Origin of the sequence: Faecalicatena orotica, from assembly GCF_003149245.1 — a bacterium.
Classification (GTDB): domain Bacteria; phylum Bacillota; class Clostridia; order Lachnospirales; family Lachnospiraceae; genus Faecalicatena_A; species Faecalicatena_A orotica.
Map to the genome: position 1 here is coordinate 1 of NZ_QGDL01000018.1, position 57,671 is coordinate 57,671.

A 57,671-nucleotide genomic window follows, 5' to 3' on the forward strand; every position below is an offset into this window, starting at 1 on the left:
AATATCATGCGTAAAATCCGGATGATCGTGATTTATACGGCGGACATAGCTCCGGGACAGACAAGGCCGAATCTGGATATTGGCTGTCTGCAGTTCCAGTTGGAGGAGGCATTTCTGACGGAACTGGATTCCATGAAAATAGAAGACGGAATCAGACAGAAGCTTAACCGCGGGGAGCCTTTAACGGCGGAGGAACAGATGCAGTTTATCATACTTCCGCTGACGCACCAGGGGAAGGAAAAGAAAGAAGCGTGTATCCGGCGCTGCTTTGATTTGGCGAAACAGGTGGAGGACGAGCAGGCGCAGGTATTTATACTTTCCGGTATACTGGTATTTGCAGATAAGGTGATAGATAACGAAGATTCTAAGGAAATGAGGGATTGGATTATGATGACAAAGGTATCAAGATTATTTGAGGAAGAGAAGATCGAGTATGGGAAAAAAATGGCTGCGGAGGCAGCTGAAAAAGCGACTAAAGCTACGAAAGAGGCCGCTGAGAAAGCAGCTAAGAGGGCCGCTAAGAAAGCAGCTAAGAGGGCGAAAGAGACCACCGAAAAAGCCGCGAAAGAAAATGAAACTGAGATTGTAAAAAGAATGCTGGCTAATAATATTCCTCTGGAACAGGTGAAAGCGGTCGTGACTATTTTGACGGAGGATGAGATAAATAACCTGCAAAAGGAAATATTATAAAATAGAGTTTCGCCTGCGAAACATAAAAGACAACCAAATGGCCGCATATCGTAGCTTCTGATATTGCGGCCATTTGGTTATTAGTTACAGCTCTAATTTTTTCTTTAATTCGTTTGCAACTTCATAGGCACTGAATTTCATTGGAATGATATAATTGTCTTCCTTTCCATGAAGGGGTGTCCAGACCTGTGCATAGAAGGGATTCTTTTTTGCAATATCACCATAGTGCCATGTATATGCCAGACATTCCGGGCACCAGTGCCCCCCGTGCAATACTGCATTCACAGACATCTCGAATATATGCCCGTCTGCACATTTCCATTTGACCGGTGTGTAGATATCCTCCGGTGTTTTTTCTGCCAGGCACTCTCCGCCGCGGAATGCGGCCGCTTTCCGGAGGTCTTCCAGTGTCAGGTTTTCTATTCCTTTCTCTTCATCATATCCGTGGTCCAGATAAGCCGGTTCTTCGTCTGGGTGGAAAAGTTCTACATCATCCCAGCTCTTAACTGCCGCACGCTTTTCTTTGGAACCATAGAATGCTTTGATCCAATCTTCATCATTATGTTCCAGTGCATAATAGAGTCCGCCCTCTTTCTGTCCGATTTCCTTATTATGAGCTTTCATCTGTTCAGCTGTAGGGAACATCGCGGCAATCATTGGATTTGCTTTCATTCTGCGCATTTCTTCACGGACGCCGTTCCAATATTGTTCACCCGGAATACAGCGGAAGTGAAGGATATCATCCAAAATGTGGCTGTCCGAAAAGTAGTGTCCGTGGAAATTATAGAATGGTACTGCATCTGCATCAAACAGATCTTTGACACTGATGCCGAATGCCTCTAAGTTAATATCCATGAGTTCCCACATTGTCAGACGATACTCAGGCCCACTGCTTAAATTGTAACCTTTTCGCCAGAAAGTTTCCGGTACCCAGTCCTCACAGATATTGGCCATGCAAATTCCTGATTCAATTGATGTGCTCCACTCTAACACATTGTTAACCGGCTGGTGGAAAATAATAGGCTCTTCCCCGCTGCCTTCTGTACTTGGATGCTGTCCTGTTTGGCGAATGGATACCCAGTACTTCAGCCCTGATTCAAACACTGCCAGCTCGGAAAATACCTTTGATATTGCATAATAATCGAAGATGGACGGATTAACCGGATCACCAACTCTTCCCCAGTGAATCGGATAGGTCCGCGCTCCTGTCTCTGCAACGGTACCTATATATACAAAATGCACTTTGTCCGGATCTGGTTGTTCTTTTATCGCTTTAATGATATTCATAGTGGAGCCCATATTCGTATAAAGCGTCTGTTCCGGGTATTTATCTGCTGCCGGAGATACCATCGCACCAATATGGAGCACATAATCAGAACCATCTACCAGTCTTTTAATATCCTCATAATTTGCCAGATCTCCCCAGATAACTTCCAGATTCGGGTCTGCAAATTTTTTCATCTTTTCCTTATTAACTGCGGACGGTCTTGCAAAAGCTTTCACTTTAAACCGATTTCCCCGGCTTAAAAGCTGTTTCAGTGTTTCCTGCCCCATTGTACCTGTAACGCCTGTTACTGCAATTACCTTTTTAGGTTTACTTACGTCGGAATGTACTGCCGGATCGTCAAATGTGAGTGCCGCATCAAAGGCCTCCCGGGTAGCATTTAACGCTCTTCTTGCCATGCCCGCATCACCGATTACCATATAACCTGCACCGATTTCTCTTGCAGCCTCTTCCAGTTCCTTTCCGCAGCGGGATTTAGAGCCAATTGCGAGAACTGCATAGTCACAGGGATATTCCACGGTCTCTCCGTCTTTCTGGCCAATCACTCTCCCCGATTCAATGGCTGTAACGGTCACTTCTGTAACTGCATGTATCCCCAGTGCGGCGATACTCTCCGTAACACAGAATTTCCTTGCCATACCCAGATCCGCACAATATTCCTTCAACATTTCAAGAGCCGTAACCTGACATCCTTTTTCTGCCAGATATTCAGCCGCTTCCATACCGACCATACCTCCGCCGATAATAACCACACTGCCTTTCACTTTTGCAGTGCCGTTCAGCACATCATGGGCATTGACAACAAATGGCTGTTCAACACCCGGTATTTGGGGAATGAGTGGTTCTGCTCCAATTGCATTAAATACCGTGTGTGGTTTAATTTCTTTGATTAAATCGGCAGTGACTTTTGTATGGAGCCTGATTTCAGCGCCAAGTTTTCGCGCTTTTTCACCCATATGGATTACTTCTGCCTTCATTTCTGCCTTGCGCGGTGCTTCTCCTGCTGTCAGGAATTGTCCGCCGAGTCTGTCGGATGCTTCACACACGATTGCATGATGTCCGCGCTGCTTCAGGACAATTGCCGCTTCCAGCCCCGCAATACCTCCACCGGCAATAAGAACCGTCTGCGGATTATCTGTCTTTTCAATCCGGCAGGTCAGTTCTCTTCCAAGAGCAGGATTTCTCAGGCAGGTGACCTGTGGACACTCCGTATCTGCAAACCCGTCCAGACACCCCTGGTCACACCCGACACAGTAATCAATATCGTCCACATTTCCTGCTTTTGCCTTGTTCATAAATTCCGGGTCAACATATTGGGCGCGCCCAAGGACAACCATATCCACCTTATCTTCTTCCAGATATTTCTCTGCAAGCTCTGGTGTATTGATACGCCCTACACCAATCGTAAGCATACCGGTCTCTTTACGGATGCGCGCGGCGTTTTCAATATTAAAGCCTTGTGGAATGTCAATCGGAGGTACTTCGTATTTATTTGCAGGAGTAATAATATTACCACGGGAGACATCCAGCACGTCCACGCCTGCTTCTTTTGCCATTTTACAGAATGCAATCGTATCCTCAATCGTCATTCCGTTTTCCAGATAATCATCATGGGCATCTATCCTCATAAAAAGCGGCATATCCTCCGGCATATTTTCCCGGATTGCACGAATACATTCCAGTGGAAACTTTGCACGATTTTCAAGACTGCCGCCATATTCATCCGTCCTGTGGTTCAGGCCGCCGGAAAGGAAGGAATGCGGCAGATAGTTATGTGCACAATGAAATTCTAAGCAGTCAAACCCCGCTTGTACTGCACGCTTTGCAGCCTTCCCGTAACATGCAATAACCTCCTGTATCTGTTCGACCGTAATTCTCGGAAGTGTAATTCCCGGTCCCATCGGTGTATCACTGGCCATAAGAATCTGGGCAGTTTGATCCATTCCCACGGCAAGACTTCCCTGCCAAAGCTGGACGCCTGCTTTTCCGCCTTCTGCGTGAATTGCATCCGTCAGTTCTTTCATCCCCGGAATGTACATATCCTCGCTCAGAGAAAGAAACTGCCTCGGAGCACTCGGCGTATGTACACTGGAAACTTCTACAATATTCAGTCCGCTGCCCCCTCTGGCACGGAGTCTGTGGTATTCAATAAGTGTCGGTGTTACAAAACTGGCCTTTCCAGAAAATTTGGTTCCCATCGCCGGCATAATCCCACGATTTCTAAGCTCCATGCCGCGAATTTTAATCGGTGTAAATAGTTTTTGAAACATAAGTATCCTCCTTTTTCATTCTCGTATCTACATTTCTATACTTAACTATATACCGTTCACTATATGTACAGTCAATTATCGGCTATAATATATTCATTTTCCATACAGTTATATGTACGCTTTTAAGGAGATGTGGTATGAAACTAAAAGAAATATGTAAAAAAACAGGGATTTCCAAAAGAAATGTACACTTTTATATTAAAGAAGGAATTCTGAACCCGTCTGTGAATCCTGATAACGGTTACTATGAATTTTCCGAAGGGGATTATCAAAAATTAGTTTTTGTCCGTCAGATGCGAAATGCAGGTCTCTCTTTGTCCAATATCCGTTCCCTGATTCATACTCCCCTGACAGCAAGCCACTATCTGAATCAATATGTAAATCAATTAAAACAGGAACAGCGCCACATCGAACAAACCTTAATCAGTTTAAACCATATTTTATCCGAATTGCCTATTCATCCGGATTTTCCGGCTCTATACAGTCTGTGTATAGAATCCGGAATCCCGGAAAAGCCAAAGGATCTCGCCGCAGAGGATATGAATGACTATCGTAATATTACAACAATAAACCGCTATTTGTGGGCAGCTTTTCTTCCTCAAACAAAGTTTACCGATTATCAGGAATTTCTCTGGGCCAAAGTAAACCGTCTCACTTTAGAGCATCCGACGGAGGATTATCAACGCCTCCGCAACTTTTTGAACAACCTGCCTTCGGCACAATTTGACCAGCTTTTCTCACAGCAGTCAGAAAGATATTCTTATATATCTTCACTAAAACCAGACGAATACAAGGACTGCTCAAGAGAAATGATTGTTTATTTAAAAGAGGGGATTAAAAATCCCCGGAATGTTCAGTTCTGGAAACAATATTATGCTGATTTTTTCTATCCGACAGTGATGCTCCATGATTCCGAATTCAGCCGGATTATTATGGAACTCAGCCCATTTTACAGAGAATATGTGTTTAATATTGGCAATGTATGTAAAATGACATATCAGTATTTATTGTCAGACGAGGGGAGCGATTTATACCGGCAGCTTAAAAATACCTACGGAGATAACCTTCAATTAGAAACCGCAAATCACGGGATGTTAGAGGGTTTGGTCAATCTCTCAGATTTCTCTGAGCAAATGATATTAAGCGATTGATCTTTAAAACATTGCTCGTCGGCTTCTACTTTCTTGTTTCATTATCTTACATGATATAATTTTTTCCGGTCTTCCAGATACTGTTTCTTCTCCTGAATCTCTTTTTGCAATTCCTCTATCTCTTTATTATATACAGTATTCTCTTCCAGATGTAGAATTAGCTGGTCTTGTTTTTCTATAATTTCCTCTTGTATTTGAGCGGGTGTTACTTTCATCAGCTCAAAACTATATGTTACCTCCTGCTTAATGCGGTCCAGATTATCGGCCGTTTCCTGCTGGATACGTTCCATTTCTTCTTTAATTTCCTGCAGTCTCTGATTGATACGGTCAGTCCGGTAGATGACATCCGGATACGCATCCGCAATTCTCTTGTAGAAAATCGATTTATTGCTCATAAGAAGCTTAATTTCTTTGCTTATACTCTCCGTATTGTCAGCTTCACTATTTTCTACGCTGCTTTTCACAAACTTCATGACAAAATGAGAGGTCAGATAATCTGCAGACATAACAAGTATAATTATAATGGTCAGCGTATATAGGCCTCTCACTGGAATCCGGTCAAACAGGGAATACATAATTGGATTGATTACCTCAATCACCAATGTGCCCCCGATTCCAAACAGAATCAGATTCCCAATCCAGATACGTCCATGAAGATTCATTGGTTTTGTACTATAATCCCACCATCTGGCATGAAACCTCTTTTCCAGATAATAACTGACTGCATATTCCAAAATCCCGCAGCCAATAAAGGAAATACTGAATGTTGTTCCAACAGATGACTCCACACCAGATAATATACTTACCATTACTGTAATAAAAACAATACCAGAACCATAAATTGGACAATAGGGGCCAATTAAAAACCCCCGATTTATAAAATGATGATATTGTATGTATTTAAGAACCACTTCCATACACCAGCCTAATATTGAAAATACAAAAAATAATAAAATTAAGTAACAGATTTGCTGTAAAAATAAATATTCCATTATCAATTTATCCCTTCTCTTATGGTGTGTACGATAGTGCTATTTTACTTCCATTGTCTCCTATACAGATAATATTGTCAACGTAATCATCTGCTCTTAATATGGGAAAATGGTATCCAGGCTAAAAATTCTATCCTTAAGACTCACTACAATATTCCCGCCATATTTCTCTACCACATGCCGGATACTTTTGAGTCCGAATCCGTGATAATTAGCATCGCCTTTTGTACTCAGCGGAAGTCCGTTCTGAAAACGCAGCTCTTCTTCACAGTAATTTTCTATATGTATCCCCAGCACGTCCTTCCTTGCATAGCCGATCAGGCTGATAACTCTCTTTTCATCGGGTAGGTTTCTGGCACATTCTATGGCATTGTCAAGGGCATTGCCGAAAATAGCCGCGATATCGCCGGGGCTGATGTGCTCCAATTTTGTTCCGTCTACCATATAGGAAAACTTGATATGATATCTCTCACACAGCAGATTTTTCTCAGATAAAATGATATCGAGCGGTCTGCAGCCTGTCTTTGCCAGTCCGTCATATATATCCACTGCCTGCCGGATTTCCTCCAGTTGGGACTTGTCTGTATTTTCTTTACTCTCTAACTCTAAGATACGATGTTTCAAATCATGACACTTCATATTAATGATTTCTACTGTCTGGCGGGACAGGTTATATTGCTTTTCATTTTCTTTCAGCAGTTGTTCCAAAGCTGCTTTTTCCTCACCCAGCCGGAACTGTTCTAAAAATCCAAACTGTACGAACAGGCTTAAGATACAACAGAATACAAACGGTGCGCGGCAGACTACCATCAAATCCAGTCCTTCTTTGATCAGCCTGTCCTGCAGAACCCAGCACACAATTAAAGCCATAAAGGTCATTGCCAGAATTTTTTTCCTGTCCGTGCTGATGTCCGGAAGATTCTCGATTCTTTTGACACAGCAAAAATAACAAACAAGATAGACGATTCCGAAGACGAGGAACATTTCCCATGAGACCATCTGGAATGTAGTTCCAATCAATCCACAGAATATGACATTCAGGTTATTTGCAAGATTCTGCACTGTAAATGCCCCTATAGTGCAGAACAAAATATCTGCAAAAGAACGCTTAAAACACAAGAACATATAGAGCAGTAAAAACAACAGAATCAGTATGGTCCGGAATCCGGTATAATACTGCATTATGAAAGAAGGCCCTAACACAGAAAACAGATAAAAAAGCACACCGCCGCCCGCCAAACGCAATATAAAATGCTTTCTTTTTTCCATATGGCAGAAAAAGAGAAACTCCGCCAGCAATAACTGCAGAATAAAGCAGGTGATATTGATGAGATGTTCTGAGTTTATTCCTAACACCTGTAAAATAAACATGTTTAATATCCTCCTCTGTTTATATAGGTTGTCATCTTGTCAAGAAAGGATTTCTTATAGGTACGTGAGATTCTAAGCTCTACATCATTTACTTTCACAAATTCACTCCGAAAGCAGGTGATACAGCCCATGTTCACACAATAAGATTTACTGCAGCAGCTAAACCTGTCCTCAGGCAGTTTTTCCATAAAATCTGACATAGTACTCCGGATTTTAAATTCTCCGCGTTCTGTATGCAGGAACAAATAATGCTTATAACTTTCAATGTATAAAATTTCATCCACATCCAGCTTCATGTTCCCCTCGTCGGCAGGAATAAATATATATTTACTCTGCTGCCGATCACAGATACGGATGACTTTGTCCAGCTTCAGTGAAAAATTAAAATATCCAACCGGCTTCACCATGAAATCCAGCGCCTGTACTTCATACCCGTTAATTGCATACTGTGCCATGTTTGTAATAAAGATCAGGCATACGTGCATGTCCATCATGCGCAGTTTTCTGGCTGCGTCCAGCCCATTCAGATGAGGCATCTCGATATCCATTAAAATCAGGTCATAGCAGGCTTTATACTCGCTGATAAATTCCAGGCCATCCCTGAAATACTCCGTCGTGATTTTTCTCTTTTTTTCCTTTTGATAGCGTCCGATATAGTCCTCTAACATATCCACACTATTTTTATCATCTTCCACAATGGCAATCCGAATCATATTCCCCTCCAGGCCGTAACATTGTTAAATCAGGAAATGTCAGGGCTCCAAAACCGGAACCCTGACACCATTGTACCATATCTTTCTGACGACTACATTGCTTCTTTTTCGAATCCGTGGTAAGACGCAATCCAATACATGATTAAAGAAATCAGCATGAAAACTGCTGAAAATACGTAAGACTTCACTGTCTCAAATCCGTACAGCCCGGATACTACATAACCAAGGGCATCTACCTGTGTTCGGAAGCTTAACACAAGCGCGGCTGCCACAAGAACGGCATCAGCCATTATCACCAGATTCACCGCTTTCCTCCCTCTTACAAATGCCAGAAACACAACTGCGGCGGCCTGAAGCAAAACGACTGCTGCCAGTAATGTCATAATAAGAGGTTCTGTATTCTTAGCCTGCCGGTACACAATGATGCCTGCCAGCGCCAGTACAGCTCCCAAAATACTGAAATAAAAACCAATTGCTTTATTCTCAAGATATTTCATTTACGATCTCCTCCTTTTTCTTACCTTTTTGTACAGAAGCTTTGAAAAACAAGAAAGCGAACACGAATGTCAGTACACCGAAAGCAATCTGCACTCCCAGCAGTGTTCCCTGCCACCAGGTCATAACCTTTACATAACGGGTAGAACTTGTAATCGAATTCATCGTATTACTTTTCACGGTATTGTAGACAAAATATTTTATGTTATCTTTCATTCTCTGCTGGAAAACTGCATCCCCTGCGATCAGTTCCAGATTCTCTTTGGAAGTCATGGAGCCAATCTCCGAGGTTTCATATGCGGAAGTTGTCAGGCACCCGCCGCCTCCTCCAAATATATTGTCTCTCCAGTTCATGTAATCCGCACCATTGACCATATCGGTTACGGTATAGCCTTCATATCCCCATTCCTCACGTGCAATCTGCATCTGCAGCCCTGCATGGGCCCCGGAGAAAACAGAGCCTACGCGGTTGAAACCAGTCATTACGCCCTGTGCATAATTGTTGGACATGACACCCTGGAAACACCGCAGCTCGTTTTCCCTTGCAGCCTGTTCTGTAAAGAATGTCGACGTACCGGAACGATTCAGTTCCTGATGGTTAAATGCATAATGCTTTGGCATCATCATTATTCCCTTACTTTGTCCGCCCCTGCACACCGCCTGCCCTAACAGGTTTGTCAACATTGCATCCTCTGAATAGTACTCATGGTTTCTGGAGCAGTAAGGAGACCGGTGCAGATTCAGTCCTGGTCCTGCAATAGAGTTTACATTCGCCCAGAGACCGTCTTCCCCGAACAATTCTCCTTCTCTTTCTGCAAGTTCCTTGTTAAATGCTGCCGCAACAACAGGTTCTGTAGGCATAGAACTCATGGAATACTGTGCGTAAGGATTGTCCTCTGGCACATAAGTCGGCTCATCTTTATTCGCATCTGTCCATCTGGTCTTATAACCTGCGATCTGGTCATAGCTGAAACCGATTGGGCCATCGTACCAAATTGCTTCTGTCAGGCCAATGGAATCTAATTTTTCAAAATTCTTGTCTCCGGCTTTTTCGAGGAAATTTGCTGCTTCCTCCATAGTCAGCTGATCCAGCAGTTCGTCCCACTTAGGATCTGACAGCGGCAGTACCCCCTGATAGTTTCCGTCACCATCTGTGATAATAAAATCTACGGCACGCAGTCCGTTATCTGCACCCCATGTCACATCACCCGCACTGCCATTTCCGGTAAGTTCATATGTAGAATTCGTCAGACCCTTCATCATTTCCTCGGTCGGAGTCAGTCCTTCTACACTTTTCCAGCCTTTTGACCAGTCTGTTCTGGTTGTATATTCTGCCGCATCCGGAATCTGTTTATTAATATCCGCATCCTGAAGTGTGTTCTCCACATTCACGGAATATGTCTCCTGATCTTCCTGCAGCGATACCTTTACAACATTTTCTTTTTTTATTGTCTCATCCGTAGTTATCCGGGTCAAATTATCCGTTGTTCCGGTTTTATCCGCCAGAATATTGTTCAATGCCTCATGGGCGCCATTCCCGACGGTAAAATAATATTCTCCTTCGTCCAGAACCCATGCACCCTGTGTGCCATTTGCTTTCACGGCATCTTCGTCATAACTTGCCAGATACTGCGGGTCAAAAGTGATCTCCAGCGTCTCGGATTCACCCGGTTCCAGCACCTTCGTTTTTCCAAAATCCAAAAGCTGTACGGCTGCCTTTTCTATGCCATTTTCCGTATACGGAGTCTGGACATAAAGCTGTGCCACGTCCTTGCCAGCCACGTCGCCGACATTGGTCACTGTAACTTTTGCCATACATTCTCCGCCTATGGATACATCAACCGACTCCAGCTTCTGCTCAAATTTTGTATAAGAAAGTCCGTAACCGAAGGGATAGGTGACTTCATCCTCATAACTCCATGCGTTTCCGGTAGAAGCGCCTTCCGGTGAATCCGCATTTCCTTGTCCGAGAACTGTATCTTCATAACGTGTCTCATAATATTTATATCCAACATAAATCCCTTCTGTTTCTACTACATACCAGTCTGCCTTATTCGTCTCGGTAAGCTCTGCGTCTGCTCCCGCTGTAGAATTGTTACTATATAAATACAGGCCGAAATTGTTCATAGACGGGGAAGAAGTAGCATTGGATGCATAGGTATCAGAAATATGGCCCGATGGATTCACATCCCCGGAAAGCACATCGCATACCCCCAGAAATCCATTCATTCCCGGCAGTCCTGTCCAAAGGATGGAGTCAATGTCCTGATCCTGTTTCAGTTCTTCAATTTCCATAGGCATATCTGAATTAATCAAGACAATGACTTTCCCATTGCTGTTTTCCTTTGCCAATGCAATCATTTCCCTCTCATAAGCAGAGATAGCCAGCGGGCGCTCAAAGCTGTCCCCATTGGGATCCTTCATATTGATGCTGTAGTCAGCCGCTTCGGAACTGTCACGGGATAAAACAACGACCGCCGTCGTGTCTTTGGCAGATGCCAGCACATCATCCGTGTACAGACTGCCCGGTGCCTCTCCTACTAAGTAGCTGTCTGCCTCTTTATAAGATGCTGCAAAGGCAGGTGATAGACTGTGTCCCGGAACTTCATTTCCGAAGAAGGATGCCTTGCGGTAATAAGGCGCACATACATCACTTGCGTAAAATGCTTTCATACTCTCATTTACCTGAAAGCCCCTCTCCTCCATAGCCTCCTCAATTCCATAGGCGGTCTGTCCATGCTCTGCATCTGCCACAACAGAGGACCCGATCAACCCTGCCAGCCCGGGAAGGTGGCTGTTCAGCCCCCATAAAGTCACTTTCTCTGATCCTTTATCTAACGGAAGGGCCTGATTCTCATTTTTGAACAACACAGATCCCTCCGAGGAAATCTCTGCGGCCAGTTCTTCTTTTGCCTTTACCAGTTCTTCCAGACTGTCAAATTCGGAATCGTAATAGATACCGTCGCCGCTGCTTTCAGACTGCTCCATCCGATACCCGGTCGTCCCCAGCCGCGAATTAATAAAATCTGCTCTGGTATTTGCAATAGAGCCCCCGCCCACAGCAACTGCCAATAACGAAGCAATAACGGTTGTCAGGCACCGCCAGCGTTTTTCTGCACTTTGTTTCATTTCCTTTTTCCTCCTTTTTGCTTTGGTTTTCCTACCTTGTGCCCATTGTAGCAGGAAAGCACAGCCGTGCACGTTTCAGGCAATTTTGACCAAAAATCCGGCAAAAATGACATTTACAATCCGATTATGCCAAAAATGCGGTCACTTTTGCCAGCAACAGCATACCGCGGCGGTTTGTGATACAATGTCTATGTACTATTTCATTGAAAGGAAAAATAAGAAAGTATGAAAGACAGAAATATTATTTTACAGAAACTTACGACAATTGCCTTTGCCGTAATACTTCTGGCAGGGATTTATATTATAATAGAACAGCTGTTGCTGAAAGAAATGGTTTCCGCTCTGAATATTTGTTTCGTTGAATCTATACTATGTTTGACTGCCTATTGTGCATGGAAGAGTCATGTTTCCTATATATTTCTCCCAGCAGCCATCGGCAGTGTTATTTTATTGTTCTGCACCTGTTTTCTGGGAGTCACCCCTATAGATAAACGTTATCTGGTACAGGCTGCCGCCGCAATTACAGCCCTGATATCCGGCACCGCAGTCTGGCTGCCCAAACGCAGAGTTTTGTCCCTCCGGTCTGTACCAAAAGGCGCTGCCGCTGCCGTACTTCTTCTCACAGCATTTTCTCTCTGCTTTTGGGGCATCAATACATATCTGCACAAACAAAACATGACAGGTGCAGGAAAAAATATCTGGGCAGTACCTTCCGTATATGACCATACACCGGAAGAACAGGCCGGAACTCTTGAGAAAATCGATTACCAGACCAAAGCCTATGCCACCGATCACAGAACGGTAACAAAAAGTGCATATGTATATCTGCCCTTCGGCTATGATCCTGAGAAATCTTATAACATACTTTACCTGATGCACGGGACCGGTGATGACGAATCCTACTGGCTGGAGAAAAATGCCTATAACAAACTTATGGTGGACCGGATGACGGCGAATGGCATTATCGGGCCTATGATTATCGTAACACCAAGCTTCTATGTAGAAGACGACTGCGCCGGTGATTTGGACCAGCTCACTTATTCCTTTCAGGACGAATTGCGAAATGACCTGATGCCAGCAGTGGAAGGCACCTATTCCACCTATGCCGAAAGCTGTGATACGGATGGCTTTACCGCCAGCAGGGACCACCGGGCTTTTGCCGGATTATCCAGAGGAGCTGTAACAACACTCCATTCCGCCCTGTGCGGCAGTTTGGATTACTTTTCATGGTTTGGCGCATTCAGCGGCAGCCGGACAGACGGAGCCTATTTGAAGGAAACCATACAAACGGACAGCCTGAAAGATTACCCTATCCATTGTTTCTATATAACCAGTGGCAGCTATGATTTTGCACTTTCAGGTCAAATCGCGGATTACCGCTCCATACTGGATACAGAACCACGGCTAAAAGAAGGCGTAAACACCACTTTTGACGTGTTTCCCATGCGCTACCACTCCACAGGGGCATGGCATCTGGCTTTATATAATTTCCTGCCGCAGATATTTCTTGACTCTTTAATTAATTAAAATTTACACATTTCCACTCCGCAGCTGCCTGCCACCATATTTAATTTCTCCATTTTTTCATCAGACAAAGCGGCTGTTTCTCCCATGTCATACTCCCTTCCCAATGCCTGATACTTGCCTCGTCCCAGCTTATGGTAAGGGAGCAGTTCATATCCGGCCACGCTCCCTTTTGCACCTCCTATAAATGTCCCAATCCTTTGTATCTCATCTTCGGAATCGTTAAACCCCGGAATAACAGGTGTTCTGGCTACTAATTCAAAGGAATACTTATCTGCCAGTTCTGCCATTAAGCAAAAATTATCCAGAATCTGTCTGTTCCCAGAACCTGTCCATAACTTATGTTTCTCGTCATTCATAGATTTTAAATCGAAAAATACCATATTTACATAGGGTGCGATACTTATTATATCTTCTGCCTTCCCTGTCCCGCATGTCTCAATTGCTGTATTTATCCAATTAGCCTGAAGAGATTCAAGTAATGCAGCGAGAAAATCCGGCTGTGACAGAGGTTCCCCACCCGAAACAGTCACGCCGCCCCCGCTTTTCAGATAGAAAGCCATATCCCGTTTTGCCCGGGTGACTACTTCTCCTACTGTCATCCTTTCACCGCTTATTTTTCTGCATCCTGCATAACATTGAGCCACACATGGAAATGTAGTATCCCGGTCTGCACATTTTCCGCAGATTTCCCGGTCAGGCACAGGGGAATCTGCAAGCGCGCCATAAGGACAACTTTCTATGCACGCACCACATGCGATGCAGGTATCCGGGAAAAACATCAGTTCACGCCCGGACTTTTGTGTCTCAGGGTTACAGCACCACCTGCACCGCAGGGGACAGCCTTTTAAAAATACAGTCGTCCGCACTCCTAAACCGTCATTCAGGGCATAACGCTCAATATTTGCAATCAGGCCTGTTCTTTCTTCTATGCTCTTATTTATTCTGGTCTGAACCATCACTTCACCGCTTTCTTAATCATTACGGTTGGCAAGTACAGCCGCTACAATAATAATCCCTTTAAATACCATCTGCGGATATGAGGCAATTCCCAACAGATTCATCACATTCATCAGGATCCCCATTAAAAATGCCCCGATTAAAGTCTTAACTGCACTCCCTGTACCGCCTGACAGGGCGGCTCCTCCGATTACAACGGATGCAATCGCATCTAACTCATAGCCATCCCCTACTGTGGCCGTCCCCATGCTTAAACGTCCCGCAAGAATCATTCCTGCCATCCCGAAAAGGAATCCCCCGATTGCATAGACTGCCACAAGATATCCCTTTACATTAATTCCTGCAAGCCTCGCTGTCTCCTGGTTTCCGCCGATTGCATACAGTCCCCTGCCATACTTGGTCTTATTTAAAACGAAAAGTACGATAAGGAATACTACAATCATAATAAAAATCGGGGTCGGTATGAACAGGACAGACCCTTGGATAAACTCTGGCCAGAATGTCCCGTCAATTCTTCGGTTTTCCCCAACCTGATACATGTAAGCAAGCCCTTTTAAGATAGAAGTCATCGCAAGTGTCACAATGAAGGGGGCCACCTTTGCATAAGCTACAAGGACTCCAGTGATACAGCCAAACAGGACTCCCAAAGCTCCAACAGCCACGATCGCTGCCGGTCCCATCCCATTCTGGATAAATCCCGCCGTCAGACATACGCAGATACATACATAAGAACCTACAGAAAGGTCAATTCCACCGGTAATGATAATCATGAGCATACCCAGTGCACAGATTGCAGAAATGGAATTCGTTATAAGTACTGATGTGATATTTCCAACTGTTAAGAATACCGGTGTTGCAAAACAACTGAAAATAAATATGATGATAAATGCAATAATTACAAAATTATTTTTTATAAATTTTCCTGCTTTAAAATGATCCGTCTTTCCGCCGCCTATTTTCTCCATACCCTGATTCCTCCTAACAATTTGCCGTATTCGTTGCATATTTCATAATATTTTCTTCTGTCAGCATTCCTTTATGAAGTTCCCCCGTCAGACTGCCCTCACTCATGATGTACACCCGGTCACTCATGCCGATGACTTCAGGCAGGTCAGAAGAAATCATAATAATTGCCACACCTGCTTCTGCCAGTTCTTTCATAATTGTGTATATCTCGTATTTTGCTCCCACATCAACGCCTCTGGTCGGCTCGTCCAAAATCAGGATTCTGGGGTTTGTTGCAAGCCATTTTGCCAGTACTGCTTTCTGCTGGTTACCGCCGCTCAAGCTTTTTACTGGATGATACATACCCACCGTCTTAATTTTCAGTTCATTTATAAACTTTTCCGTAAGTGTGGTCTCCATCCTCCTGTTGAGCATATGGCGGGCCCGTACTTTATCCAATGCTGCCAGGCTGCAGTTAAAACACAGTGACTGGTCAACGATTAATCCGTTCCCTTTTCTGTCCTCAGTGACAAACCCGATTCCTGCCCGGATTGCTTCCTTCGGGCTCTTAAAATGAACCTCCCGGCCATCCAGCAAGATCTTCCCTTTGCCGGTTATCCGGTATCCGCCTGTTACCGCCATCATTAGTTCTGTCCTGCCAGCCCCAAGAAGCCCTGAGATTCCTACGATTTCGCCCCGGCAAAATTTCATGTTGACATGACTGACTATATTCTTTCCCTCATATTCAGGATGGCGTACGCAATAATCCTGGATTTCCAGTATGACCTCCCCAGCCTTAGTTTCCATATCCGGATACATGTTCTTCAATTCCCGCCCTATCATATAAGAAACAAGGCTATCTGTAGTCAGCTCAGATGTCTTTTTTGTCACAATCATTTTTCCGTCTCTCATAACAGATACGGTATCTGTCAGTTTGAATATTTCTTCCAGCCTATGACTGATATAAATAATCGTAATGCCGTCTTCTTTTAAATCCTTTAGAATACGGAACAGGATTTCTGTCTCTCTGTCTGTAAGGGGAGCCGTCGGCTCATCCAAGATCAGGACCCGCCCGCCCATCATGATTGCCTTTGCAATCTCAACCAATTGCTGCTGCCCGACGCTTAAATACTTTACCTTCGATTTCACGTCAATTGAAAGTGACAGCCTTTCCAGTGCCTCTTCTGCCTTCCCATAGATTGTTTTCCAGTCAATCCCCGTGCGGTTTTTGGGCAGATGTCCCAGAAATACATTCTCCGCAACACTGATTTCCGGTATCAGCGCCAGTTCCTGATGTACCATGACAATGCCAGCTTTATTTGCATCATCGGGGCTGGTAAGCTTTACCTGTTTTCCTTTTACCCACACACTGCCCTCATATGTATGATGAGAAAAACTGCCGCTTAAAACGTTCATCAATGTAGATTTACCCGCGCCATTTTCACCTATCAATGCATGGATTTCTCCTTCTTCCACTTTAAGGGACACATCATCTATCGCTTTCACTCCGGAAAATGCTTTTGTTATCTGCTTCATTTCAACTGCAAGCCCCATATCCATCCTCCTTTTCAACTATGCTCCGTTTGTTCCACTGCTCCATTTACGAAAAGACCGTTTTTAGGCGGTCTTTTCCTTTACCCGTTCAATAGGGTTAATATGTGGAGTCCGCGTCGTACACATCATCTACATTACTCTTTGTGTAACATGTATTCGGCACGTTGAAAGTGGCCGGAGTGGTAACGCCCGATGCCTGCTTTGCTGCAAGATATACCGCCCATTTCCCCATGATTCTCGGGTCATTTGATACTGTTGCAACAACACCTTTATCACCATCTTTAATCCATTTCAGGACTGATTTTCTGCCATCTATTGACGTGATCATGATTTTGCCTGTTTTTCCAGCCGACTCTATTGCAGGAACAACTCCCTGACATCCACCGTCACATGCACTGAAGATAATATCCAAATCAGGGTTTGCCTGCAGGACATCCGTTGTAACTGTCATTGCAGGTTCCGGCTGCCAGTTATAATACTGGTATGCAACGATGTCCAAGTTAGATTTGCCATACTTCTCAAGCATATAATCGTTGTAACCATTAATCTGTCCCCATCTTCTTAAATCAGATTCTTTTTCCTGAGCGGCAGCGGATAAAACCAACGCTTTTACAGAATCTTTCCAGCCATATTTTTCATCAAAAGCTTTTGCAAGCTCAAAACCTCCCTGATATCCACTATTTTCTACATCTGCCGAAACAAACGTAAACGGGGCAGCCTCTTCGCTCATTGCACTATTTACGACTGTCAGAGGAATACCGGCGTCATGTACCTTCTGGATTGCAGGGAGAAGACCTGAAGAATCCTTCGGGTTAACAATGATTGCATCCACTTTCATATTAACTGCCGTTTCAATGTCCCCCATCTGCTTCGTAATATCGTCTTCTCCATCGTATACAGTCAGTTTTACTCCAAGATGGTCTGCCTCAATCTGTGCTACCTTGACAAGCTGCTCATACCACTCGGAACCAGCGATATTTCTCTGGGAAAGTGCAATCTGCAGCCCTTCAAACTCATTTTCTTCCCCCACAGGTTCTTCCGGAAGGGTATTCAGCATCTCATTCGACGGTGTAAAACTTTCCCCCGTTGATTTACTGGCTGCTGTATTTTTTGTGTCAGCATTCTTTTTCTCGCTGGCGCTCTGGCATGCAGCTAAAGTTCCCATCATACATACACACAGTAATACACTCAATATCTTCTTTTTCATATTTTTTACCTCCTCGTTTTACAGAACTCTTTTTACCTTCGCATTTTTTCATGTACAAGATCCCTATAATTTCTCTTCTGTCCTCTCGATAATATCCTGCTGGACATCCTTTGATAACTGTGTAAAATAAGCGCTGTAACCGGCCACCCGCACCAGCAGGTTTGAATATTCCTCCGGATGCGCCTGAGCCGCCAGCAGGGTTTCGCGGCTTACGATATTAAATTGCATCTGTGCTCCGCCGGATGCAAAATATTCATCAATCAGGCTCACAAATCTTTTCAGGCCATCATTCCTCATAACCCGTTCCATAACACACCTCCTAAATTTTTATAATGTACTCATTTGCTGTTTTATATCAGAACCCACTCAATACAGGTCCGATGGATTAAATTTGAGATTATAAAGCGACCCGCATGAAAGCAGTATATTGTTAATCTTCGATACAGAGCGGATTGCCGCTGTTGGTCCATTCGTGTCGGTTCCTTTCATTGGGGACTGCCCGTCCGCAACCGGGGTATACGCATTACGTCCATCCGGGGTAGCACCGCACACCTTTCCAAACGGAGTATTGCTCGACACTGTACTTGTAGAACAATGCAGTGTGCCACCAATGGGACCCCGCCCATAGCGTGTATTCTTGTAGGAGCACAATTCATTTGCCACAAATGCCAGCATCTCCCTTGCCAGATCATCCACTTCATCGATATCATTGCCATACTTCCCTACATTTTTGCAGAGAGCCTGTATCTGGGGGCCGGACGGTTTTGTCTCCCTATCGGTGAAGTCTGTCTCCAATGCATGTTTCAACTGTGCTCCAGTTATAAGCTTATCGTCAAAAACTAATTTCTTAATCGCATAGAGGCTGTTAGCAATATTGGCCGTTCCTATAGTCTGCTGCCCTGTAAAATCGTATTTTGCCCCACCCTGCTTGAAAGTTTTCCCTCGTTCAAGTGTCGTCGTGGGACATCCAAATACGGATGTCATAGGCTCATTCATATGCTCTTCCCAAAGCTGGTCAATCGTATTTTCCAGAATAGCTTCCATTTTTATATAATATTTCATCTGGTCCTTATATGCTTCCTTTGCTTCTTCAAAGCTTTCAAATGCAACAAGGTCCTTCCCGCTTTTATTAGGATGCAGGCAGATACCGGTTCTCGGGTCCTTTCCATTATACAGAGACATCTCCAATGCTTTTGTACAGTTCAGCCACGCTCCACCCGTCCTTCCGCCAAGCAGCCCGGCAGGCCCGGGTTCCACACAGCCTATAATGCAGTAGTTATACGCATCATCCAGCTCATACCCCCTATTCAGAAGTGCAGGGATATAAGTCTCATCATTAAAGATAGAGGGCAGCCCTGTTCCAAGACGTACTACCTCAGCCACCTTCATTTTGAACTCAAACGGTGTGTTTTTATGGAAACGGACTGTCAGGGACGGCTGCGGAATCCTTGTATTGTAGATGGCATCCAGACAAATATAACTAAGTTCATTGGTCGCATCACATTTTTTCACAGGGTCCTGACCGCCAATTGTTAAATTCTGGAACATCGGCACGCCGCGGAAATAATCTGTATCCTGCCAGCTCCTTACCTTGTTGCTTGTATATATCTGCAGGAAGAAATTCTCTACCAACTCAGTTGCCTGCTCCCTGTCCAGAATTCCGTCATCCACATCCTTTTTATAGAACGGATACATAAACTGGTCAAACCTTCCAAAGGAGATTCCCACGCCGTTATCTTCTATATGCAGGCAGATATGGGTAATAATAATAAACTGAAGCGCTTCTTTAAATGTACGTGCCGGTTTGGCAGGCACATGGCTTAGCATATCGGCAATGTCTTCAAGCTCTCTTTTCCTGCCTTCATCTGTTTCTTTCTCCGCCATCTCTCTTGCAAGCCTTACATATCTTGCTGCATAATCCATGACAGAAGCTGCCGTTACGGCTGCTGCCTCATAGAAATCTTTTTTCTTCACCACATCCGGATCGTTTCTCCAGTCCAGACTATGAAGTCCCTCCTCTGACAGCCTGATGATTTCCTCCAGACCGTGATGGAGCAGCCATTCATGGGCCGTGGCAAAATGTCCGTCTCCACCCTGGAAGTAAGCTCCGATATCTGCAGCTTTAATTTCATAATGTGTCTGAAGCGCTTCCTTCGGAAGCCGGCTCCTCAGTCTGTCTACATGCGTCTTTCCTTTCCACCATCCGCAGATATGGCGGATATCTTCCATATCCTCCTCACGCAGGGTGTATCTGTCGGCCGGACGTTCGGAAGGAAAATAAGGATTTCCTTTGATAAACTCTTCTTCCATCCATTCCACTTCAAACTCCGGAAAAATCGGCGCCCACCGCGGTTTAGATGTTTGGTTGCCTGCAAACAGGCTCCCCGGCATAATATAAATGCTCATATTTTTTAGTACATGTTCGATTGCACGCGCCCTTTTCAGTACATTTGGCAGATCCGGCTCCTTCTCATAAAATTCAGTCAGATATTTCCCTCTTTCTACACAGATGCCGCTTTCGAAAGAAGTAATATACCTGTATAACTCGTCAATCCGCTTTGTTCTGACCGGCTGCGTGCTTATTTGATATGAAAGATTCCCTTCCATTTTTCCCTCCTGTTTTTATAATTTTTTTACCATGGTTTCTGACATGCCAGTTAATCTACCTCTATTCTATTTTTTAACGGATCTAGTTTCAACTCATTATCTTTAGGCAAATGAGTATTATCTTTAGATTTTTATACCTTTTGTATAGTTTTGAAAATCTTTCTATTTAATTTTTGTGTTTTTTCACTATAACTCTTGAAATCTAAATAACAATCCTTTATACTGATTCCCATCTTGATATAGCCATGAGACAAGGGGAGGATATTATGTTAAAGGTTCTAATTATTGATGATGAAGAAAAGGTCTGCCGGCTGATACAATGCCTCATCGACTGGGAGTCCCTCGGGCTTCAAATTGCCGGATTCTGCCATGATGGAATGGCTGCACTGGATAAAATCAAAGAGACATCGCCCGATATTATTATTACTGATATCAGGATGCCCGGATGTGACGGCCTTGCCTTAATCAAGGCCGCACAGGAGTTCAATCCGAAAATCCATTTCATCATTATCAGTGGATATGGGCAGTTTGATTATGCACAGCGTGCAATACAATACGGCGTTTCCGACTATATTCTAAAACCAATAAAGGAAAAGGAGCTTAAAGGGGCATTAATATCTATTGTAGAGAAGCAGCAGTCTATGGAGTCACACAAACAGCAGGATGAAGCAATCCGTCAGGAATTGAATTTCACACAGGAACGGATTAAGTCAAACTTCATAAGCGACCTGCTTCTGACCCCCCAGCTCATGCGGACCTTCCATTCTGCAGCGGATATCAACCGGGCTTACTATACAGATTTTACGGAATCTGCATTTTCTTTTATCTGCGTCTTTCTGGACACACCATCAGAAAATGGTCAGGCTCTGGTTAATGATTTCCTGCTCAATAAAGCCGCGGGAATTATAGAAAATGAAACAAAACAATACCATGACTGTACGATTGCAGTATCCGGCAGCTATATTTACTGTCTTGTAAACGATGGTGCAGAGAAGCTTTCTCTTTTATACCAGACAATGAAGAACATACGTGGGGCCTTGCTGGCTTTAAAAGAAATATTCCCAGAGCTGCACGTTATTCTCCTGCAAAGCGGCATCAAAGACTCTTTCGAGGATATCCCTGCCTGCTTTGGGGAAATCAATTCTGCGCTTTGTGAAAAAATCCTGTCTGGAAACGATGCCATCTATTCCTACTCCAGACTGCCGCAATGCAAAAGCCATATAGCGGATTTTATTACGCCTACATTTAGAAACCAATATTTAACCTGTGCTGAAACCTTCCAGTATGAAGCTCTTAAAGAACAACTAAGCAGTCTTGCAGACAGGCTTATACACCTTGTTCCGGTGACAGGTGAATTTATTTGGCAGGTATACAAAGAACTCATCTCATTATTTTTGTTTTTCCTTAAGCAGCATAAAATCGATGTATCTCTGGAAGAACTGACTAATAAATGGTACGATACTTTTCTTTCATTTACTTCCGTTTTGGATGCTTTTCATTATCTGGCTGAAGAGCACTGCCTCCTGTTGGAAGACTGGCGTTCCCATAAAAAGAAGTCCCAGTCCAAAGCAGTCCTTGCCGCGAAACAATATATCAACGAAAATTATGCAAAGGGGCTTACATTAGAGTTGATTGGACAGGAGGTTGGTCTTAACCCGTCCTACTTTTCTAATATTTTCAAGAAGGAAACTGGGAACAGCTTCGTAGACTATCTGACCGATATCCGCATACAGAATGCCAAAAACCTTCTTACGGAAACAGATTTAGAGATAATAGAGGTATCAGAACGTACTGGTTTTAACGACTTAAAATATTTTAACAGGTGCTTTCGGAAAATAACGGGAATGACTCCCGCTGCTTACCGCAAACTTTTTTCCTGACAGGCAGGTGAATAACGTGAAAAGAACATATTACCGCATACTATGTATTATTCCTGTTACTCTGGTGCTGATATCTGACCTTGGCATTTTCCTCATGGTCTGTCTCCGCCAGACCTCCTTTTTCATGATTTTTATCTTGCTGGCCATAATTCACGTGGGATTGTCCGTGTACATCTGGTTCTGCCTGCACCGGCCTCAGAAGATCATGGAGGAGGCTGCCGCAGATTACCATTCCATACAGGACTTTGATGCTTTTTCGGCATGCGCCTCGCCCTATCTGTCCGAAAACCTGCTGAACATGATGCGCGATTTTAAAAACCAGAAGATAGACTTTGCCTCCTCACAAAAACAAGCTGAATATCTGGCTTTGCAGAATCAGATTAACCCACATTTTCTATACAACACACTTGAGGCCCTGCGTGGTGATACCCTGTATGAGGGGCTTAACACAGTCTCATCGGTTATTGAGGCGCTTGCGACCTTCTTCCGTTATACAATTACTGATACAGGTAACCTGACTACCCTTGAGAATGAGCTGGAGCATACAGAGAATTATTTTATTATCCAAAAGTACCGCTTCGGAGACAAAATCAATATGACTGTAAACTGGCCGGATGACAAGAATGAGGTTTTAACACTGCTGATTCCTAAGCTGACACTCCAGCCCATTATTGAAAATTCTATTTTTCATGGTTTGGAGAAAAAAAGCGGAAATGGAGAAATTACAATTTCTATCGAAACGACAGAACGATTCCTGTTCATCAATGTTTCCGATACAGGAATCGGCATGTCGCCTGCTATCCTGCGCAGGATTAATGAGTCGCTCCAAAACCTCGCCGGGTCTCCAAGAACTAATGACAGTCAGGAACATCAAAGTATTGCACTTCAGAATGTCGCCCGGAGAATTAAGCTTTTGTTTGGCAGTGAATATGGCCTGCATCTTTACAGCACGAAAGAAATCGGAACGGATGTCCATATTATCCTTCCCAAAATACAGAAAAGGAATCTCACCCCATGAAAAAAGAATTGTTCCGCATCTTTAACCTGACTATCAGGCAGAACCGCTCTGCTATCCTGTCAAACCTCTATCTGCAGGTTTTCAAGGGAGAACATATCGGAATACTGTTCAATAGTTTTAATGAAAGAACCGCATTCTTAGACTTTATTGATGGTAAAATGCCTGATATAGAGGGGACAATTTATTTTGAAGAAACAGCTGTTACATATCCTGAGTATATCCGTTCATACAAAAAGGACATGGCAATTATTTTTGAATCCAGCCGCCTGATGGACCGGCTTTCTGTATATGAAAATTTATTTTATGAACAGCTTTCCTTTGTCTGGCTGACTGCAGAAAAGTATAAAAAAATGGCAGAAAGTCTGCTTGATTTCTTCCATCTTCCTCTGGATGTAAGACAGAAAGTAAAGACATTGACAGATTTTCAAAGAATTGCCGTTGAACTAATAAAAGCATTTCTGCAGAAGAAAAAACTGATTTTTTTGTCAAATGCTGCCTCCCTCTTAGATTCTGGGGAATTTGAACAGCTTCTTACTATCCTTAATATATTGGAACAACATGGGATTACCTTTCTGATTGGAGAAACTTTTGATATCCGCCTTTTTAAACTTACAGGATCACTTCATCTGATAAAAAATGGTCAGATTATCCGGATTCTGCCGTGTGCACAGATATGTCAGGAAGAGATACAAAAATCACTTGGCTCATATGCCATTCTGCATAATCAGAAAAATCATTGTCAGGACAGTGATTTACAAAATTCTGTCCTGACTTTTGAAAATGTACGGGACCAGCTTCCTGTCCCACTTTCATTTACGCTGAAAAGGGGGCAGATTTTAAAAATAATCTGTACCAGCAATCGGGAAACAGAATATCTCTTAGCACTGCTGAGACGGAAAATATTATCTGGCAGCGGAAAGATTTTCTTTAAAGGACAGCCACTTACCAAAGTCAACCCCAGACAATATCTAAAAAGCTGCAAAGTGATTGAATCAAATCCCCGCCAGAAGGTACTTTTCCACAACATGAGCGTACTCTATAACTTATGTGTGCCGCTGGACCAAAAAGTTCACAACTTCTGGGGGAATCCAAGCAACCAGAAAGGTGTGGAATACACCCTGCGTGATATTATCGCCCCCAAATATCTACCGATGAATATTGACCAGGTGCCTATGGAAATCGTTCAGAAAGTCATCTACTGCCGCTGGCTTCTGTATGTGCCGGATTTGCTTGTCTGTATTAATCCTTTTTCGATTATAGATACCTCTTTAAACCAGATTACGCTTGAGATGCTCCGTCTTCTGTCTGCAAAGGGGATCAGCATACTCATAATCTCCAATCACTGGACAATGGATACAGAAATAGACGGGGAAGCCGTTTTTCTGACGCCGTAATCACAGAAGTGTCACGAAAACGCATCAGAAAATAAGTAGACAGATAGATGGCGGAATTATAAATCATTTCCGCCATCTACTGCGTTTTTGTCTAATCTTATTTGTCCCCCGGTTCTGCAATGTGGTCAGAAATAATTTTGCCGATCAGGTCTACAGAATCTCTGCAGTCCTCTCTTATCTTATATTATATGTCTTCCTGCCTTTAATTCTATTTTCTTCCCATCCGGTGTTTCTAAACACACGATACAGTTTGATGGAACATCAATATCAAAGACAGGCTTTCCAGCTTGTATTTTCCAACCACTTTTCACTATCCCGTACGGACTCATATATTCTGCATATGCTTCTTCTAAAAGGCTGTACGGATATGGCTTTATGAGAAATCGATTCTCCCCTGCAATACGTATACCCGCCACATGTGAAAAAAGGAATTCACAGACTGCTCCTGGTGAATAATGGTTATATGACAGCTTTAGGGGATGTCCTGCCTCATCATATCCGTTATAATTTTCCCATACCGTTGTAGCTCCCTGTTTTACCATCGCCATCCATCCGGGTTCTTCTGTATTTTTTAACATTTTATATGCGGTATCCAAATACCCGTTCTCTGCAAGAACAGGAAGAATAAATGGTGTGGATAAGAACCCCGTACCAATTTTAAACGCCCTCTTTCTACAAACATCGTTTAAATGCCTTGCCACGTTTTCCTTTGTTTTCCCTTCAAGAAGCCCGAGGGTGAGAGGTCGAACCAGCTTTGCCTGCCTGTCTGCTGGGATATCATCATCCTGTACGAAGTGGTATAAATATGCCTGTCTGGCCCCTTCAGAATATTCTTCACATATTGCAGCATCATTCTCTTTTCCCGCTGCCTTCCACATTTCTGCGAGAAGCCTCATTGTATAATGCAGATATGCCGTATTCTCTTCTTGTTTCGGACGTACCAGCTCAGTTACAAAATCGTACTCTGCAACATCAGACGGCTCTGCCCATTCTCCCCAATGCATACCAGATTCTATCAGATATTTACTATAGGGTGATTCCCCGATCAGCGTTGATTCGAACAACGATTTCATCGGGTGTCCGTCAGGAAGGTTGTAATAACTTTTGTCAGCAGTCATATGGATTACATACTGCATCCAGCCATGCATTAATTCAAAGTTTTCTATAATAAAAGAAGTGTCCCCATATAGTTTCCACAGTGTATAGGGAATAATCACTGCTGCATCTGCCCAACCCACAGAACCATTCAGGGCATCCTGATTACTTAACTTCTGCACTTTCGGGCACACATTATCTACACGTCCGTCCTCTCTCTGGCAGTCCCTTACATCTTTGAGCCATTTCCGGTAAAACGCTGCTGTATCGGCAAAATATGCTGCGGTCCGTGCAAAAATCTGGGCATCTCCGGTCCAGCCAGCCTTTTCCCTTTGTGGACAATCTGTAGGAACATCAACAAAATTACTTTTCTGGCTCCATACGGTATTTTTTACGAACTGATTTATATTTTCATCAGAACAGCAAAAGCTGCCTCCATATTCTATGTCTGAGTAAACTGCAACAGCAGTAAAATCTTCTGCCCTTATATTTTCCAGACCTTCTGCCAATGCATACCGAAAACCGGAATAGAAGAATTTGGGATAGTCAGGAGCACAACTGTCGTTAAAAATGATTTTTATTTGTTGTCTGATACTTTTGCCCCTCTCAGGAATTGTCGTAAAGTTAGATTGTGTAAGCTCTCCCTGATCCAGAGTTTCTCCCAATGTGAGTATTATTTTCTGTCCTTTCCCGGCACGGCCGCGGAATAAGATATAGCCAGCCATATTCTGCCCAAAATCCAGTATTGTCTTCCCCGTTGGCGTCCTGATGATTTCAGGAGTAAAGCATTCATGCTCTTTTACCACAGGAGCATTGGAAGCAGTTGGGCAACAGTCTGTATGCACAATTTTGGCTTTTTCTGAAAAACCGGGCTCATAGCGGCAGTCAATTTTAATGCCGTCTTTCAAATCATTTTCCCTTACCGGACCATCATTACACCATTCAAAAGAATCATCTGTACCGATGACTTCTCTTCTCCCGTCATCATATGTGATTTCCAGCTGGGCAAACAGCTTTGTCTGATTTCCGAAAAAATATTCTTCCCCATCATAGCCGAGCTTCCCCTTATACCATCCGTCACCCGTTACAAAAATTATTGCATTCTCTTCTGCAAGCATATCTGTCACATCATAAGTCTGATAATACAAATGTTTATCATACTGGGTACATCCAGGTGCCAGTACAATATCCCCCACACGTTTTCCATTCAGGTAAGCCTCATAAATTCCGTGAGCTGTGGCATAGAGCCTTGCTTTTTTCACCTCTCCATGAAGAGAGAAATTTTTCCTGTAATAATCAGCAGGTAACCGCTCTTTTTTATCTGTATTAACCCCGCTGATCCATTGTGCTTTCCAGTCTGATATCTCCAGCAATCCGATTTCAAACATTTGTTTACTGCTCCATTCCCCTGGAACTCCATTCTCATCATACAGGCGAACACTCCACATTACTATGTCACGGCTGCTTGTTGTCCCCTCATAAACGGCATGCATGGATGAAGAAGATACAATCCCTGTATTCCAATCAGGCTTCCCGTTTAAACTCGTCCTTATCTCATAGGCAGTCTGCCGTATTCCCCCCGATGCATTCCATGTGAGCAAAGGATTCTGTATATCAATTCCTATTGGATTATTTAAATATGCGCATCTTAATCTTGTTGCTTTCATTATCTGCCTCCTTATTTGTAACTATTGTATTTTTATCGGAACTATTATATATTTATCTTATCACTATATCAGGAGGTCTTCTATGGATTTAACCTATATTTCCCGGCTATGCACCCATATTTATCAGTTTTCCAGTATTCCTTTATTTTTCTATGATGCGGAACAGAAATGCTTATTTCCACAAACTGACCAAATGTTACTGGAGCCGACCTCTTTTTCTCTTCAGAAGCTAATAGCGCCTTTTGTTCCCGGACTTTTTAGTCTCGCTGAAAATCCCGGATATTTATTATCTAACTCTAACTTCTATATTGGTATCGTTAAAATACCTTCTGCCAGCGGATGCCTGATTACAGGGCCGGTTATCAGCACGCCCATGAGTAGGAGCAATATTAAATACATTATACGTGAATGTATGATTTCACTTGAACATGAGGAAAGCATTGCGAATTTCTTCCAGACTCTTCCCAGGTTTAGCATGCAGCACTTTTTTGAGCTTCTTTTACTGCAGCACTTTTTATTTAATGGGGAATCCCTTGACGTATACGAACATTTCCACTTGAAAGTATCCGGACATTCCAAATTTCTGGAGAGGCATACAGAGAGTTCCTGTCAGGCGAAAGAGGAACAGCTGTTTCATCACTCTTATGAACGGGAGATGCAGATGCTGAAATATGTAGAATCAGGGAATTTACAAGGCATCTTAAGCCTGAAAAACGCGTTTACTGATTCTACTCCCGGCATACTCGCCGACACACCGCTTAGGCAGGCCAAAAACGAATTCATAGCAGCTATCGCCCTTGTTACAAGGAGTTCTATAAAGGGTGGGCTTGGTATTGAAGAAGCATACCAGTTAAGTGACACTTATATTCAGGAAATTGAAACCTATCGGAATGTTGATGCCGTTTACCGTACATTTCTTTCCATGTATAAGGATTTCACAGAACGTGTAGCAAACAGTAAAATACCAGAAGGAGTCTCAAGGCAGATGTATTCCTGCATTCAGTTTGTTCAGGAGCATACTAATGAACATATCAGTGTAGCTGATGTTGCAGAACATATACGGCGCAGCCGTTCCTACACTTCTTCCAGATTTAGCGCTGAGATGGGATTTACATTAAATTCATTTATTATGGCCTGTAAACTGGAAGAAGCAAAGAGCCTGCTCTGGCACTCAGATAAAAGCCTTGGGGAAATCAGTAATTATCTTTGCTTTTCCAGCCAGTCCCACTTTCAAAAGGCTTTTAAACAGAAGTACCATATCACTCCTAATGAATACCGTAATCAGATGAAGCAGGATTAATTTTTGTATTGCCGGGCAATCTCTCCGAGGCTGGAAAAGCTCGGCTTCGGAGTTCTTTTCTGAGTTCTGCGGTCCACGGCTATCAATCCGAAAGTCTGTGTATACCCCATATTCCACTCAAAATTATCAAGCAGTGACCAATGCATATACCCGAGAACATTTATTCCACTTTCTATGCATTGCTTCACTCCGTCAAGTGCCTCCCTGATAAATGCAACCCGCTCTGTATCATCGGCAGTAGCAATTCCATTTTCCGTTACAATAACAGGCTTTTTCCAGTCCTGGGCCACACGCATAATTACATGCCCAAGTGCCTGCGGATAATATTCATAGCCTGCCATAGTGAGTTTTCCCTGTGCAGGTCTGGTTTTTCCATCTTTTGTGATAATTTTTCTTGTATAGTTTTGGATTCCGATAAAATCATCCTCTGCCACAGCTGGCAGATAATGGCGGAAATCCTCATCCCATTCCCTCTGGGCGGCAGCCTTCCCACCCTCTTCATATTGATAATCAAACAGAGAAAAGGTCATACCGACTTTCGTTTCAGGAGATTTCTTTTTTATTGCTTTTCTAGCTGCCATATGGGCTTTTCTGACGATTTCATCTCCATGCGGTGTTCTCATGGAAATAAATGGCTGTACCTTTTGCGGCTCTGTTTCAAATACGTCTCCGAGGTTCTTCATATAGCTTTCCATAAATTGCGCCTGATCTGTATTAATTCCTATCTGGAGTTCAGAAGGCTCCATCGATTGCATGATCTTTGCAATCTGAATTCCCATATTTGCCTCGTTTATTGTACATACATACGGGATCAGAGGGCCTACATGCTCCATCACATAACTGCAGTAGCCGGCAAACAATTCCGCAGTCATATCATTTTCCCATCCGCCCATTGCTGTCAGCCACTTTGGTGACGAAAAATGGTGCATCGTGACTATTGGAATCAGACCGTTTTTATGACAGCACTCCAGCACATTTTTGTAGTGTTCTATCTCCTGAAACTGAAAGTCCCCCCGGCGTGGCTCTATCCGCGCCCACTCTATCGAAAAGCGGTATGCCTGATAACCGGCCTCCGCCATTCTGCTTATATCCTCTTCAAATCTGTTGTAATGATCTGCCGCATCCAGAGACGGTTCATTATATACAGACCCCTTCATCTGCTCCATTGCCCAGCAGTCACTATAAATATTGTTTCCTTCAACCTGATGTGCCGACGTAGACGCACCTATAAAAAATGTTTCTTTCTGATTCATATTCATACATCCCTTTCATTTATATCTGACAGATATTCATATTTTCCTTCCCTTGTTTCATGGACTTCTCCATTTGGAAGGGTAATCCTCGTGTTAACCGGAGTTTGAATGTGAAAGTATACCTGATCATCCCGGTACTCCCATGCCACACTTATCTCTCCTGCTGCCGAATGATAACTGCCTGAAACTTTCCCAAGCCGCCTGTCCGGATAGGGATGAATGGAAATCTCCTGATAACCCGGTTTTAAAGGTTTTATTCCTAAAATATACTGATAATAAAATGCGCCTACACTTCCGAATGCATAATGATTAAAAGAGACCATATTGCCGGCACCCATTTTTTCTTCCTGAACTTTTCCATCCGGCTGCAGGGCATCCCAGCGCTCCCATGTTGTCGTTGCCCCCTGCCTTATCTGGTACATCCAGCCCGGACAGTCTTCCTGTAGCAGAAGATCATAGGCAAGCTTTGCTTCACCTGCGTCAGCTAAAAGCGGTAAAATATGCTGAGTGGTAAAAAATCCTGTCTGCATTCCCTGCTTTTTTACATTCTTAATAAATTTGCGAAAAACCTTTTTTTTCAGTGGACCATCCTTTAATACAAATTGCAGAGCCATAATGTATGCGGCCTGATCATCCGCCGCTGCTTTTCCGTTCGGCCTTATATACTTTCTAATATATGCCCTTCTGCTTCGCTCTGCCTGCTGTCGGTACCGTTCCTGTTCTTCCTGTTTTTCCATCATCCCGGCAGTCTCTGCAATTACATCTAAATCATGTATTACAAATGCGTTTGATACAGGGTTATTATGCATCATCAGATATGACACACTTTTACCATAGGTAAGCCAGTCTCCGAGAGATATTCCCAGCCACAGGTTTCTTCGTCCCATTTTTCTGATTTCCGCTTCCACGAACAGTTTCATACTCTCATACTGCCGGATAAGAGTGCCCTCCTCGCCGTACTGTTGGTACAACATTTCAGGAATTAGTGTTACTGCATTTCCCCAGCCCAGCATACTGATCTTTCCTATTCCACCAGGCTCTGTTGCCGGAACTGTACCTCCTATGTACCCTTCTGTATTATCTTTCTGCCCCAGTTCCATGTCCCTCATGAATTGTTTCCAGAATAGGCGCGTATCAAAATTGTAGCTTCCAGTCCTTGCAAATACATGGGCGTCACCTGTATAACCTTCACGTTCATCACGCTGGGGGCAGTCTGTTGGTATTCCAACATAATTAGATTTTTGTCCCCAAACCTGATTCTCATATAATTTCTGTACAAGGACATGATCACAGTTAAAATATCCTGTACGTTTCATATCACTGTATACAGCATACGATTCAACAAGTCCGTCATAATAGGCAGTTCCAGTAATTTCGATATAACGGAAACCCATATAAGTAAATCTGGGACGGTAAACTTTCTTACTATTTCCTGCATGATAGATAATTTCTGCTTTTGCAGACCTGAGATTTTCCGTGTAGAGACTGCCATCTTCATTCAGGATTTCTCCGTGACGTATTACTACAGTTTCATCAGTCAGTTTCTCCGGATGTATTTCCACGATACCGGCAAAATTCTGTCCAAAATCCAATATTGTTTTATCCTTATATTTATAAACTTCCCTTATCGGCATGTGTTCCTGCACTCTGACATTACATTCTGCCGGAACTATCTCTGCCGGAATTCCTCCTTCATAGTTATGGCATGTATATTTTTCAGCATCTTCTGCCATTAAGACTGAGGTATCATGAATCTCCTTATCCGCAAAATATTCCTCGCCATTATATAGGCCGGCATATGAATAGGGAGATACCTCCTCTCGTGCAGAATCATCTGAAACCTTCTCCTGTCTTGTGCCATCTTCATATTCCAGTTCGAGAACCCATGCAATTTTAGGTGCATCTCCGTAAATCTTGTACTTTTTATGACAGGTAAACCATCCACAATACCAGCCTTGTGCCAGATAAGCTGTCAAAGAATTCTTTCCTTCATTCAGCAGTCGTGTCACATCAGTCGTCTGATATAAAACGCGGTGTGGATAATATGTATAACCGGGTGCCAGCATTGTATTCCCTGCTTTCTCACCATTTATCTCAATTTCATACATCCCCAGTGCTGTAGAAAACAAGTTAGCACGTACAAGTTTTTTTGTGATTTTAATATTCTGTAAAAATACATGTACGTTCCCTTCACGTTCTGTTTTTTTGGATTGAATAAATACTTCTCTCAGCCTTTTTTGTATATTGTTCATAAATTTACCTTCTTTATACTAAGTCTTATTGTTTTCCCCGTCTTTCCTTCAGATCAGAAAGAATCTGTGCATATTTTCCTTCCAGATCATATTTTCGGAACAGGATGAACTGTACAGTAAATAGGGCCAGCGGAATATATATACTGAACGCAAATATTGCAATGATTGCACTTTTGGGTTGTACGGCAAGTGATGGGTCATAGTTTCCCAGAGCAAGGAGCCAGCCAATTAACGCCCCGCCTATTCCGCCTGCTATCTTGCCTCCAAATGAACTTGCACTGTTCGTCATCCCTACCATCCGTTTCCCATACATCCATTCGTTATATTCTACACAATTATTGATCATTGGTCCGATCAGACACATTGGAATCATCGATGCAAAGGATGTAAAAATACCGCATCCTATACAGCTCACAATGCTGTATGGTGTGAATACCCTGACTGCGCATGCAACGATTCCTATAAACGCACTGATATATGATGCTTTTGCCATACCAAACTTTTTCACCATTGGATTTACAGCAATAAATCCAAGGATAGTTGGAATTAGTCCTACTGCTCCTAAAAGTGCTACAAGGTTATCATTTCCTAGAACCCATTTTGCGTAATATACACTACTGGATGCGCTCAAACTTGCAAATATACCCATGAACGCATTTGCTAATAGTGTGATAACCCAGTACTTATTTTTTACCAACAACCTAATTGCTTCCAGAAATGGCACATTTTCTTCTGGTACCATCTTTTCTTCGATTATGCCGGCCTCACTTACAACTGTTTCTTTTGTTTTTGCATATAAAACAATCAGTGCCCCGCCTATAATTACTGCAATAATAACTCCGTATTTAATCCAGGCTGTCTGATCCCCGCCCAGCATGTTTGTAAGCGGTATTGTAAGCATTGCCAGTATCATTCCTATGAGATACGAGAAAATAGCCCTTACAATTCCCATCTTCCCTCTTTCTTCGAGGCTCCTCGTTCTGATTGACTGCAGTGATGTATACGGTATGGCAATTGCTGTATACACGACAGCAGATAATAATATATTTGTAAGGAATGCATATCCAAGCTGTACATCCGGGCCAGCATGGGGGACTGTAAACATTAGTATTGCAATCAGGGCCGCAGGAAACAGCATAATCTTAAACCACGGACGGCATTTCTCTCCTGATTTAAATTTAGCGCTATCCATAATTTTCCCCATAATCAAATCTGTAAATCCATCCAGTACTTTACTGAGAAGCAATACGGTTGCAACTGCTCCCGCAGCCATTCCAACTTTATCCGTATAGAAATATGTCATTTGCCCCACGATGCCTGCCAAACCATTTAAAGCCAGCATTCCGACACCATCTCCAATATAATCGGAAGTTCGCATCGTCTTTTGCACACCCATACTGTCGAGCCCTAATTCTTTCTTCTTTCCCATTTTTCCTCTCCTTTTGTATTCTTTTCTGATTTATGCTTATATTACCATGCTGAAAAGGAAATGTATTATACATTTAAACACTAAATTATATTTTTATTAATCAATATGATATAAATCAATAAATCCCCGCATCAGAAAACGAACACTCTCTGATACGGGGATTATTTTAATCACTTATTTATCTGCCGGAATCTCAATTACAAGGTCAGACAGTGGAAATGCCACACACGGATGGATAAATCTTCATCCTCAATGTCCAGAAACACATTTAGGTACTGGCCTGCCTGAAAATAGGCGCATTCTGTAGTCCCGTGTGACGGGTCGGGAACAACAAAGTTTGCGGAGCCGCTGACCCTGCTTTTATCTGCAATAAAAAAGAAGCACCCTATTCTTCTTTGAAAATAGGAATGAACTGCTGTGTAATAATATCTATCATTCCAAGGTCTGTCAGCCGGGCATTCGGAACAACCGGTAATGGCAGGATGGCCATGACAAACAGTGGAAATTCGACGCCTGTCATTCCCATCGTTTTCAGTGCCTCTTTGAAATTTTTGCTCTGTGCGGCAATCACTTCAATCGGAGTATTGGACATCAGTCCTGCAACTGGCAGTTTCATTTCTGCAAGTACTTCACCATTCATCACACTTACATAGCCGCCCGCATTTTCTTTTAAGTGTGCGATTGCTTTCAATGCATTTTCCGGCTTATCATAAATAACGACAACATTATGGCAGTCGTGTGCTACAGTGCTTGCCACCGCCCCGGTCTTAATACCATATCCGCGGACAATGGCCTTTCCCATCGTTTTTAGCCCATAACGGTTAATAACGACTGCGTATTTTAAATCTTCATCTGCTGAAATATCCACATAACCATCTTTTATGTTAATCTTTTCTTGTCTGAACTCCGTTAAGAACCCTCTTTCGTGGTCAAACAGAATGATATTGCAGTCCATCTCCCCATTCTCAATCGGAGCTTTTATCCTCAGGTTTTCTTCGCAAATCTCACCTAAGTTTACTGTATTTCTGCTCTCTACGTCATACTGTTTCTCCGCAATCTCTACTTCCAGTCTGCCGTCTTTGGCAACCAGTCTGCCGCCAAAGAATACCGCTTTCGGTTCCATTTGTTTCAGATCATCCATTATAAGCAAATCTGCTGCATATCCGGGAGCGATTGCCCCGATGTTCTTGATTCCGGCTTCTCTTGCTGCATTAATTGTACCGATTTTAATCGCGTCTACCGGGTCCAGGCCTGTCTCTACTGCCATTCTTGCAATATAATTCTCATGCCCCCTCTTCAGGATATCATCCGATTCCGTATCGTCTGTCGCAAATGTAATGTTATCGAAATACCGGAAGTCTTTCACGCTATTGATGATACTCTTAATATCCTGTGATATGGAACTTTCCCTTGCATCTACATTAATGCCAATACGGATTCTGTCTCTGGCATCAATTCCTCCGATCGCCTCATGGTCGCTCATTGGACCGCCGCATGCATAGGCAGATAATTCACGTCCATAAATACAGAATGCATGACCCTGGACAAATTTTTCCTTTCCCAGGCATTCCCCTAACAGGCTGACCATCCTTTCAGCATTATTCATAACCCCATAATAATCCATGACTTCCGCAAGTCCGGCCACGCGTTCTAATTCAAATAGTTCATTGATTTCCTTTGTCCCAAAAGTTGCCCCGCCATTTTCTTTCCCGGGCAGTGAAGGTACGCAGGATGGCGCAAGTATAAGCTGGCGCATCGGCAGGTCTTCACTGCATTCGTGCATGTACTTAACCCCTTCTACCCCGAGTACGTTTCCAATTTCATGAGGGTCTGTAATGACGGTTGTCGTCCCATGCGGCACGACCGCCTGCGCAAAATATCTTGGAGTCATCATCGTACTCTCAATGTGGATATGCGCATCCACGAATCCGGGTGTAAGATAAGCTCCCTCAGCATCATAGTATTCTTTCCCTTCCATTGGTTTTTCTTCTCTGCCCAGATGGTCCGGGTCGCACTGTATATGTGCAATAAATCCGTCACATATACCCACTTCTGCTTCATAAATCTCACCCGTAAACACATTCACCATCTTCGCATTTTTGATTACCAGATCACATGGGATACGCCCCATTGCTGCATCGACAAGTTTCCTTCTGTCCTTTGGTTCTACTCGCATACGTTTCCTCCTTTGAAAATAGGTATTAAGGTATTACCTTTGATAGTTGCTATATAAAAACAGGACAATGCCTGTTTTTATTTTTTGATTCTATACAAATCAAACTGTATGATATTTGTATCGAAAAATGCCTCTCCATAAATTACCGGAACTACATTCTGGTCAAATCCTACTGATGAGAGCTGAAGGACTGTCTGATTCATAATCTTTGTTTCATGTCCCAGATATTCTTCCATTTCCTGCCTGCTTACAGCCTGCAGCTTCACTCTGTCACATTCCACTAATGTACGCCCGTATTGGGCTAGTATCTCAAAACAAGAATGTGCATTCCAAACCTCATCTGACGGAATGTCACCTAATATCCTCTTCGGAAAATATCCCCTTGCGATAATTGCCTGAACTTTACCGGCATACAATGCATACTCAACTTCAACCAGAGGTTCCCCCTGTTCCACATCAAGTAACTGTGCCATGTCTGCATCTGCACTCTTTTCACAGAGTAAGTTGATCTCATGGCTAGGCTTCTGTCCTGCCCGGCGGATAATATCACTGAAATCAATCATCTCCGAGAGATTCACTTTTACTTTCAATGCTTCTTCGTTCACGAAAGTTCCCTGACCATGCTTCCGCATAATCATACCTTCTGATTCCAGCTGACCTAACGCACGTCTCAGTGTTACACGGCTGATACCAAGCGCTTTGGATAAATCATTCTCTGACGGAAGTTTACGAATACCGTTCTTCTCATTATTCTTAATATAATCAACAATCTGGTGTCTGACCGAATCTGTCAGACTATTTTTTCTTACTGGTTCAATATTCATGTAACGATTATAGCACTGGCGCAAATGGCTGTCAATCAGCTTTTCATTTTTAACGGATAACCCCTTACCGGATAAACCTTATTAGATGAAATCCACAATATCTCCATTAATGCAGATGGACTGGTGCCTGATTTCATTTGGCACGATGGCTTCTCCCAAATTAATACAGACATAAGTGGCATTTGGATTCGCGGCTGTCATCTGCCAGAAAGGATATTTGATCCAGACCGGCGTATTTGCCCCAACACCCAATTCTAAAAATAACACCTTCATTTCTTCGTGGCTGCGGATAAATTCATCATAACGGTTCTTCGCCTCATGCCATCCTGCATCTTCCACAAAAGTTCCGTCACACCGCAGATTCATTGTCATAGGTTTCCCACAAACCGGACAATTTGGTATTAAATCCGTGGGGATTTTTCTGTTTTTCTGCCGCGCAATCATTTCCCGGACAACTGCCTCGTTGTCATATGTTTCCTGATGGCATGGTACACTGCACTGCCACAGACCGTAATCCCCCTGCATATAAAACAGCCTCTTTTTATCGAACCCGGCTTTCTGGAACTGGTGGTCCACATTTGTAGTAATTACGAAATAGTCCTTATCCTTTACAAGCTCTAACAGATTTTTGTATACGGGCTTTGGTGCATCTACATAACGGTTGTAGAAAATGTGACGGCTCCACCATGCCCAGTATTCTTCCAGTGATTCATACGGCCAGAACCCGCCGCTGTACATATCCGGCATATGATATGCTTCAATAAAATCTGCAAAATATGTCTTAAACCGTTCCCCCGAATAAGTCAGACCGGCAGAAACGGACAGACCAGAGCCGGCCCCGATTACTACCGTATCGGCTTCCCGCAGCTTTCTTCGAAATATTTCCGGATCACCGGAGCAATCTTTCATAGAAGTTTTTGTCTGTATCTTTGAAAACATTAAAAATCACCTTCTTTATACTGGTTTTCTTCTCCATAAACTTTTTCACGGTCCGCACTGCAATTTCCGCTGCTTTTTCATTTGGGAAATGAAATTCCCCTGTGGAAATACAGCAAAAGGCGATGCTTTCCAGTTCTTTTTCTGCTGCCAGTTCCAGACAGGATTGGTAACAGCCTGCCAAAAGTTCATAATCTTCCTTTGTCAGGATTCCCTGGATAATCGGTCCGACTGTATGCAGAATATAACTGCAGGGCAGATTATAGGCCTTTGTTATCTTCGCTTTGCCCGTTGGTTCTTCATGCCCCTGCCGCTCCATAAGCTCTGCACACTCCAGACGGAGCTGGATTCCACTGTAGGAATGGATACAATTGTCTATGCAGCGGTGGTTTGGCACATAGCAGCCCGTCATACCGCTGTTCGCCGCATTAACAATCGCATCACAATGCAGGGTTGTAATATCTCCCTGCCAAAGGTACAGGCCATCCGACACAGGTCTTAAGTCATCCAGCTCAGTCACGCCTTTTGCTTTCGTTTCGGCCTGTAAGTACTTGTCCTGCACCGCAAGAAATTGGGGGCTGATCTTTTTAGGGCTTCGGATATTCATGAGTCCCCGCAGGAGCTGTTTCTGATCTTCTTCCTGATCTGGTATGCTCATGCCGCTGTATCTGTCATCCTCCTTCAAAAGTTCACGGATTAAAAACATTCTTCTCTCACTCTGGTTCATTCTTATCCTCTTCCTACAATAACCCGCTTGGGGGCAGATTTTATTGATAACTCTCCGCTTTATGTATTTAGAATTCATATGGTGCATTGCCAGAAAAATCAGCAATCACCCCATGCGGGTTTTCCAGATAAAACACTTCAAAAATCGGGTTATCTGCTGTCTGATACTGTCCTTTTACAATCGGATTGTTCATGCAGCTTTCCTTGACCGCCATGTTCTCTTCAAAAACTGCCTTGCCTGCCAGCCTAATCCATGCATACTCCGGAGAAGATACAGAAACTTCAATTTCAGGATTCTCCTGCATATCTTTATAGACATCCTTTGTGTTGTTTGTACAGAACCAAAGCTTTTGGTCCTTTTCAAAACAAAACATGAACGGACGGCATTTCGCCTTACCGTCACGGCCTACAGTTGACAGATACTGTACCGGGTTTGCCTGTAAAAATTCTACTACTTTTTTCATGATGAATACCTCCTGTTATTTTTTTGAACTGTTGTAATGTTTTTGATTACAACCAGATAATATCATGTCTACGTTGTAATGTCAATAGTTACAACGTAATTTTAAAAAATTTGAGTGCCTTGAATATGATTTCAAAAGCACTCAAACTCATTTTGTACCAATATACTTTTTTGTATCACGTCTCACATCTTCTAAAGTAATCGACGCAAGCTCTCTTTCCATTGCTTCCTGAACCCTTCTCAGTTTACTATCTAAGATCACATGAATATTTCTGCCCACAGGACAATCTGTATTGGGATTTTCATGAAAATGGAATAATTCATTATTTCCTACACACTCTACTGCCTTGTAAATATCGAGGAATGTAATCTCATTCAGAGGCTTCGGGATAGATGCGCCGCCGGACCCCCGTGCTACTTCGACAAGTCCTGCCGCCTTCAGCTGGCCGAGGATTTTTCGGATGATAACCGGATTCACATTTGTACTGCCTGCAAGAAAATCACTGGTTACCTTGTATTCATCTTTAAATGTATCAATACAGGCAAATATATGAACCGCCAATGTAAACCTGCTTGAAATCTGCATGGCTAACCACCTCGCTTTCAAGTAGTATTATACTTGGGGGGTGTTGTAATGTCAACGGTTACATTTTGAGAAGATCTCTTTTCTTATACTTCCTTACTGTAAGGACTTCGAGCATAAGCAATGCAAGTAAAAGGATGACATCTATCCCAATCCCAATCATCTGCCATGTCTGCATACCCGTCTGAATATTCTCTGCTTCATAAGCACGGCTGTTCACGACAGTATACATCATATCCTTACATGCTTTTCTCATGGCCTGAAGGGAAGTTGCACTTTTCTTATCATGTATATATCATATCACAACATACAATACTTCACTACATAGGATTCCATAAAGATTTTCGTGTTGAAATGCATCTCCCAGGCCATTCTGAATATAGTACAGACTAACCATGTCATTTTTTTATTTTGTTCAGTTCTCTGTTCAGTTCAATAATCATTTCCACAGTTACTGCTTCTCCTGCCTGTCTAAGCGTTGCCTCAACCGGCATTGCTTCCATTTGTTTCTGAATAGATTCAGGCATTGTTACATTCTTAGCAACATCACCATATGCTTCCACTGCTTTTTCCTGTATTTTCTCTAATAGTAAAGCTGCTTCTGGCACTGCCTTGACATCTGCAACCGTATCTTTAATTGAAAAATATCCCTCCCTGATCTGCATATCCTCTCTGTCAAACCAGTTTGTCACTTTTTCCTTTTCTTTAACATAGTTTAGATTAGGGCTATCTACTCTTCTTATCCTTATATGATCAGAAAGCCCCCCGCTTTTTGCTTCTATCTCGTGTTCCCCGCTAAGCGGCACCGAGAATCGAAAAACTTTGTCCCCAGACTTTTTATCTAATATTTTCCCATCAACAATCAAAGTAATCTGGCTTTGATTAGAATACACCTTTACCTCAGTTATTTTCTCATTACGGTCTATGTAACGGCTTCCGCATATGTGGATAAACGGTTCATCAGACAGATATGCTTTATATATGTAAAAAGCATCTTTTCTTACTTTTCTGTCAAATGTCACAAGGCCTTTATGATTTACTCCCGGTTCGCCTCCATCTGCCCTTCCATCTGCAGCAAAATCAAACATATTCCATACATGCATTGCCCAAATGTATGGACGTTCAGACCACATTTTTAGCATATGTTCATGATATAGTGCCTGATAAGTCTCTGTATAATCCCCTTTCTCGGGGCTGCTTGTCTGATAACATGTCAGCGCATCTGCACCATACTCTGATAATCCGATCGCCATATCAGGGTGTTTACTGTGAAATTCATCAAACCATCTGTCATTCTCTTCCATATCTCCCAGATACCATCCATAGTATAGGTTGTAGGATCGAATATCGGGAATACTTAACACTTCACTTTCCATTTCTAACATGAATACATTTGCCATTGTTGTCATGCGGGTGTCATCTAACTGATGGCACAATTCATTGAGCTTTTTATGATTTTCAACCAAACCATCTGTTACCCCTCCAGTTGTTGTGATTTCATTAGAAAGCCCCCAGAAGAAAACAGACGGATGATGATAATTCTGAATAACCAATTCCGTCATTTGAGAAACTGTATTTGCTTCTCCTTCCGGCATATGTTCAGTTATATATGGGATCTCCGCCCAAACAACCATTCCTGCCTCATCGCATAAATCGTAAAAATAGGAATCATGCTGATAGTGTGCCAGCCGTATGGTATTCGCACCAATCTCTTCAATCATCTCCATATCTTCCCTGTGCATCTTCGGTGTAAGAGCATTTCCTGCTCCTTTGCTATCCTGATGTCGTGAGACCCCACATAACCTATAGGGTTTTCCATTCAGATAAAATCCAGTTTCACTGTCTACACGATAACTTCTAAATCCAATACGGACAGAAACTGCATCTCCTGTCTTTTCTAACTTAGCATGAACGTTATAGAGATAGGGGTCCTTTTTTCCATTCCAAAGATGTACATCCGGTACCTGCAGTATAGCAGACGCATAATTTTGTCTTATTTCTGCTTCCACTTCTCCTACGCTTTCCAACTGAAAAATAATCTTTGAGCCGTCTTCCGCATTTTCCGTCCAAGCCTCCAGATACAGCACCGCATCTTTCTCTCCCTCTTTAATTTTAGGTGTGGCTTTGATTCCACATCCACCAAAGTGGGAGAGTGCAAAATGAGATTTCGGAACTGTAATCAGAGACACATTTCTATAGATTCCTCCATAAAAAGTGAAATCTGCTTTCTGTGGATAAATACTTTTTGTATAGCTGTTATCCACACATACTGCGATCACATTTTTATCATCTAATACATCGGATATATTTATCCTGAATGTTGAATATCCACCTTCATGGTGTCCCATGTGCAGTCCATTCACATAGACATCTGCCGACATTGAAACGCCTTCAAACTCAAGCCAAACCTCTTCATCAGAAATCTCAAGTTTACCCAGTTCTTTTACATACCAGCATGAGCCACGGTAATAATCATTCCCCCCATCCTGTCCATCTATTGCATTCCATGTATGGGGCAGATTAATATTTTCTCCGTCTGCCCGCACCACATTCTCTATGTTTGCCTTATCTTTTATAAATTTCCAGTTTTCAAGGATTAAAATTTTATTCCTCATATATGTTTTACCTTTCTTACTTTTATTCTGCATTTACCTTTCCTGCTTGTTTTTTCTTTTCTTCCTCCCATACAGGGATTTTTTTCTCCAACACTACAAACTTCTTTGAGCAGATAGCTATGACAACTAATAAGATTGCAGGTACAATTGCATACAATACACGGATCATCATAATTGCGCTTCCCGGCTGTGATGCCACGCTGTCACCTGCCACATATCCGGCAATCCCAAGCAGAGCACCTGTAATGGCAGAACCAGCGGCTGCTCCCAGCTTACTCATAAAATTGGAAAGGATAGTGGATGAACCATCCATTCTGGGCAGATCATTCATTTCATTATATGTACAGCATTTCATGATAAACAGAACCCCATAGTAAGCAAGAGGTAATGTAGCAAAAGCAGCAAGCATTCCCCCTGCAAGCACTCCAGGAAGCCAGTTGTTTGAAAAGAACACAACAACATAACCGCCAATACCTATTACGCTGAATAAACTAATCATATTGCCCATAGTTCCAATTTTTTTCATTATGATAGGAAAAAGAAGCATCAACGGCAGTGTTATGATGGAAAACATAGATGTTACAGCCATTAAAGCTGTATTTCCTATAACCCATTTAAAATAGTAGGTTGCCACGCCAAGTGCAGTAATTACGTTATAACAGAGCATGATACACGCATATAACCAGACATATTTATTTGTTTTAAACATTGTGAAGATTTCCTTCATTGAAACTTTTTGATGCTGCTGCCCTGCATCCACAGAAGGATCTTCTTTGATCAGGAAGAAACGTAACAAACCGATCAGAAGAAGAGGAATTGCAAAAATAGCCATCGTTTTTGTCCATCCTGAAGCGCTTGTCGCCAATTTGCTCATAACAATTGGAAATACCGTATTGATTGCTATTGACGCTCCCATTGTAATGATACCGCCGTAGGATGCTACCTTTGTGATTACGTTCTGATTGTTGCTAAAAGCCCGGATTGTATATGGAGTAAGTGCAGCCATCCTTAAAGTAGTAAAGATTGAGAATACAAGGGTATACATTGAAAAAATCCATGCACATTTAAAGAACATCGTCCATTGTGGGCTTGCGCTGAATAATCCGATGCTGCAAATCATTACACCGATGATGCATAGCTCATATGGCCTTCCTTTTCCAAGCTTTGTATGAGTGTTGTCCACAAGCCAGCCTGCAAAGATATCTGTAAAGGCATCAATGATTTTACTTGCCATCAGTAATGTTCCCACAAGAGCAGGATTGATTGCGAGCGTGTCTGTGCAATATAAGGTTAAATAGCCAAGTACAATTGCCTGTATGCCCGCCTGAGCGACATCCGAACTTTTAAATGCAAGCAGCCTCCCAAGGCCAAGCTTGTCCGGATTTTTTTGTTTCTTTTCTTTCGTCATGGTAGAACCTCCATTTACACTAATTAAAATTTTTTGTTCTCAGCTGATACATGTATTATAAATAAAAACAGTTAAAATCTTTAGAATTCATTTTGTTTGAACTAGCACAGTTTTTGTTAATTATCTTTTGTTTTTCTTTTGGATACTAAAAATGTGAGAATTGTATATTTTAAAATACAATTCTCACATTTTTAGTATTCTACAGTCCCATACATGGCACTTCGGTACTCCCTAGGTGTCATAAGCTGAAACTTTTTGAAAATTCTAGAGAAATAATTTTCATCATAAATGCCTACCCTTGCTGCAACCTCCTGAATCGGCAGATTAGTTGTAGCAAGAAAAAAAAGTGATTTTTGAATTCTTTTTTTATTTACATAATTTGTCAGTGTTTCTCCAGTCTCTCTTTTAAACTGTCCTGAAAGATAGCTTGCATTAACAGATAACTTTTCTGCCAAATATCCCAGCCCCAAGGGTTCTTTTATGTTGAATTCGACATAGTTTATTACTGCAGCAACAATAGCAGAATAATTTTTCAATGAATAGCTCTGTACCAGACGACAATATCTCTTGATCATTTCCAGGATCAGTTTACTTAATTCAGACTCTGTCGTGCTAATATCAATTCTTCGTGCAAATGCTGCCGATACCTCATCAATATGGGCCGGGTGTACTCTGGCATGCTGGACGGATTTCCTAAACAAAACATTTAAAGTCAGTGTCATATTCTGCTTTTCTCTAAAGCTGTCTCTGCTTCTTGCCTCAATCCGATATTTTCCAATTTCATTCATGAGTAATATAGCTTTTGTCTGATCCCCACATTCAACAGCTTCCAAAAGTTCATCCTCATTGCGATATCTGTCCTCAATAAGACCCATTGTCAGCTTGTCCTCATCTTCTATGCGGATTTCCAACTCTTTATAAATTTCTCCGAATTCCAATTCCATATAGTCCATTTTTAATGGTATTTCTTTCACAAAATACTCAAAAAAAGTATATACTGTTGTTTCTATGTCTTGTGTAATAGGAAGGCTGTTGTAATATTCCTGCAGCATAGATATATGGTACAACTCCAGCTTATTCCGACTGATTATATTGTCCATATCCGGGATACTCTCCCTTTTCAGATATGGTCCCGCCATAATATAGGTAGCATCATCCTCTTTATCTCTACCGGTGATAGCTACATAGCATACTCCAAATACATCATTTATCAGATAAAGGTGTGAGGATTTTAAACTTCTTAATTTCCGTTCCACTTCCGTATAATCATAGTTCATATAAAGCTGTTTTCTAAGCCCGTTATCAAACTCGTCCATGTTCTCATAGGGCTTTTGGAAAACATGAATATTTATTCCCTGTGACTGTAAAATATTTTTCAATAATTTATAATCATTCTCATCCATGTTATCCACCATCCCTGCTTATCTACATTTTATATATTAAATACAATTATTTATGAAATGTACCGTATCATTGATTTCTTCCACTGCTTCTGGCAGCATCGCACCAAGCAGCTCAAAAGTATGGAATGTATTTTTCCATTCTTTTGCTTCTACATAGACACCTGCTTTTTCTGCCTTATTTGCAATTTCTCTACTGTCAGGGGAAAGAACTTCCCCTGCATCCCATACAATCCTGATAGGCGGAAAACCTTTATAATCTGCTAAGCAGATCGACGCATATGGATCATCCGCATCTTCCGGGCAATACAGATTTCTTATTTTATCCAAAGCATTATATCCAATAACAGGATCTGTATCTTTATATTCTGCCCTGTCAATTCTGCCAGTTATGTCTCCACAGGGTGCATATGCCACTACTGCATCCGGCAGCCTGATATTTTTGTCACGAGCCATAAGTGCTGTAACGATCACATAAGTAGCACCTGCACTCTCACCCAAAACTATAATCTTTTTGTCCGGCAGCATTTGAGTAAGAGCCTCATAAGCCTCAAGACAGTCATTCGGTCCTGCCGGGAATTGATATTCCGGTGCCATCCTATAAGTTATCCCATATACTTTCATCCTGGATTTTTTTGCCAGAAAAGATGTGAATGAACGGACATACTTCGGATTTCCGCTTACAAAGCCTCCTCCGTGTATATACATAATTACGGCATCTTCCCTTGGTTTAGACGGAATAGCCATATCTGTGTTTCTACTGCCCAATAGAATTTCTGCAAAATCCACATCTTTCTCAGGTGGAATCTGGGCTGACATCTGTGCTGTCTGCCTCAAATTTTCAACGTCAAAATCTTCATGAAATGATTGCTTCTGTGCCTTCATCTGTTCCAATATCATATCAAGTTGAATACTCATCCTATTTTCCTCCTATGAAATATCCCAATTAGTTCTTTTCTTTCTTGAGCACCTTTACAGTTATTTCCTCTCCTTCACACTCCACCTTCATTTCTCCGGCTCCATCTGGTTTAATAACTGCTAGTACTCTGCCATCATATGTTGTTCTCTCGTCATCAAAGAAGTTTTCCTCGGTTAGCGGATCATCGTTGCCTAAGGCAATCACTGTACCGCCTTCAACGCATACTTTCACTCTTTTATTAATTCCCGGATGGCTTACCCAAACAAATGCCAGTTCATTCTCATAAATCATGTCTTTTTCTGCTTCTAGTGATGTTCCTTCTTCTGTCTCTATTTCATAAGTTCCGGATACATCTCCCCCCATATATGCCCTTGCACAAAGTTGTCCCGGTTCATATATGGTATCAAAAACCACTTTGTATCTGTCTTCCACTCCAATTTTTTTTCTTCCCAGACTTTTGCCATTCAACAGCAGTTCTATTTCATCTGCATTTGAATACACTTCAATCTCAACTGGTTTCCCTTCATACCCATTCCAGGTCCAGCTTCCAACAGAATCACTCCAACACCAGGGAGAGTCAATAACCTGTTCCCCATAATGTTCCGGACGTTTAACGGCAATATATGGTGCTTTCCTAAGTCCCCATACTATTTCCCTGTAATAAGAGATTGGCCGCCTGAATCCGCAGATCGATATATCACCTGCCATAGAAGTCAGACATGGCCAAGGAGCATTCGTTCCATATTCAGCTGGAACCGGAGAGTATTTATGCAGACCGATACCAGCCTCCCCCATATAATCCCATCCCGTCCAACAGAAATCTCCTATTACGTAACTTAGCCGTTTTACTTTATCCCAATTCTGGTCAATATCTGCCGGAAATGTTTCAGTGCCAAGTATAACTCTGTTTGGAAACAGTTTCCCATCCATTTCATATCTTGAATCCATATAATTATAACCTGCAATATCTACACAGTTAAATGCCTCTTCTGTAGCATTTGTTACTACATCCAGCATCATAACACCTTTCATGGTATCTCTAAGCCCAGTCATCATATTATTGATAACCTCCTGGCCTTCACCCTGATGGGACGCCTGCTCCATAGAGTTTTCATACATTTTCGTCATAATCTCCATTACAGAAACCATGCCATTTATAGCGTTTATAGTAAATCTAGCAGGGTCCAGAGACTTAACTTTATTTGCGATCTTCCTGCTTCTTTGTGCTCCACTGGGATATCCGGTATCAGGAATCTCATTTCCTATGCTATACATAATAACGCTGGGATGATTATATGATTTATTTATAAGGGCTGTTATATCGTCTTCCCAGTTTTTTCCGAATTCTAAAGCATAATCATAATTACATTTATTGACAGTCCATGCATCAAAAGATTCTTCCATAACGTATATACCGTACTTATCACATGCCCTAAGCAATGCAGGACTTGCAGGATTATGTGCAGTTCGTATTGCATTAAACCCTGCTTCCTTAAGTTTCCGTACCCGTCTTTCCTCAATACAGTCAGTAGATACAGCCCCTAATGGACCGTTATCATGATGTATACATGCTCCCCGGAGATACACAGAATTTCCATTTACCTGTAACCCATGCTGTGGGGTGACTGACAGACTACGGATACCAAAAATTTCTGAACCTGTGTCCACGACACTCTGTCCTTCTTTGTCATAACTTATTAAAACCTTGCATGTATAAAGCTCCGGATCCAGATCACTCCATAAATGAGGATTCTCTATATATAATTTCTGATGCAGAGTCTCTTCCTGACCTTTAAATACAGTTAATTTTGACGTTCCTTCCGCTGTAAGATTTCCTTTTGTGTCCAATATCTGCGTACGGATATGTAAAGTTTCAATATCATTAATCCCCTCGTTTTTCACCGTCACTGCCGCATCCACTGCTGCCGTTTCTTTATCCATAGCTGTTGTCAGTTTAATTCCCTGCGGTACAATATGCACCATCTCAGATGCCAGAAGGTAAACATCCCGATAGATTCCTGCACCAGTGTACCAACGTGCACTGTCATTTAAACGGACAGAAACTTTTATTTCGTTTTCTCCCTCTAAATAGATATACGGTGTAATGTCTACAAAGAATTGAGAGTAACCATACATCTGGCTTCCTGCAAATGCTCCATTAACATATATAAACGCCTTTTCAAATACACCATCAAATTGAAGAATCAACTTCTTACCTTTTAATTCTTCTGTTACTATAAACTTTTTCTTATACTCCCAAATGCCTTTATTAAAGAATGCAGTCATATAAGAACCTACTGCATCAGGATTCCGCTTAGTGTGAATCATTGCATCATATGGCAGCGTAACCTTTTTTGTCCCTGCATCAACTGCCATTCCAAAAGTACCTTGTTTTTCTGAAACAATCCATTCATCATTAAATTTTTTCTTGATCATACTCTTACACCTCTCTATTTTCCTATTTAATTCATTTTCTGTTCAATCCTTCTATTCGCTTCTTCCACGTTTAAAAATAATGTTAGAATAAATATAAGGACGTAAAACACAAGGGGAACTACCGTATACATGACTGAAATCATGTTTAATGCTCCTGCAGCCTGAACTGTCTTCATACCATCAAAGCCGCCTGCTGCAAGCAGCCACCCACAAAGTGCACTTCCAATTCCACCTCCCAGTTTTATGCCCATAGAAGAACAGCTGAACATCGTTCCTTCAATATGTATTTTTTCTTTCAAATATGAATATCTTGCCGTTTCTGCAATGAGTGCATTCAAGGAACCAGTTAAAGGGCCCAGAAAAATACCGCGGATTGCCGAAAATGCTGCCATTAGATATACCGCCTGGAATTTTGCTGCAATCATAAACGGAACACACATGATGCTTGCCAAAAACAATGAAATCTTATTAATTTTAAACATCCCATATTTCTTAACCAACATAGGAGTAAACATAATCCCCAACATCATTGGCAGCATACCCGCCATAGAAAACAGGCCTAACAAGGACGGATTTCCCAATACATACATCATATAATAGATGCCTACTCCCTGAGTGATGCCGGCCAGCATATTGTTAGCAATATAAATTCCAAGAATAATAAGATAGTAACGATTATGTATGCAATGCCCTATATTTTTAAGGAAGCTCTGCTTCTCGGCACTTAAAGCCTCTTCTTCCGGAATTTCTTTAACGCTCAGTACTGCAATCGTATTTACAACTACCAGAATCACTGCATAAAGTATAGCTACGTTCCTCCATCCTGTAGCACCTCCACCGAATTTTTCAACAAATCCCGCCGTTAAGGATGAAATGGACATTGCAGCAATTAATGCAAATACAAACCGGAATGCTCCTAACTGGACACGCTCATTTCCATTTCGCGTAATCAGAGCACTAAGCGTTGAATAAGCAATGTTATTTGCTGTATAGAAAACTGCATTCATCAGTGTATATACAATAAAGAAGTACGCATATTGGATTGTTTTAGATGCATGCGGAACTGTAAACTGCAAAATCAAACAAGCAGCCAGAAGAAATGTAGACCAGAACATCCAAGGACGTGCCTTTCCCATCCTGCTGTGTGTCCTGTCGATCAATGTTCCAAACATAACATCTGTAAAGCCATCGAACAGTTTACTCACTAGCATTAATGTTCCAATTACTGCACTGTTCAACCCCACACTATTTGTCAGATACATGAGAACAAATCCTGATACAAAGGTATACGCAAAATTAGATGCCAGATCCCCCGATCCATATGCCAGCTTCTGTCCCAGATTCAAATACTTTTTTTCTTCCATTAACACATCCTCCTTCTCCTTAAAGCATAATTTTTTGTAACCAATTCAGACTATTTATTTTCCATTCAATTCCGGTCATTTTCAAGGAACAGTTTTTCGTCTTGCCATAAGCCTGAATTTATTCTATACTTATTATAAGTTCATAAAAATAGTGCTACAATGTCCGATATAAACATGCTCTCTTTTTCTGTATCATATCCGGACATATAAGGAGGGACTTCCATGATTTTGGAGAAAAATATTCAGATACCACCATTTCCCGGTATTACGAATGATAATCTGATTAATCAGGTCCATACTCTGACTACAGACATCGCGGTCACTCAACTCACCTTAAGCGGATATGGCAAAGAAAATCAATGTACCTACACCCATACTGATTTTTATCAGAATATTGGTACACAATTTGACAGTTCAAGTGGAGTTGACTTAAGTACATTTGAAACGTCCCACAGACACGGTTATTTTGAAATGCTTCTGGTTCTGGAAGGCGAATTAGATATTGTTGTAGAAGGTACCAAAGTACATTACCGTCGTGGAGATTTATGTCTGCTTAACAGAAACACGAAACATCATGAAGAATTTCGGGGAGATTTCAAGATAAATTATTTCTGCTTTTCTCAGCATTTTGTAGAAACTTTTCCTGTCTCCTTTGGAAGTATCTCTGGCTGGCCACAAAATATCCTACGTTTCTTTCGTCAGAACTTAGATGATAATTCACAAAAAAATAAAGATTATATAGACTTTATTTTAAAGGACAGGTCTATCCAAGATTTAGAAGCTGCAAATATATGGAATCAGATTAAAATCGAGATGTCTGAAAGACAGCCGGGTTTTGAGCTTTTTATTAATGGTTGGCTGAACCGCCTGTTTGCCCTGTTAGAGAACCAAGACATCTATCGATTTGAACCCAAAAACCTTGGTCTGCTTTCTGATAAGAATATTACAGACGAAGTAATCTATTACATCAATGCCCAGAAAAGGAGAATAACAAGGGAAGAAGTGTCAGAAATCCTGTCCTATAATGGAGATTATATTAGCCGGGTGTTTAAAAAGCAGACGGGCAGATCAATTCTGAACTATTGTCAGACTGTCTGTATGGAAGAAGCTGCCCGGCTGCTTTCTACTACTTCGTTAGATGTACAGACAATTATAAAACAGATGGGATATGAAAATCGTACACACTTTAACAGGTTGTTTAAAGAATATTTTCAGATGACACCTGGAGAGTATAGGGTGCGCCATAGGATAGCAATGAAATAATTAAAATATGCAGGAGGAAGGAGCATAAGAGTTACGCTCCTTCCTCTAAAATTTTTTACCTGCTTATTGGAACTCCACATTAATGTCTGCTTCACAGCCATCTTCCAGTCTGACTCTGACAACGCACCCTTTCGTATCTTCAACACTCCGGACAACAGCTAATGCCTGTCCTTCATAGAGGGGTACTATGTTCCCTTTATAGGGTATCAGCCGATCTGGTTTGGGGTCTGCTGTTCCTAACGCCAGAAGTTCTGCTCCCTGTACTTCTACGCTTACCTTTCTCTCTTCTCCGAAAACCAATGTTCCCTTCTCATCTAAAGCTTCAATCCTGATAAAACATAGATCTCTGCCGTTTGCCCTAACTTTTCCGGGCTCCGCAGTTATCTTTAACTTTTTCGTGGAAGAGGCTGTCTTCAGCATATCCCGTCCGGTCTCTATTCCATCTTTATATGCAGTTACTTCCAAACTGCCTGGTTCATACGGAAACCGAAAGACTGCTTTATATTCCTCTTCAAAACCACATTTTTTCCGTCCCAGTGTCGTGCCGTTTAAGAACAACTCTACCTCATCTGCATTTGCATATATATGTGCTTCCATCTCCTGCCCGGCGGCACCCGGGTATGTGTAATTCGCCGCAACAGGGAGCCATGTCCAGCTTAACCGGGCAATATGTTTCCCAGTCAGCTCCGGCGAAAGCGTAAACAGATGAGGCGCATGGTTATTTGCCCACACAGCATCCCGATAATAGGACTGGGGACGCTTATTTCCGATTAAGTCTATATCAGCACATCCTGCAGCAATCCAAGGCCACTGCGGACTGCCGGGACGCTCAGCATCACTTACTTCCCATCGTCCGACACCATTTTCTCCAAGATAGTCCCAGGCTGTCCAAACAAAATCACCTATTACATTTTTATTTTCCACTGTAGACTGCCATGTCGAAAATGCAGCCCTCGGATAGCTTTCGGAACCATAAATTACTCGTTTCGGAAATTTCTTACTGTCATGCTCATAGCGGACTGATTTATAATTATATCCAGCCACATCAAGCGGGGCAAAGTATTCTTCTGTGGTATCTCCCCACAAATCTACACCAGATGCAAAATTATCATATGCCATATTCAACGCCTGATTTCCTGTGGTTGCTTCCCCTCCTGTGGGTCGCTGTGCGTATTCTAAAAACAGGGAACAAGCCGTTGCCGATACCGGACGGGTTCGATCTAACTCCCTTACCTTATCAGCAAGCCTTTTGCTCCATGCAAATCCATCTGCGCTTCCATCCCGTTCTTCTACTTCATTTCCTGTTGACCACATTATAATAGATGGATGGTTATAATCTCTTAGAATCATGTCTTCTATATCCTGTTCCCAGTGCTCCTCGAAAAAAATATGGAAACCAAAACTGGTCCTTCCCAGTACCCATTCATCAAACGCTTCCTCAATCACTAACATACCCAGTTCATCGCAGACTTTAAAGAATCCCGGTCCAAAGGGGTTATGGGAAAGCCGCAAAGCATTAAAGCCACTCTCTTTTAAAATTCTGATTCTACGGTATTGGGCTGTCTCATGTTCTGCTACACCTAAAATCCCCAAATCCTGATGGATGCACCCACCTTTCAGTTTCATAGGCTGCCCATTCAGAAGGAATCCATCTGTGCTGTTTACTTCTATCGTCCGTATTCCAAAGCTTTCCTCATATGAGTCTTCTCCTGATTTTTCTCCGGTTACTGTTACAATCGCTGTGTAAAGTATAGGATTCTGTGGACACCACGGAGAAATATGAGTCACAGGAATATCCAGTTCAACTGATCCGCTCCCCTCTGACAGAGCGACAGAACTCAACGCTTCTCCAATACACATGTTTTGGCTGTTTTCAATACGGCAGCTTATTTCCGTCTGTCCGGCTTGTTCCTCTCCTGTTACCTCTGCCTGCACACGGATCCTTGCGCTAGATCCATTTAACTCGGCTGTCGTAATCTTTAAACCATGTAATCTTACAGCAGTTTTCTCCGCCACATGCAGCCATACTGGCCGGTAAATTCCCGCTCCTGTATACCATCTGGAACAAGGTTTCATCCGGCTGTCTGTATGGAGTAAAATCTCATTTTCTCCTTCCTTCACTTTATCAGAAATATCCATATAAAAACTGCTATACGGATTTACATGTTTGGTTACAAACTGGCCATTCACCCAAACCTCCGTTATCCCTGATACGCCCTCAAATTCCAGCCAAATGCGTTTTTCAACAGACCCTCTTCCAAGCATAAACTTCTTTTTGTAGTACAGTCCCGCCCCTCTCGTATAGCCTTCATCTTCTCCTCCCGGCGCATTCTTATCCCGTTCCTTCTCCATAGAGTAATCATGCGGGATGCGAACCCTTTTCCAGTTATTCAACATGTGAATTAGCAAAGGGTTTTTAAGCCCGCTTTCTGCATATTCCCAATCCTTATCTAATAAATAATGATACATAATGACCTCCTGATCATTCTTTTTCTAATTTTGTTCAGTTCCCTGTTTCACTGTGCCAAACATCATTTTTTCTTTAATCAATTCTCCAATCATAGTTTCCTAGGAACCGGAGGCTGTCTTTCGGAATTCTTTTTTTTGTGTTCTGGTCTATCGCTATCAGTCCGAATGTCTTTGTAAATCCCATCTGCCATTCAAAATTGTCGAGAAGGGACCAATGCATATATCCAATTACGTGAATTCCATCCTCAATGCAATGAGCCACACCGTCCAGAGCTGTTTTTATAAACGAAATCCTCCTGCCATCATCTGTAGACGCAATCCCGTTCTCTGTCACCATAATGGGGATTTCCAGTGACTCAGCCACTTTGCGGATAACGTGTTCCAGAGCCTCCGGATAATATTCGTAATTCATCTGCGTAATTTCAGCGCCTTCCGGCACTCCTTTTACACCTTCCTTACCAATCAGCTTTCTTGTATAATTCTGCAGTCCGAAAAAGTCATCATTTGTTATATAAGGCAGATATCGGATAAATTCTTTCTCCCATTCTTTCTGTGCAATCTTTCGTGAGGCCTCGTCGTCATCTGGCTGAAAATCATGGAGTGAAAGTGTAATTCCTACCTTCAGATGTGGACAGATAGCCTTCATGGCATGTTTTGCCGCCTCATGTGTCCTCATGATCAGTTGGTCTCCCTGCTCAGTGCGTGCAGATAGAAAATCTTCCGGTTTTGCTGTACCAAATACCCTGATATTTTCTTCTTCGGTTTTTTTCATATTGGCATAAAACTCCGGATTCACCCCTACCTGGATATCCTGTTTCATATTTTTCATATAAGTACGCACAAGATCTGCCATCTGCAGCCCCATATTCGCCTCATTAATTGTACATACATAAGTCAATTCACTGCCAACCGCTTTTATTACATAAACGCAGTATTTTTTAAATGCTTCGATAATACCTTCATTTTCCCATCCTCCCTGTCTTATGACCCACTTCGGGGAAGAAAAATGATGCATTGTTACAATGGGTTCTATACCTTTACTCCTGCAATACCTAATCACATCATGGTAATGTTCCAATTCTTTTTCGTCAAAATGTCCTTGTTCCGGTTCAATCCGTGCCCATTCAATTGAAAAGCGATAAGCATTCAGTCCTGCTTCTGCCATCAAATCAATATCCTGCCTGTATCTATTGTAATGGTCCACCGCACCAAGAGAAGGTTCCTTAAAAGCTGAGTGTTCCATCTGTTCCATTGCCCAAAAATCGCTGTTGGTATTATTTCCTTCAATCTGATGTGCAGCTGTGGCTGCCCCTATGAGAAAATCCCCATGCACCTTTTTCATATAACTTTTCCTCCTCGTTCTTTTTAAATTAATTATAACTTTAATTTGAGTTATTTTTTAGAACTCATTTCGCTCAAACTAGCACAATTTTTACTATTTCTATGGTTATAATAAAATTATTGGTTCATCGATTATACATAGATTGTCATTAAATTAACTGTGCTGCTATTTCATTTTTTGTTTTCCATTTTTATAAAGTTCTTTAAATATCAAGGCCCCACTGTAAATAACAAGAAACGAACCTATTGTAAATACGACAGCACTCTCTGTCTGAATCTGCGACAGGGAAACAATCCCCATCAGAATTGCCGCGGCTGATACAAGGAACATCCCAAACCGCACCGGCAGGTTCCGATACACGGTTATCGCCTGATAAAAATTTCGGAAGGAAAAGAGAATCAGTAAAATCCCAAGCAGAAAGTGTGTGGATAAGAGTATCGCACTCTTATTTACCACCAGAAACTCCATCACACAGATTGCGGCCAGCCAGCTTAGTATCCGATGTTCCTTTTGTTTTTTATCTATTCCATCATTGACTGCACATTGCAGCACCTTTCGTCCTGAGAAAATGATAACTGCCATTCCCAGAAATCTTCCTACCAGTCTCAGTGCAGCCTCTGGGAATATTATAAAAATAAGTCCTGCTGCAAATAATAGACCAGCCTGCAGGATTTCCCTGCTTCTTACTGCCTCTTTAAAGTCTATATTTTTGCAATTGGATACAAAAGAATGGATAAATTTTGCAATTACAATCTTTGTCTTACGCTCTGAATGTATAATAGATAATAAGATGGTGCCAAATCCATCCAGACCACCACCCCATACTTCATCCATGGTTGCAGCACCTCCTGCTTTTAAGGCATCGAAGAAATCCTTTGTAAATGTCTTTCTCTGTTCCAGCGTTGCAGAAGTGATCCAGGTGTCAAAAATCTGCACATAGAACCTGCAGTTTTCTGTTAATGTCTCTTTTTCACAAACTGTATCCCCTTCTATCTGCCACGTATAGATATCATGCTGCATGAGCCCATCCGTATCGCTTCCGAGTATCCTATCCGGCATACCGCACGGGAACAATGTGCCAATAATACTGAACTCTGGTACGATCCAGCACACCTTTTTCCTAATGGCCGCCAATCTTTCTTTAGGAATGATATCTGCACTTAACCCCGGGCCATCATTGTTATACACTGCTATGATTTGATCCTGTAATTTTTCTTCACATTGTGCAGCAGAAAAAATTGCAAGGTTTCCGCCCTTTGAATGACCGCCTATACGATAATGCTTTCCTTCCTCCATCGTGCGTTCCAGATAATCTTTCGCCATCAATTGTGCCGGAACCACCATGGAGCCAATCCCAAAATCCTCCTGCCAGCCAATGATTGTATTATCTGTTCCCCTGAAAGCGATATATCTGCTTTCATCATCCAGTGTAATATGTACTGCCGTAAACTGGCTCGCTGTTTCTTCGTCATAAACCTCTCTATAATAAGACAAATTCGCCTGTCCAAACCTTCTTGACCCGGCCATGAGAGAGAACAGAGTGGTTTTCTCCTTTTTATCAGGATTTTTTTCCTGATATCTGACATAGGCATCTGCAACCGTAACCGGCTCTTTATCATCAGTTACAATTCCGCTAAGATTCTGATATACAAAAGCGGAAAGCACTAAATTATCCACCAAACAAAACGGTTTCTCCGAAAAATTCAAATCCCCCCGCCACTTTAGATATGTAATAATATTTCCCATCTTTTTTCCTTTTCTATTTCTATACTGAATCCCATACAATACCACATAAGCATTGTTGTCTTTCCAGCAATGCCGGCAGTTCATTTGGGAGATATAGGGATGCACTTTTATCCAATTCAATTTCTCCTGTGAGCTGCAATAGCTCCGTTACAAACTGAGAGCAAAAATAACGATTTTTAAACCGGGCAGGAATATGCAGCAGGCATAAGAGCACACCCAGCCTTGAATAATGAAATTTTTCTTTGTTCTGATCTATTTCCTGAATCCGTTTTACAATTTTTTCATAGCTGTCCGCTGACACGCTCAGCCGGTAAATAATACTTTTTTTGTCACGCCGCTTGTGTCTCTTTGGGTATTCTTTCCGAAAACCTTTGATATTAAAGCTGTAATAATATTCATTTTCATCGTCTATTGCAATCGAAGCATGTGTATATCCCCTGCCAGTGGCATAATATATAAAATCAGAAAAAGTGCTGTGATATCTAGTCAGGAATACCGTAACCACTTTTTTATTTTCCTGTTCCATGTCAACTTCCTCCCATTATATGCGTATACAAAAATTCCCGTATAGGTGGTTCCGCCCCCTCTTTAATTTTCCGCAGATTCTCCAAATGTTTATACATGAGAAGGATGCTGCATAAAACCAGCACAAGAAAGACCAGTATATTCCCTGTCTTAACTCCATAAAGAACTGGGAATAAAATTGCTGCAGTAAAGGAAATGCTGCATCCGTAATTAAAGATGAGTGCTGCGATACATCCCACAGCCAATAGAAGCAGAAAAAGTTTCCAGTCTGATATCAACACCAGCCCGCTGAAGC

General features: G+C 42.2%; 39 protein-coding genes and 2 pseudogenes (1 of these 41 running past the window's edge). 8 read left to right on the forward strand and 33 right to left on the reverse strand.

Features of this window, described 5'->3' with window-relative positions; all coding sequences use genetic code 11:
• A pseudogene (locus A8806_RS26330) lies at positions 1-690 on the forward strand (hypothetical protein); the annotation flags it as partial.
• Positions 691-774: 84 nt separating this feature from the next.
• Here the strand turns inward: A8806_RS26330 and baiCD are convergent.
• Positions 775-4,245: a bile acid Fe-S flavoenzyme BaiCD gene (gene baiCD / locus A8806_RS22710; protein ID WP_109733459.1), complete on the reverse strand. Its 3,471-nt coding sequence runs from the start codon at positions 4,243-4,245 to the stop codon at positions 775-777.
• A gap of 137 nt (positions 4,246-4,382) precedes the next feature.
• Here baiCD and A8806_RS22715 point away from each other — a divergent pair, with 137 nt between their 5' ends.
• Positions 4,383-5,396 carry a helix-turn-helix domain-containing protein gene (locus A8806_RS22715; protein WP_109733460.1) on the forward strand — a complete coding sequence of 338 codons (1,014 nt, stop codon included), beginning with the start codon at positions 4,383-4,385 and terminating at the stop codon, positions 5,394-5,396.
• A gap of 41 nt (positions 5,397-5,437) precedes the next feature.
• Here A8806_RS22715 and A8806_RS22720 read toward each other — a convergent pair whose 3' ends face one another.
• The 5 genes from A8806_RS22720 to A8806_RS22740 all read right to left on the reverse strand — a co-directional run bounded on the left by A8806_RS22720 (position 5,438) and on the right by A8806_RS22740 (position 12,096).
• Positions 5,438-6,388, reverse strand: a complete 951-nt coding sequence (locus A8806_RS22720) for a putative ABC transporter permease (RefSeq protein WP_109733461.1) — start codon at positions 6,386-6,388, stop codon at positions 5,438-5,440.
• 96 nt (positions 6,389-6,484) lie between these two features.
• Positions 6,485-7,759: an ATP-binding protein gene (locus A8806_RS22725; protein WP_109733462.1), complete on the reverse strand. Its 1,275-nt coding sequence runs from the start codon at positions 7,757-7,759 to the stop codon at positions 6,485-6,487.
• A 2-nt stretch (positions 7,760-7,761) separates the two neighbouring features.
• Positions 7,762-8,472, reverse strand: coding sequence for a LytR/AlgR family response regulator transcription factor (locus tag A8806_RS22730; RefSeq protein WP_109733463.1), 711 nt, complete (start codon positions 8,470-8,472; stop codon positions 7,762-7,764).
• Between the two features lie 92 nt (positions 8,473-8,564).
• Positions 8,565-8,969 (reverse strand): hypothetical protein, encoded by a 405-nt coding sequence (locus A8806_RS22735; RefSeq protein ID WP_109733464.1) that lies wholly within the window; start codon positions 8,967-8,969, stop codon positions 8,565-8,567.
• Entirely contained in the window at positions 8,956-12,096 is a 3,141-nt protein-coding gene (locus A8806_RS22740; RefSeq protein WP_109733465.1) for a glycoside hydrolase family 3 C-terminal domain-containing protein, read from the reverse strand. Before A8806_RS22740 ends, A8806_RS22735 begins: the two co-directional genes overlap by 14 nt.
• Positions 12,097-12,321: 225 nt before the next feature.
• On the opposite strand from A8806_RS22740, the gene A8806_RS22745 reads away from it, so the two are divergent.
• Positions 12,322-13,623 (forward strand): alpha/beta hydrolase, encoded by a 1,302-nt coding sequence (locus A8806_RS22745; RefSeq protein ID WP_109733466.1) that lies wholly within the window; start codon positions 12,322-12,324, stop codon positions 13,621-13,623.
• On the opposite strand, the gene A8806_RS22750 is transcribed toward A8806_RS22745, so the two are convergent.
• From A8806_RS22750 to A8806_RS22775, 5 genes and pseudogenes are all read right to left on the reverse strand, one after another.
• Entirely contained in the window at positions 13,620-14,579 is a 960-nt protein-coding gene (locus A8806_RS22750) for a glycyl-radical enzyme activating protein (RefSeq protein ID WP_109733467.1), read from the reverse strand. The genes A8806_RS22745 and A8806_RS22750 overlap by 4 nt on opposite strands.
• A 15-nt stretch (positions 14,580-14,594) precedes the next feature.
• On the reverse strand, positions 14,595-15,545 hold the full coding sequence (locus tag A8806_RS22755) for an ABC transporter permease (RefSeq protein ID WP_181368837.1): 951 nt from the start codon (positions 15,543-15,545) through the stop codon (positions 14,595-14,597).
• Positions 15,546-15,558: 13 nt separating this feature from the next.
• On the reverse strand, positions 15,559-17,079 hold the full coding sequence (locus A8806_RS22760; protein ID WP_242996236.1) for a sugar ABC transporter ATP-binding protein: 1,521 nt from the start codon (positions 17,077-17,079) through the stop codon (positions 15,559-15,561).
• A 97-nt stretch (positions 17,080-17,176) separates the two neighbouring features.
• On the reverse strand, positions 17,177-18,286 hold the full coding sequence (locus tag A8806_RS22765) for a substrate-binding domain-containing protein (protein ID WP_109733470.1): 1,110 nt from the start codon (positions 18,284-18,286) through the stop codon (positions 17,177-17,179).
• A gap of 63 nt (positions 18,287-18,349) precedes the next feature.
• Positions 18,350-20,893 (reverse strand): annotated as a pseudogene (locus A8806_RS22775) (glycyl radical protein).
• Positions 20,894-21,159: 266 nt separating this feature from the next.
• On the opposite strand from A8806_RS22775, the gene A8806_RS22780 reads away from it, so the two are divergent.
• The 3 genes from A8806_RS22780 to A8806_RS22790 are packed head-to-tail and all read left to right on the forward strand — an operon-like array spanning position 21,160 to position 25,185.
• Positions 21,160-22,773: a response regulator transcription factor gene (locus A8806_RS22780; protein ID WP_181368838.1), complete on the forward strand. Its 1,614-nt coding sequence runs from the start codon at positions 21,160-21,162 to the stop codon at positions 22,771-22,773.
• 16 nt (positions 22,774-22,789) lie between these two features.
• A complete protein-coding gene (locus A8806_RS22785; RefSeq protein WP_242996237.1) occupies positions 22,790-23,791 on the forward strand; it encodes a sensor histidine kinase in 1,002 nt (333 codons plus the stop codon).
• Positions 23,788-25,185 carry an ATP-binding cassette domain-containing protein gene (locus A8806_RS22790; RefSeq protein ID WP_109733474.1) on the forward strand — a complete coding sequence of 466 codons (1,398 nt, stop codon included), beginning with the start codon at positions 23,788-23,790 and terminating at the stop codon, positions 25,183-25,185. Before A8806_RS22785 ends, A8806_RS22790 begins: the two co-directional genes overlap by 4 nt.
• A gap of 179 nt (positions 25,186-25,364) precedes the next feature.
• On the opposite strand, the gene A8806_RS22795 is transcribed toward A8806_RS22790, so the two are convergent.
• Positions 25,365-27,947 (reverse strand): family 78 glycoside hydrolase catalytic domain, encoded by a 2,583-nt coding sequence (locus A8806_RS22795; protein WP_109733475.1) that lies wholly within the window; start codon positions 27,945-27,947, stop codon positions 25,365-25,367.
• Between the two features lie 82 nt (positions 27,948-28,029).
• Here A8806_RS22795 and A8806_RS22800 point away from each other — a divergent pair, with 82 nt between their 5' ends.
• The gene (locus A8806_RS22800) at positions 28,030-29,247 is read left to right on the forward strand and encodes a helix-turn-helix domain-containing protein (protein ID WP_109733476.1); all 1,218 of its coding nucleotides are present in this window, start codon (positions 28,030-28,032) and stop codon (positions 29,245-29,247) included.
• Here the strand turns inward: A8806_RS22800 and A8806_RS22805 are convergent.
• The 16 genes from A8806_RS22805 to A8806_RS22880 all read right to left on the reverse strand — a co-directional run bounded on the left by A8806_RS22805 (position 29,244) and on the right by A8806_RS22880 (position 50,031).
• Positions 29,244-30,500, reverse strand: a complete 1,257-nt coding sequence (locus tag A8806_RS22805) for a glycoside hydrolase family 1 protein (protein ID WP_109733477.1) — start codon at positions 30,498-30,500, stop codon at positions 29,244-29,246. The genes A8806_RS22800 and A8806_RS22805 overlap by 4 nt on opposite strands.
• Positions 30,501-30,502: 2 nt before the next feature.
• Positions 30,503-32,752 carry an alpha-L-rhamnosidase gene (locus A8806_RS22810; RefSeq protein WP_109733478.1) on the reverse strand — a complete coding sequence of 750 codons (2,250 nt, stop codon included), beginning with the start codon at positions 32,750-32,752 and terminating at the stop codon, positions 30,503-30,505.
• A gap of 25 nt (positions 32,753-32,777) precedes the next feature.
• Positions 32,778-34,181, reverse strand: a complete 1,404-nt coding sequence (locus A8806_RS22815; protein WP_109733479.1) for an MFS transporter — start codon at positions 34,179-34,181, stop codon at positions 32,778-32,780.
• A 385-nt stretch (positions 34,182-34,566) separates the two neighbouring features.
• Entirely contained in the window at positions 34,567-36,357 is a 1,791-nt protein-coding gene (locus A8806_RS22820) for an adenine deaminase (RefSeq protein WP_109733480.1), read from the reverse strand.
• A 77-nt stretch (positions 36,358-36,434) separates the two neighbouring features.
• On the reverse strand, positions 36,435-37,181 hold the full coding sequence (locus A8806_RS22825; RefSeq protein WP_109733481.1) for a GntR family transcriptional regulator: 747 nt from the start codon (positions 37,179-37,181) through the stop codon (positions 36,435-36,437).
• 81 nt (positions 37,182-37,262) lie between these two features.
• Entirely contained in the window at positions 37,263-38,120 is an 858-nt protein-coding gene (locus A8806_RS22830) for an SIR2 family NAD-dependent protein deacylase (protein ID WP_330405444.1), read from the reverse strand.
• Complete coding sequence (locus A8806_RS22835; RefSeq protein WP_109733482.1) at positions 38,071-38,844, reverse strand: protein-ADP-ribose hydrolase; 774 nt, start codon at positions 38,842-38,844, stop codon at positions 38,071-38,073. The genes A8806_RS22830 and A8806_RS22835 overlap by 50 nt, the downstream gene beginning before the upstream one ends.
• Positions 38,845-38,911: 67 nt before the next feature.
• Positions 38,912-39,307 carry a pyridoxamine 5'-phosphate oxidase family protein gene (locus A8806_RS22840; protein ID WP_109733483.1) on the reverse strand — a complete coding sequence of 132 codons (396 nt, stop codon included), beginning with the start codon at positions 39,305-39,307 and terminating at the stop codon, positions 38,912-38,914.
• Positions 39,308-39,454: 147 nt separating this feature from the next.
• Entirely contained in the window at positions 39,455-39,892 is a 438-nt protein-coding gene (locus A8806_RS22845) for an Rrf2 family transcriptional regulator (RefSeq protein ID WP_109733484.1), read from the reverse strand.
• A 58-nt stretch (positions 39,893-39,950) separates the two neighbouring features.
• A complete protein-coding gene (locus A8806_RS22850) occupies positions 39,951-40,124 on the reverse strand; it encodes a hypothetical protein (RefSeq protein WP_181368839.1) in 174 nt (57 codons plus the stop codon).
• Positions 40,125-40,287: 163 nt separating this feature from the next.
• Positions 40,288-42,537 carry a glycoside hydrolase family 2 protein gene (locus A8806_RS22855; RefSeq protein WP_242996238.1) on the reverse strand — a complete coding sequence of 750 codons (2,250 nt, stop codon included), beginning with the start codon at positions 42,535-42,537 and terminating at the stop codon, positions 40,288-40,290.
• Complete coding sequence (locus A8806_RS22860; RefSeq protein WP_109733486.1) at positions 42,527-43,912, reverse strand: MFS transporter; 1,386 nt, start codon at positions 43,910-43,912, stop codon at positions 42,527-42,529. Before A8806_RS22860 ends, A8806_RS22855 begins: the two co-directional genes overlap by 11 nt.
• A gap of 191 nt (positions 43,913-44,103) precedes the next feature.
• Positions 44,104-45,315: a helix-turn-helix domain-containing protein gene (locus A8806_RS22865; RefSeq protein ID WP_181368840.1), complete on the reverse strand. Its 1,212-nt coding sequence runs from the start codon at positions 45,313-45,315 to the stop codon at positions 44,104-44,106.
• A gap of 36 nt (positions 45,316-45,351) precedes the next feature.
• Entirely contained in the window at positions 45,352-46,230 is an 879-nt protein-coding gene (locus tag A8806_RS22870; RefSeq protein ID WP_109733488.1) for an alpha/beta hydrolase fold domain-containing protein, read from the reverse strand.
• Between the two features lie 28 nt (positions 46,231-46,258).
• On the reverse strand, positions 46,259-48,667 hold the full coding sequence (locus A8806_RS22875; RefSeq protein WP_109733489.1) for a glycoside hydrolase family 2 TIM barrel-domain containing protein: 2,409 nt from the start codon (positions 48,665-48,667) through the stop codon (positions 46,259-46,261).
• 26 nt (positions 48,668-48,693) lie between these two features.
• A complete protein-coding gene (locus tag A8806_RS22880; RefSeq protein WP_109733490.1) occupies positions 48,694-50,031 on the reverse strand; it encodes an MFS transporter in 1,338 nt (445 codons plus the stop codon).
• 222 nt (positions 50,032-50,253) lie between these two features.
• Here A8806_RS22880 and A8806_RS22885 point away from each other — a divergent pair, with 222 nt between their 5' ends.
• Entirely contained in the window at positions 50,254-51,294 is a 1,041-nt protein-coding gene (locus A8806_RS22885) for an AraC family transcriptional regulator (protein ID WP_109733491.1), read from the forward strand.
• Between the two features lie 63 nt (positions 51,295-51,357).
• Here the strand turns inward: A8806_RS22885 and A8806_RS22890 are convergent, their stop codons facing one another.
• The 5 genes from A8806_RS22890 to A8806_RS22910 form a co-directional block, all read right to left on the reverse strand.
• A complete protein-coding gene (locus A8806_RS22890; protein ID WP_109733492.1) occupies positions 51,358-53,763 on the reverse strand; it encodes a glycoside hydrolase family 2 TIM barrel-domain containing protein in 2,406 nt (801 codons plus the stop codon).
• A 73-nt stretch (positions 53,764-53,836) separates the two neighbouring features.
• Positions 53,837-55,105, reverse strand: a complete 1,269-nt coding sequence (locus A8806_RS22895; RefSeq protein WP_109733493.1) for a glycoside hydrolase family 1 protein — start codon at positions 55,103-55,105, stop codon at positions 53,837-53,839.
• Between the two features lie 165 nt (positions 55,106-55,270).
• Positions 55,271-56,782, reverse strand: coding sequence for an Mbeg1-like protein (locus tag A8806_RS22900; RefSeq protein WP_242996242.1), 1,512 nt, complete (start codon positions 56,780-56,782; stop codon positions 55,271-55,273).
• Positions 56,783-56,870: 88 nt separating this feature from the next.
• Positions 56,871-57,377 (reverse strand): hypothetical protein, encoded by a 507-nt coding sequence (locus A8806_RS22905; RefSeq protein WP_109733495.1) that lies wholly within the window; start codon positions 57,375-57,377, stop codon positions 56,871-56,873.
• Between the two features lies 1 nt (position 57,378).
• Positions 57,379-57,671, reverse strand: partial view of a glycerol-3-phosphate acyltransferase gene (locus A8806_RS22910; protein ID WP_109733496.1) — the final stretch only. The gene runs 325 nt beyond the window's last position; 293 of the gene's 618 nt are visible here — the last part of the coding sequence; its start codon lies beyond the right edge, outside the window; the stop codon is at positions 57,379-57,381.

What these genes read in the sequence shown, in the direction of transcription:
- A8806_RS22745 (WP_109733466.1), top strand. Translation starts at nt 12,322, where the DNA reads ATGAAAGACAGAAATATTATTTTACAGAAACTTACGACAATTGCCTTT.
- A8806_RS22840 (WP_109733483.1), bottom strand. Translation starts at nt 39,307, where the DNA reads ATGAAAAAAGTAGTAGAATTTTTACAGGCAAACCCGGTACAGTATCTG.
- A8806_RS22845 (WP_109733484.1), bottom strand. Translation starts at nt 39,892, where the DNA reads ATGCAGATTTCAAGCAGGTTTACATTGGCGGTTCATATATTTGCCTGT.
- A8806_RS22740 (WP_109733465.1), bottom strand. Translation starts at nt 12,096, where the DNA reads ATGAAACAAAGTGCAGAAAAACGCTGGCGGTGCCTGACAACCGTTATT.
- A8806_RS22820 (WP_109733480.1), bottom strand. Translation starts at nt 36,357, where the DNA reads ATGCGAGTAGAACCAAAGGACAGAAGGAAACTTGTCGATGCAGCAATG.
- A8806_RS22815 (WP_109733479.1), bottom strand. Translation starts at nt 34,181, where the DNA reads ATGGGAAAGAAGAAAGAATTAGGGCTCGACAGTATGGGTGTGCAAAAG.
- A8806_RS22850 (WP_181368839.1), bottom strand. Translation starts at nt 40,124, where the DNA reads ATGATGTATACTGTCGTGAACAGCCGTGCTTATGAAGCAGAGAATATT.
- A8806_RS22720 (WP_109733461.1), bottom strand. Translation starts at nt 6,388, where the DNA reads ATGGAATATTTATTTTTACAGCAAATCTGTTACTTAATTTTATTATTT.
- A8806_RS22760 (WP_242996236.1), bottom strand. Translation starts at nt 17,079, where the DNA reads ATGGGGCTTGCAGTTGAAATGAAGCAGATAACAAAAGCATTTTCCGGA.
- A8806_RS22880 (WP_109733490.1), bottom strand. Translation starts at nt 50,031, where the DNA reads ATGGAAGAAAAAAAGTATTTGAATCTGGGACAGAAGCTGGCATATGGA.
- A8806_RS22830 (WP_330405444.1), bottom strand. Translation starts at nt 38,120, where the DNA reads ATGTTTTCAAAGATACAGACAAAAACTTCTATGAAAGATTGCTCCGGT.
- A8806_RS22730 (WP_109733463.1), bottom strand. Translation starts at nt 8,472, where the DNA reads ATGATTCGGATTGCCATTGTGGAAGATGATAAAAATAGTGTGGATATG.
- A8806_RS22890 (WP_109733492.1), bottom strand. Translation starts at nt 53,763, where the DNA reads ATGTATCATTATTTATTAGATAAGGATTGGGAATATGCAGAAAGCGGG.
- A8806_RS22810 (WP_109733478.1), bottom strand. Translation starts at nt 32,752, where the DNA reads ATGAACAATATACAAAAAAGGCTGAGAGAAGTATTTATTCAATCCAAA.
- A8806_RS22895 (WP_109733493.1), bottom strand. Translation starts at nt 55,105, where the DNA reads ATGAAAAAGGTGCATGGGGATTTTCTCATAGGGGCAGCCACAGCTGCA.
- A8806_RS22715 (WP_109733460.1), top strand. Translation starts at nt 4,383, where the DNA reads ATGAAACTAAAAGAAATATGTAAAAAAACAGGGATTTCCAAAAGAAAT.
- A8806_RS22750 (WP_109733467.1), bottom strand. Translation starts at nt 14,579, where the DNA reads ATGGTTCAGACCAGAATAAATAAGAGCATAGAAGAAAGAACAGGCCTG.
- A8806_RS22860 (WP_109733486.1), bottom strand. Translation starts at nt 43,912, where the DNA reads ATGACGAAAGAAAAGAAACAAAAAAATCCGGACAAGCTTGGCCTTGGG.
- A8806_RS22905 (WP_109733495.1), bottom strand. Translation starts at nt 57,377, where the DNA reads ATGGAACAGGAAAATAAAAAAGTGGTTACGGTATTCCTGACTAGATAT.
- A8806_RS22735 (WP_109733464.1), bottom strand. Translation starts at nt 8,969, where the DNA reads ATGAAATATCTTGAGAATAAAGCAATTGGTTTTTATTTCAGTATTTTG.
- A8806_RS22795 (WP_109733475.1), bottom strand. Translation starts at nt 27,947, where the DNA reads ATGAAAGCAACAAGATTAAGATGCGCATATTTAAATAATCCAATAGGA.
- A8806_RS22870 (WP_109733488.1), bottom strand. Translation starts at nt 46,230, where the DNA reads ATGAGTATTCAACTTGATATGATATTGGAACAGATGAAGGCACAGAAG.
- A8806_RS22765 (WP_109733470.1), bottom strand. Translation starts at nt 18,286, where the DNA reads ATGAAAAAGAAGATATTGAGTGTATTACTGTGTGTATGTATGATGGGA.
- A8806_RS22865 (WP_181368840.1), bottom strand. Translation starts at nt 45,315, where the DNA reads ATGGATGAGAATGATTATAAATTATTGAAAAATATTTTACAGTCACAG.
- A8806_RS22835 (WP_109733482.1), bottom strand. Translation starts at nt 38,844, where the DNA reads ATGAACCAGAGTGAGAGAAGAATGTTTTTAATCCGTGAACTTTTGAAG.
- A8806_RS22790 (WP_109733474.1), top strand. Translation starts at nt 23,788, where the DNA reads ATGAAAAAAGAATTGTTCCGCATCTTTAACCTGACTATCAGGCAGAAC.
- A8806_RS22780 (WP_181368838.1), top strand. Translation starts at nt 21,160, where the DNA reads ATGTTAAAGGTTCTAATTATTGATGATGAAGAAAAGGTCTGCCGGCTG.
- A8806_RS22805 (WP_109733477.1), bottom strand. Translation starts at nt 30,500, where the DNA reads ATGAATCAGAAAGAAACATTTTTTATAGGTGCGTCTACGTCGGCACAT.
- A8806_RS22855 (WP_242996238.1), bottom strand. Translation starts at nt 42,537, where the DNA reads ATGCAGAATAAAAGTAAGAAAGGTAAAACATATATGAGGAATAAAATT.
- A8806_RS22725 (WP_109733462.1), bottom strand. Translation starts at nt 7,759, where the DNA reads ATGTTTATTTTACAGGTGTTAGGAATAAACTCAGAACATCTCATCAAT.
- A8806_RS22875 (WP_109733489.1), bottom strand. Translation starts at nt 48,667, where the DNA reads ATGATCAAGAAAAAATTTAATGATGAATGGATTGTTTCAGAAAAACAA.
- baiCD (WP_109733459.1), bottom strand. Translation starts at nt 4,245, where the DNA reads ATGTTTCAAAAACTATTTACACCGATTAAAATTCGCGGCATGGAGCTT.
- A8806_RS22800 (WP_109733476.1), top strand. Translation starts at nt 28,030, where the DNA reads ATGGATTTAACCTATATTTCCCGGCTATGCACCCATATTTATCAGTTT.
- A8806_RS22825 (WP_109733481.1), bottom strand. Translation starts at nt 37,181, where the DNA reads ATGAATATTGAACCAGTAAGAAAAAATAGTCTGACAGATTCGGTCAGA.
- A8806_RS22755 (WP_181368837.1), bottom strand. Translation starts at nt 15,545, where the DNA reads ATGGAGAAAATAGGCGGCGGAAAGACGGATCATTTTAAAGCAGGAAAA.
- A8806_RS22885 (WP_109733491.1), top strand. Translation starts at nt 50,254, where the DNA reads ATGATTTTGGAGAAAAATATTCAGATACCACCATTTCCCGGTATTACG.